We start from the raw sequence: 57,671 nt of genomic DNA on the forward strand, positions 1-57,671 counted from the left end.
GACGCGCGGCGGCCCGGCCCCACGGCCGGGCCGCCGCGGCGTCGGCGATAGGGTGCCCGGCAAGGGCGCCCGACCATCCCCCCGCACCCGCGTCGGCACGGCCGACCGAGCGAAGGAGCTCAACCCGTGAAGCTCGAGCTGCGCGGCATCACCAAGGTCTTCGGGCCGCTCGTCGCCAACGACAACGTCGACCTCGTCGTCGAACCCGGGCAGATCCACGCCCTCCTCGGGGAGAACGGCGCCGGCAAGTCCACGCTGATGAACGTCCTGTACGGGCTCTACCGGCCCGACGGCGGGCAGATCCTCGTCGACGACGTCCCGGTCGAGCTCGACGGTCCCGGCGACGCCGTGGCGGCGGGCATCGGCATGGTCCACCAGCACTTCATGCTCGTGCCGGTCTTCACGGTCGCGGAGTCCGTCATCCTCGGCCAGGAGCCGACCGGCGGGATTGGCCTCATCGACAAGCACCAGGCGGCGGACATGGTCCGCACGATCTCGTCGCGGTTCCGCTTCGACCTCGACCCCGACGCCCGGGTCGGCGACCTGCCCGTCGGCACCCAGCAGCGCGTCGAGATCGTCAAGGCGCTCTCCCGCCAGGCCTCGGTGCTCATCCTCGACGAGCCCACCGCGGTGCTCACCCCGCAGGAGACCGACGAGCTCATCGCCATCATGCGCGGCCTCAAGGAGGCGGGCACGTCGATCGTCTTCATCACCCACAAGCTGCGCGAGGTCCGCGCGGTCGCGGACACCATCACCGTCATCCGGCGGGGCAAGGTCGTCGACACCGTCCCGCCGACCACGCCCGAGGCCGAGCTCGCCTCGCTCATGGTGGGCCGACCCGTCGAGATGCAGGTCGCCAAGGAGGCGCCGACCGTGCGGGACAACGGCTTCGCCGTCGAGGCCGTCACGGTCCTCGACGACCAGAACCGCGTGGTCCTCGACGACGTCTCGCTCGACGTGCGCGGGGGAGAGATCCTCGTCGTCGCGGGCGTCCAGGGCAACGGTCAGACCGAGCTGACCGAGACGATCCTCGGGCTGCGACGCCCCGTCCGCGGGCGGCTCACCCTCGACGGCCGGGACATCACGAGGCGGCGCGTCAAGCAGCGCCTCCACGGCGGGCTCGGGTTCGTCCCGGAGGACCGCTCCCAGGACGGCATCATCTCCTCGTTCTCCATCGCCGAGAACTACGTCCTCGACCTCTACGACACCGCCCCGTTCGCCACGGGGCCGTCGATGCGCCCGGGCGAGGTGGCCCGCAACGCGAAGGAACGCACCGAGGAGTTCGACGTGCGGCTGACCTCGGTCGGCGACCCGATCGCCACGCTCTCGGGCGGCAACCAGCAGAAGGTCGTCATGGCGCGGGAGATGTCGAAGCCCCTGCGCCTGTTCGTCGCCTCCCAGCCCACGCGCGGCGTCGACGTCGGGTCGATCGAGTTCATGCACCAGCGGATCGTCGCCGAGCGGGACAAGGGCACACCCGTCGTCATCGTCTCCACCGAGCTCGACGAGGTCGTCGCCCTGGCCGACCGCATCGCCGTCATGTACCGCGGCCAGGTCGTCGGCGTCGTCCCCGGGGACACCGACCGCGACACGCTCGGCCTGATGATGGCGGGCATCCCGGCCGACGAGGCCGCCGCCGAGGCCGCGACCCACCACACCGCACTCGGCGCAGCCGACCAGGAGGAGGCCTCGTGAGCGAGCTGACCACGGGCGCGCCGCCCGCCGACGTGACCGAGGAGGACGTCCCGGGCCGGGCACCGGGCGAGAAGGGCTGGCACGCCACCCTGCGGCAGATCTCGACCAAGGGCTGGCTCGTCACGGTGCTGGCGATCGTCGTCGCCCTGGTGGTGGGCTCGATCCTCGTCATCGTGTCCTCGCCGCGGGTGGCCGAGACGTCGACCTACTTCTTCGCCCGTCCCTGGGACACGATCTACGCCTCGATCGACGCCGTCTACGGCGCCTACCAGGCGATGTTCCGCGGCTCGATCTGGGACTTCCGGGCGGACACGCTCACCGGGGCGCTGCAGCCGCTGTCGAACACGCTCGTCAACTCGGTCCCGCTCATCCTCGCCGGGCTCGGCCTGGCCATCAGCTTCCGCGCCGGCCTGTTCAACATCGGTGGCCAGGGGCAGATCATCCTCGGCGCCATCGTCGCCACCTACATCGGCTTCAGCTGGGACCTGCCGGTCATCGTCCACCTGCTCGTCGCGATCCTCGGCGGACTGGTCGCCGGCGCGGCGTACGCCTCGATCGCCGGTGTGCTCAAGGCGAGGACCGGGGCCAACGAGGTGATCGTGACGATCATGCTCAACTCGATCGCCACGTTCCTCGTCCTGTACGTGCTCAAGTCGACCGTCTTCGGCGGCGAGCGGCCCAACGGGCAGACCTCGTTCCGGGTGGCCGCCGACGCCACCTACCCGCTCCTGCTCGGGTCCGACTTCCGCCTGCACGCCGGGTTCCTCGTCGCCCTCATCGCGGTGGCCTTCACCTGGTGGTTCCTCGAGCGCTCCACCTGGGGCTTCGAGCTGCGCGCCGTCGGTGCCAACCCCGACGCCGCCCGGACCGCCGGAATCTCCGTGCCCAAGGCGACCATCGTCGCCATGGCCGTCTCCGGGGCGATGTGCGGTCTCGCCGGTACCGCGCCGGTCCTCGGCACGGAGAAGTACCTCTCCCTCGGCGTGGCCGGGACCTACGGCTTCGACGCGATCACCGTCGCCCTGCTCGGCCGCTCCCGTCCGCTCGGCACGTTCTTCGCCGGCCTGCTGTTCGGCGCGCTCAAGGCCGGCGGCACCCTCATGTCGACGACGAACACCACGCCGCTCGAGGGTGCGCCCGCCGCGATGCCGATCGAGTTCATCCTCGTCCTGCAGTCCGTCATCGTCCTGTTCATCGCGGCCCCGCCGCTCGTGCGGTGGATCTTCCACCTGCCCGACCCGAGCCGTCGCGGTGCGCGGCGGGACGGGGCGGCGAAGCGACGCCGGGCCGACCGGCGTGCCGACCAGCGTGCCGCGAGCGGCGCCGACGCCGACGCCGCGGCCACGGCGCAGGCCACCCCGGCCGACGCGCCGAACCCGACCGACCCGCCCGCTCCGCGCAGCACGAAGGATGAGTCATGAGCGCCGCCGTCGCCGAGAACACCACGCCCGACGCCGGTCCCGTCACGCTCGCGGACGGCGAGGCACTCGCCCCGCGCAGCTGGCGCTGGCCGGTCATCCACGGGGTGCTCGCCCTCATCATCCTGGGCTGGTTCCTGCCGCGCACGCCCGAGGGGACGACGAACTTCCAGTTCTCCCTGCGCAGCGACCGCATCCAGATCCCCAACGCCGAGGTGCCCGGCCTCACCACGGTCCTCGTGCTCGGGCTGCTCGTCGTCGCCGTCCTCGGCGTCGTCACGTTCCTCACGTGGTCCCGCCGGCACGTGAGCGTGTGGCTGCACGTGGTCAGCGTCCTCGCCCTGGTGGTCGCCTTCCTCACCTGGGTCGGCGCCGGGCGCCCGACGATCATCCCCGTGACCTCGCTGCTGGTCGGCGGACTCGCCCTGTCGGTCCCGCTCGTGTTCGGCGCGATGTCCGGCATCCTGTGCGAGCGCTCGGGCATCATCAACATCGCCATCGAGGGCCAGCTGCTGTTCGGGGCGTTCCTCGCGGCGATCGTCGGCTCCATCACCGCCTCGGCCTACCTGGGACTGGTCGCCGGCCCGATCGCCGGGGCGCTCGTCGGCTCCCTGCTCGTGCTGTTCTCGGTGAAGTACCACGTCGACCAGATCATCGTCGGCGTCGTCCTCAACGTCCTCGTCCTGGGCCTGACCGGCTTCCTCTTCTCCACGGTCCTCAGCGGCGACGGGACGGACCTCAACCAGCGGCTGCGCCTGCCCGAGCTCGCCATCCCGTGGCTGTCCGAGATCCCGGTGATCGGGCCCGTCCTGTTCAACCAGTCGATCCTCGTCTACCTCATGTTCGCCGTGGTGATCTTCCTGCAGGTCTACCTCTTCCGCTCCCGCTGGGGCCTGCGCCTGCGCTCGGTCGGCGAGCACCCCAAGGCCGCGGACACCGTCGGCATCGACGTCGTGCGCACCCGCATGCGCTCCGTCCTGCTCGGCGGGGCGATCGCCGGCCTCGGCGGGGCCTTCCTCACGGTCGGCTCCGGCCTGGCCTTCGGCAAGGACATGTCCGCCGGGCAGGGCTACATCGCGCTGGCGGCCATGATCCTGGGCCGGTGGAACCCGGTCGGTGCCGTCGCCGCGGCACTGCTGTTCGGCTTCGCCCGCAACACGGGCAACGTCCTGTCCACCATCAACTCCCCGGTGCCCTCGGAGATCCTGCTCATGCTCCCGTACGCGGTGACGATCGTCGCCGTCGCGGGCCTCGTGGGCCGGGTGCGGGCACCCGCCTCGCTCAACACCCCGTACATCAAGGACTGAGGCCATGGCCGACGCAGCGACACCGAGCCCGACGACGCCGGCCGACGTCGGCCCGGAGGTGTGGTCCCACCTCACGGCGCTCGCCCGCGAGGCCTGCGCCGCCGCCTACGTCCCGTACTCCCGCTTCCCCGTCGGGGCCGCCGCCCTGGTCGACGACGGGCGCTACGTCTCGGGCTGCAACGTGGAGAACGCCGGCTACGGCGTCACGCTGTGCGCGGAGTGCGGGCTGGTCTCGGACCTCGTGCGCGGCGGCGGCGGCCGGCTCGTGGCCTTCGCCTGCGTCGGCGGCGACGGCGAGCCGCTGAGCCCATGCGGCCGGTGCCGCCAGCTCCTCGCCGAGCACGCCGCACCCGGGATGCCGCTGGCGCTGGCCGGCGGGACATGGACCATCGAGGACGTCCTGCCGGCCGCCTTCGGTGCGCAGGACATGGCACGGGCCGCCGTCCGGCGGGCGGCCGAGGAACAGGGGGAGCAGCAGTGACCGAGCGCCACGACGCCGTCGACGTCATCCGCACCAAGCGCGACGGCGGCCGCCTGAGCGAGGACCAGATCGACTGGGTCGTCGACGCCTACACGCGCGGCGTCGTCGCCGACGAGCAGATGTCCGCCCTGGCCATGGCCATCCTCCTGGTCGGCATGGACGGCGTCGAGATCGCCCGCTGGACGCAGGCGATGATCGCCTCGGGGGAGCGGATGGACTTCTCCGCCCTCGACCGCCCGACGGCGGACAAGCACTCCACCGGCGGGGTGGGCGACAAGATCACCCTCCCGCTGGCGCCGCTCGTGGCGAGCTTCGGCGTCGCCGTCCCGCAGCTCTCCGGCCGGGGCCTCGGCCACACCGGCGGCACGCTGGACAAGCTCGAGGCGATCCCCGGCTGGCGCGCCTCGCTGAGCAACGAGGAGATCATGCGCCAGCTCGGCGGGGTCGGCGCCGTCATCTGCGCCGCCGGCTCCGGCCTGGCCCCGGCCGACAAGCGGCTCTACGCCCTGCGCGACACCACCGGCACCGTCGAGGCGATCCCGCTCATCGCCAGCTCGATCATGTCCAAGAAGATCGCCGAGGGCACCGACTCCCTGGTCCTGGACGTCAAGGTCGGCTCCGGCGCCTTCATGAAGGACCTCGACCGGGCGCGCGAGCTGGCGCGCACCATGGTCGAGCTCGGCGAGCGTGCCGGGGTGCGCACCACCGCGTTGCTCACCGACATGTCCGTCCCGCTCGGGCGCACCGCAGGCAACGCCCTCGAGGTCCGCGAGTCCGTCGAGGTCCTCGCCGGCGGCGGCCCCGCCGACGTCCGAGCGCTCACCCTGGCGCTCGCCCGCGAGATGCTCGACGCCGCCGGGCAGCCCGACGCCGACCCGGCGGCCGCGCTGGACGACGGCCGCGCGATGGACACCTGGCGCCGCATGATCGCCGCCCAGGACGGCGACCCCGACGCCGCCCTGCCCACGGCCCGCCACACCCACGTCGTCAGCGCCGAGAGTGCCGGGACGGTCACCCGCCTCGACGCCCTCGGCGTCGGCGTGGCCGCCTGGCGCCTCGGCGCGGGCCGCGCCCGCCAGGGCGACGCCGTCCAGGCCGGGGCCGGCGTGGAGATCCACGCCCGCCCCGGGGAGCAGGTCACCGCGGGCGCCCCGGTGCTCACCCTGCACACCGACGACGAGGGCCGCATCCTCCGGGCGCTCGAGGCGCTCGAGGGCGCCTGGACGGTCGGGGAGCAGACCGTGGGCGGGCCCGGCGACGTCGTCCTCGAGCGGATAACCGCCTCAACTGCGGGCGGCGAGATGCAGAAACCAGGCAATGCCGCCCCGGGGGTGACGCTTGTGTCAGATCGTCGCTCGAGATAGTGTGGCGTCGAGCACAAATTATAGCGCCCGACCTACGTCAACGATGACGTGTCGCGAGTTGTGAGGGGCGCACTGCCACGATTCATGGGGGATGAGTGATGCGTAGGTTCTTTAGAGTTCTCGCCGTGATGGCCGCGAGTTCCATCGCGATAACAGGTGCGATGGCGACGGCGCCCGTGCAAGCCAGCCCGAAGGGTGATAGCGCGAGGGCGGCCGCCAGCGTGCCTGAGAGCCCGGCTCACGTTCATGAGATAGATGGCCGCCGGCTGGACGACGGGGTCACAGTGTTCTCGGGGGAGAATGCAGAATTGACCGTCCTGCCCGCAGTTAGCGATCAATTGGATTATACTACGGGCAACGAACTTGCTGCCAGCATCTCATGATCGCTTAACGTGCACAATGTTCACCGGTCGTTCCACTATCCTGACACAATCAACGGAGTCGCCACGATTGAATGCACTGGAAATGCAGGCTCGCTCGCCCTTCATTATTCTATGATCCGCGTGTCTCCCAGCAACCGGCAATGGGGCGCCCCTTCCGTGAGCAACGCTGGGGCGCGGTCGATTAATAACAATCGTGCGATTTCCTGTTCGGAGGGTGCTGCTAACTTCCAGGGCTGGGCGCAAGGGCAGATTACTCCCCCTCCGGGATACCAGCTGGTGGGCCCGCCTACCCATGAGAGGTGGGGGAACACCACCTACGTGATCTGCAAGGACAGCTCCGAAGAGACGGGTGCCGACAGTCAACTTGCCGAGCGGATCACTGTGACCTTCGTTCGTGACGATCTTGCGGGGTAGTTGTGCGTGTTCATGAGACGGTGCATGCCGCGAACACGATGTCAGTGAACTGGACGACGTACCGAGTCAACTTCTGGACGCCCTGGGTGGGATCCTGGATGCTCGAGGCGTTCGTCGTCACCGACGCGGCCGATGTCACCGAGGTCGTGCGGTGGGCCGAGGAGTCGAGCGACGGACGCCGGGTGGAGATCTTCGCCGAGATGGACCATGAACCCGTCCGGCGCGGCGTGCCGCGACGAGCCGGCTTGGTGCGGCTGATGGGAAGCAACCCCAACGAGGGGGTCTCCGTGGAGATCGGGCGATTCGTCAAGATCGAGGACGGCGAGGAGTCCGCCGAGGCCGGCGGGCATCCGGAGTGATCGCCCGCCGGTAGCGCCCCGGGCGGGGACGGGGCACCCTTGGAGGCATGACGACGCTGGCGCCCCGCCCGTGGACGCACGTCACGCTGTCCACGCTCCTCGACCCGCTAGCCCGCCCGATCCGCACGACGCCGCTCGCGCGGCGACTGAGCAGCGCCGTCCTGCCCTCGCGGTCGGCCGGGCTCGCCGAGGACACCCACAAGGCCGCCACCGTCGGCGACGCCCGGGCGCTCGCCGGCGTGCGGGCGCAGATCGGCGGGGCGCACGCCGTCCAGCGCGACCAGACCACCTGCGGGTCCGCCTGCCTCGTCGTGCTCGCCGCGCTCGGCGACCCCGCCCTCGAGCGGTGGATCGCCGAGGGCACCCGGCCGGACGGTCCGCGGCCCGAGATCCCCGACGACGGACAGACCCGCGCCCTCGCCGAGGACGGCCTCACCCTCGACTCCCCGGAGCGGCGCTTCGACGCCGCCCAGCGCGTGGTCAAGCGGGCGACCTCGCACCGCGGGCTCGGCCCGGCCCGGTGGCCCGACCGCCTGGGCACCCCACCGTGGGCCGCCGCGCGCGTGGCCCGCTTCCCCGGGGTGAGCTACCGGTGGACGACCCTGGACGACCGGTCCGAGCGTGGCGCCCAGGTGCTCGCCGCCGTCCACTCCGCCACCCTGGCCGGCCTCCCCGTGCCGCTGTACACCGGGGGAGACCTCGGCCGCGGCCCGGCCTATGCGGTCCCGCGGCACGTCGTGCTCGCCCTGCCGCAGGACGGCGCGGACGGCCGCCACGGGCTCGACGACTCGGGTGCCCCCGTGCTCACCGTCTACGAGCCCAGCCGGGGCCTCGACCACCAGGTCCCGCTCGCCGACCTGCTCGCCCGCACGGGCCCGCTCAAGGCGCTCGGCTCCTGGGCGCACGTGGTCATGGCGCTCCTGCCGGTGCCCGCAGAGAGTTGAGGACCCGTCCAGGGCGCTGAGCCCCGCCCGGATCGTCCCGCTCAGATCCCGATCGCCGCGGCGACGTCGGCGCGCAGCGCCGCCATCCGGGTGTCGGCCTTCTCGCGCGCGGCCGCCAGACCGGCGTCGCCGACGGGGACGACCACCTCGAGGTAGCACTTGAGCTTGGGCTCGGTCCCCGAGGGGCGGACCACCACGCGGTCGCCCGTCGCGGTCTCCCACAGCACGCCGTCGGTGGGCGGCAGGTCGGGGGTGCCGTGGGCGAGGTCGCGAGCCGCCGCCACGGGCGAGCGGCCGAGCTCGGCCGGCGGCTGCTCGCGCACCCGCACCATCGCCTGCGCGATGAGCGAGAGGTCGGAGACGCGCACCGTCAGCGGCGCGGTGACGTGGACGCCGTGCGCGAGAGCGAGGTCGTCGAGGAGGTCCTGCAGGGTGCGGCCCTCCCGCCTCGTGGCCGCGGCGAGCGCGACGAGGCGCACGGCGGCGGAGATCCCGTCCTTGTCCTTGACGCCCTCGGGGTCCACGCAGTAGCCGATCGCCTCCTCGTAGCCGAAGGCGATCCGCGGGGCCCGCGCGATCCACTTGAACCCGGTGAGGGTGACCGCGTGGTCGAGCCCGTGGGCCGTCGCGATCCGGCCCAGCAGCCGCGAGGAGACCACCGAGCTGGCGAGCACGGGACGCTCGCCCGGTGCGCCGCCCTCGGTCGAGGAGCTGCCCTCGGTCGAGGTGCCGCCGGCGGCGGCCAGCTCGCGGGCCGTCTGCTCGCCGAGCAGGGCGCCGATCTCGTCGCCGGTGAGCTGGCGCCAGCCGCCGGGCCCGTGCGGGTCGGGGATCGCCGCCGAGCAGCGGTCGGCGTCGGGGTCGTTGGCGACGACGAGGTCCGCGCCCACCCGGCGCGCCTCGGCGAGCGCGAGGTCCAGCGCGCCGGGCTCCTCGGGGTTGGGGAAGGCCACGGTGGGGAAGTCGGGGTCGGGCTCGCGCTGCTCGGCGACCTCGTGGACGTCGGTGGCGCCGACGCGCTCGAGCGCGGCGCGCGCCACCTCGGCGCCCACCCCGTGCATCGAGGTGTGCACCAGGGTGAGGCCCTCGCCCGCGCCGGCGGGCACGAGGGAGGCGACCCGGTCGAGGTAGGCCTCGACGATCTCCTCACCCACACCCTCGCGCTCGCCGCGCGGAAGCTCGCGCACGTCCCCGACGGCGGCGATCGCCTCGGCGATCCGCGTGTCCCAGGGAGCCACGATCTGCGTCCCGCGCTCCTGCTCGGGCACGGCGCGGCCGCCGAGGTAGACCTTGTAGCCGTTGTCCCGCGGCGGGTTGTGCGAGGCGGTGACCATGACGCCGGCGTCGGCGCCGAGGTGGCGCACCGCGAAGGCGAGCACCGGCGTCGGCAGCGGGCGGGGGAGCAGCAGCGCCCTCCCGCCCGCGCCGGCGACGATCTCGGCGGCGTCGTGGGCGAACTCGTGGCTGCCGTGCCGGGCGTCGTGGCCGATGACCACCACCGGGTCGGGGCCGACCTCCTCGAGGAGCACCGCGACCAGCCCGGCGGTCGCCCGGGTCACCGTCACCCGGTTCATCCGGCTCTCCCCGGCACCGATCTCCCCGCGCAGGCCCGCCGTGCCGAACTCCAGCGGCCCGTCGAAGCGGCTGCCCAGCTCGGCGGCGGCGTCGGGGTCGGTGCCGGCGAGCGCGATGAGCCCGGTGAGCTCGGCCCGCGTCGTCCCGTCCGGGTCCTGCTCGGCCCACTCGCGCGCGCGGTGCAGCACGTCGGGACCCAGCACGATCTCCATCGGGGCGGTTTCGGGCGCGTTCGTCTCGCTCATGCCCCGACGCTACTGCGCGGTGCGTCCGACGGCCCACCGGCGGTGGCACCGACCTGACGGCGTCGGTGTAAACCAAAGGTTGACACCCGAGGTCCTGAGGGCCAGGCTCGGGGCATGAAGCGATGGCTCCTCACCCTGCTCGTGGCGACCGCGACCACCGTCGCGGTCGGGCTGCTGGACGGCCGCGGTTGGCCCGCCTTCCTCATGGGGGCGCTGCTCGCCCTCGCGCTGTGGCTGATGCTGTTCTTCGGCTCCTACGCCGGCGCCGGGCCGGGAGGAACCGACCGAGGGCGGGTGCGCGTCGTCGACTACGCCGTCGCGGCGGTGGCCGGGGTCGGCCTCGGGTACGTCATGTCGCTGGTCGGGGACGGTCCGGCCTGGTACCCGGTCGGATTCATCTTCGCGGGCGTCCTCCTCCCGGCCGGTCGGCTAGCGTCCCGGGATGGTGGGAGGACGGAAGACGGCTGACGGCGGACAGGGCGACGGGCCGCTCGAGGAGATCCGCCGCGCCTCCGTGGGCCTCGAGGTCGCCCGGGGCCGCCTCGCGGCCGCCGTGCACGCGGCCCGGGCGGCGGACCAGAGCTGGGCGGACATCGGCGACGCCCTCGGCATCACCCGCCAGGCCGCCTTCAAGCGCTTCGGATCACCGACGGATCCCCGCACCGGACGAGCCATGACCGCCACCGGCACCGACGACGTCGCCGCCCTGACGGAACAGACCTTCCGCCTCCTCGACGCCGGGGACCACGACGCGCTCCGGGCGCGCATGACCGACGCCGCCGCCGCGGTCCTCACCCGCGACGTGCTCCTCGGCACCTGGGCGGACGCGGTCGCCGAGACGGGCCACCTCGTGCGGTGCGCCGGCACCCGCGTCGAGCTGCCCGGCGGTGAGCCCGCCGGCGAGGAACCGGTCCTCGGGACCGTCGTCGGGGCGACCCTCCTCGAGTGCGAGGCCGGGACCTGGGCGGGCCGGGTCGCCCTCGACGCCGAGCGGCGTCTCGTCGGTCTGCTCGTCGTCCCGCCCGGCACCACCGGCCTGCCGTTCTGACCCCGCAGCGTCGTGGCCGGGTCTCGGGATCTGGGACGATGGCGGCGTGAGCCAGACGACCAGCGCCCCCACGTCCGCCACGACCTCGCCCGCACCGGGCACCGCACCACAGAGCGGCACCGACCGCCCCGGCCCCTCCGAGGTGCGCGGGGGATCGCGCGTGGTCATCCTCGGCGGCGGACCCGGCGGCTACGAGGCGGCGCTGGTCGCCGCCCAGCTCGGCGCCCGGGTCACCCTCGTCGAGCGGAAGGGCCTGGGCGGGTCGGCCGTGCTCACCGACGTCGTCCCCTCCAAGACGCTCATCGCCACCGCCGAGTGGCTCACCGTCACCGAGTCCGCCCCCGAGCTGGGCATCCGCTCCGAGAGCCTGACCCCGGACCTCGCGCACGGCCTGCGCGCCGACCTCGCGGTGGTCAACGCCCGCGTGCGGGAGCTGGCCGGCCGCCAGTCGGAGGACATCCGCACCCGCCTGGAACGCGAGGGCGTCGAGATCATCGACGGCACCGGGGTGCTCGACGGGATCGAGGCCGACGCCGGCACCCGCCGCGTCCTCGTCACCCGCACGGGCGGCGGCGAGCGCGAGCTCGTGGCCGAGATCGTCCTGCTCGCCACCGGCGCCACACCGCGGGTCCTGCCCACCGCCGAGCCCGACGGCGAGCGCATCCTCACCTGGGCGCAGATGTACACGCTCGACGAGCTGCCCGAGCACCTCATCGTCGTCGGCTCCGGCGTGACCGGCGCCGAGTTCGCCGGCGCGTACAACGCCCTCGGCGCGCGGGTCACCCTCGTCTCCTCGCGCGACCGCGTGCTGCCCGGCGAGGACGCCGACGCCGCCGAGCTCATCGAGTCGGTCTTCCGGCGGCGCGGCATGACGGTGCTGTCCCGCTCCCGGGCGGCCGCGGTGCGCCGCGTCGGCGACGGCGTCGAGGTCGAGCTCACCGACGGCCGCGTCGTCGCCGGCTCGCACTGCCTGGTCGCCGTCGGCGGGGTGCCGGCCACCGACGGGATCGGCCTGGCCGAGGCCGGGGTCGAGCTGACGGACTCCGGGCACATCGTCGTCGACCGCGTCTCGCGCACCCGGGCCTTCCGCGTGTACGCCGCCGGGGACTGCACCGGCGTCCTGCCGCTCGCCTCGGTGGCGGCCATGCAGGGGCGGATCGCCATGTGGCACGCGCTCGGCGACGCGGTCCCGCCGCTCGACCTCGGCACCGTCTCGGCCAACATCTTCACGGCCCCCGAGATCGCGACGATCGGCGCGACGGCGGCGCAGTGCGAGGCCGGCGAGGTCGACGCCGCGATCACCATGCTGCCGCTGGCCCGCAACCCGCGGGCGAAGATGCTCGGCATCACCGACGGCTTCGTCAAGATGATCTCCGACCGCGCCACCGGCACCGTGATCGGCGGGGTCGTGGTGGCACCCCGCGCGAGCGAGCTCATCCTGCCCATCACCCTGGCGGTGACCCACCGGCTCACCGTCGACCAGGTCGCCAACGCCTTCACCATCTACCCCTCGCTGACCGGCTCGATCACCGAGGCGGCCCGCACCCTGCACGTGCCTGGGGAGGTCTGATGCGCGCGCGTACCGGGTGGCTCGCCATGGTGGCCTGCGCCGCGGCGCTCGCCGCATGCTCGGACGGCACCGAGGAGTCGGCGTCGTCCGAGGACCCGACGTCCACCGAGGAGCGGGCCGCGGCCGAGGAGCTGCTGCGTACGGCGGGCTACCTCGACGACGACGGCACCGTCACCTTCGGTCCGGCCGGGCCCGGCGAGGACGAGACCGACGTGCACGAGGCCCTGTGCACCTACCTCTTCGGGGCACCCGAGGAGGTCGGGGAGCGGGCCGGGATCGACGGCGCGGAGCTGGCCGAAGGCAGCGGGTACCAGATGCTGGGCGCCAACGGCTCCGGCGTGGAGTGCTACTGGGGCCCGGCCGGTGAGCCCGTCCTCGCCCTGGTCTCGTGGGGCAGCGAGGCCGACTGGATCACGGAGGCCGAGGCCGACGGTGAGCTCGAGGCCCTCGTCCAGCTCCCCGACGGTGTCGGGGTGGCGTACTACGACCCGGAGTCCGACGTGGGGCGTCTCCCGGCCGCCGACCTCGAGGAGTGGCTGACCGAGGCGCCCGCAGTCACGCAGTCGGTCTGACGGACGGGGGGCCGGCCTCGGCCGGGCGGCGCGACGCCCGGGCGCCCGGGGAGCGGACCGGTTGTGCCTACGCTGGCCCGGTGAGCGACCCCCACCACGCCGACCCCACCTCGCCCGTCCCTGCACCGGACACGCCGCCCCCCGCCGACCTGCCCGACCTCGTGACCAGCGACGTCGTCGACCTCTTCCGCGCGGTCTGCGACGTCCCGTCGGTCTCCGGCGCCGAGGCGCCGCTCGCCGACTCGATCGCCGCGGCGCTGGCGGCGCTCGGCCACCTCGAGGTGCGGCGCCTGGGCAACACCGTCGTCGCCCGCACCGATCTCGGCCGCGACACCCGCGTCGTCGTCGCCGGACACATCGACACCGTGCCGCTGGCCGCCAACCTGCCCACCGAGCTGCGCGAGGAGGGCGGCGCCGAGGTGCTCTGGGGCCGGGGGACTGTCGACATGAAGGGCGGCGTCGCCGTCGCCCTGTCGCTCGCCGCGCGCCTGAGCGCGCCCGTCCACGACGTCACCTGGGTCTTCTACGACAACGAGGAGGTCGATTCCGACCTCAACGGGCTGGGCCGGGTCGTGCGCGAGCACCCCGACTGGGTGACCGGCGACGTGGCGGTGCTCGGCGAACCGACCGCCGGCGGGGTCGAGGGGGGCTGCAACGGCACCCTGAGGGTCGACCTGACCGTCCGGGGCGTGACGGCGCACTCGGCCCGCTCCTGGCGCGGGCACAACGCCGTGCACGCCGCCGGGGAGATCCTCGAGCGCCTCGCTGACTACGAGCCCGCCCAGGTCTCCGTCGACGGGCTGGTCTACCGCGAGGGCCTCAACGCCGTCGGCATCACCGGCGGCATAGCGACGAACATGATCCCCGACGCCTGCACCGTCACCGTCAACTACCGCTTCGCTCCCTCACGCTCGGTGGAGGAGGCGCTGGCCCACGTGCGCGAGGTGTTCGCCGGGATCGACGCCGAGCTCGTCGTCACCGACGCCGTCGGGGGTGCGCGGCCGGGGCTGGACGACCCGGCACTGGCTGCCGCCGTCGAGGTGCTCACCGGTGCGACCGGGGGAGTGGTGGGCCCCAAGTACGGCTGGACCGACGTCGCCCGCTTCGCCGAGCTGGGCATCCCGGCGCTCAACTTCGGCCCCGGCGACCCGATGCTCGCCCACGCCGACGACGAGCGCTGCCCCACGGGCCAGGTGCGTGACTGCGCCCGCGCGCTGGCGGCCTGGCTGGCCCCCGGCGTCGACGCCGGTCGCGGCTGAACGTGCGCGGTCGACACCGTCCGGCCGCCGCGGGCTCGTGACGGCACCCGAGGGTGGGGAGCGCGTCCCGTGGTCGTCCGCCGCGCACCGCCCGTCCGGTGCGCCACACTGGAGCCATGAGCGCCGAGCACCGTTCCGAGCGGATGAAGAACGGGACCTACCGGAAGGGACCCGTCATCCTGCGTCGTGACCAGATCCCCGACGAGACCACGGACGCGCGTCTGCTCGCCCCCGACCAGGACGCCTCCTTCGTCCACCAGGACCCGTGGCGGGTCATGCGCATCCAGTCCGAGTTCGTCGAGGGCTTCGGCGCGCTGGCCGACCTCGGCCCGGCGATCTCGGTGTTCGGGTCGGCGCGGCTGAACGACGGCAGCCCGGAGTACGCGCTCGCCCGCGAGGTGGGGCGGATGCTCGCCGCCCGCGGCTTCGCCACGATCACCGGGGGTGGCCCGGGCATCATGGAGGCCGCCAACCGCGGCGCCGTGGAGGGTGACGGCCTCAGCGTCGGCCTCGGCATCGAGCTGCCCCACGAGCAGGGCATGAACGAGTACGTCGACCTCGGCGTCAACTTCCGCTACTTCTTCGCCCGCAAGACGATGTTCCTCAAGTACAGCCAGGGCTTCGTCGTGCTGCCGGGTGGGCTCGGCACGATGGACGAGCTGTTCGAGGCGCTCACTCTCGTCCAGACGCAGAAGGTCTCGAGCTTTCCGATCGTGCTCGTCGGCAGGTCGTTCTGGAGCGGGCTCGTCGACTGGATGAGCGAGGTGATGATCGAGCGCGGCACCATCTCCGAGCACGACGTCGATCTCGTGCCGATCGTCGACACCGCCGAGGAGGCCGTCGATGCCGTGCTGGCCCGTGTGCAGCGGCTCGCCGACGAGAAGCGCGCACAGGAGGTGGCCGAGGACGAGGCCGAGGGCATGGCCGAGTAGACGCCGGCAGGCCGCGACCCGTATGGCAACGGTCGCCGGCCCCAAGGACTTTGGTCGCCCACGTCGTGCTGTCCGGTCCGCGAGACTTGTCCTGGTCGTCGCGAACGACGACCGGTACCGGGACGGACCACAACCGCGACGGCCCACCAGGGCGGGAGGAGCATCGACCATGGCCACCACTGGAAGATTGGAGGAGGACCTGCTCGGTACGCTGGAGGTGCCCGCGGACGCCTACTACGGTGTCCACACCCAGCGGGCGATCGAGAACTTTCAGATCAGTTCGTCGACCATCAGCGACGTGCCAGCCATGGTTCGGTCGATGGTGCAGGTGAAGAAGGCCTCCGCCCTCGCGAACGGCGAGCTGCGGTCGATCCCGCCGCATGTCGCGCGGGCGATCGTCGCGGGCTGCGACGAGATCCTCGAGCGCGGCCGCTGCATGGACCAGTTCCCCATCGACGTCTTCCAGGGCGGCGCCGGCACCTCGGTCAACATGAACACCAACGAGGTCGTCGCCAACCTCGCCCTGGAGATCCTCGGCCACCCCAAGGGGCGCTACGACGTCGTCAACCCCAACGACCACGTCAACAAGAGCCAGTCCACCAACGACGCCTACCCGACCGGTTTCCGCCTGGCCGTCTACACCCTGGTGCACGACCTGCGCGAGGAGCTCGGCCGGCTCGCCGGCGCCTTCGCGGCCAAGGGCGAGGAGTTCGCCGACGTGCTGAAGATGGGGCGCACCCAGCTCCAGGACGCCGTCCCCATGACGCTGGGCCAGGAGTTCACCGCCTTCGCGGTCCTCCTGCGTGAGGAGATCCGCCACCTCGGGCGACTCGCCGAGTATCTGCTCGAGGTCAACCTCGGGGCGACCGCGATCGGCACGGGGCTCAACACCCCTGAAGGCTACTCCGAGCTCGCGGTCGCCCGGCTCGCGGAGATCACCGGCCTGCCGGTCGTGCTCGCGGAGAACCTCATCGAGGCCACCTCCGACACCGGCGCCTACGTCTCCATGCACGCCGGCCTCAAACGGGTCGCCGTCAAGCTGGGCAAGATCTGCAACGACCTGCGGCTGCTGTCCTCCGGGCCGCGGGCCGGCCTCAACGAGATCAACCTGCCCGAGCTCCAGGCGGGCAGCTCGATCATGCCGGCCAAGGTCAACCCGGTGATGCCCGAGGTCGTCAACCAGGTGTGCTTCAACATCATCGGCAACGACGTCACGGTCTCCATGGCCTCCGAGGCCGGCCAGCTCCAGCTCAACGTGATGGAGCCAGTCATCGGGCAAGTCCTCTTCGAGTCGGTCAGCCTGCTGCGCAACGCCGCGGTCGGGCTGCGCGAGCGCTGCGTGGACGGGATCACCGCCAACGAGGACGTCTGCCTGGCCAACGTCATGGGCTCGATCGGAATCGTCACCTACCTCAACCCGGTCATCGGCCATCACAACGGCGACCTGGTGGGCAAGGAGGCGGCCCGCTCGGGGCGCACGGTGAAGGAGGTCGTCCTCGAGATGGGGCTGCTCGACGAGGAGCAGATCGACCAGCTGCTCTCCCGGGAGAACCTCATGCGGCCGAAGTATCAGGGCAAGATCTTTCCCGCGGAGGACCCCGACACCTTCCCCCGCGCGGAGCAGGTCGATCGGGGAGCCACCCCGGACGCGCAGGCCCGGTCATGATCGCCGTGCAGTTCGTCGTCGTCCTGGCGGCGATCTTCCTCGGAGCACGCCTGGGCGGGATCGCCATCGGTTTCGCCGGCGGCCTGGGCGTCCTCGTCCTCGCGGTCATGGGCGTCACTCCGGGTGACATGCCCCTCGACGTCATCTCCATCATCATGTCCGTCATCGCCGCGATCGCGACGATGCAGGTGGCGGGCGGCATGGACTACCTCGTCAATCTCGCCGAGAAGGTCCTGCGCAGCAAGCCTCGCTACCTCACGTTCCTCGCCCCGCTCGTCACGTACGCGATGACGATGATGGCCGGCACCGGGCACACGGCGTTCTCGACGATGCCGGTGATCACCGAGGTCGCCAAGGAGAACAACATCCGGCCGGCACGGCCACTGTCGATCGCCGTCGTCGCCTCGCAGATGGCCATCACCGCCTCGCCCATCTCGGCCGCCGTCGTCGCCTTCTCGACCTACCTCGAGTCCGGCGGCACGGGCGTGTCGTACATCGACCTCCTCGCCGTGGCGATACCCGCGACCTTCATCGCCTGCATGGCGACCGCCGCGATCATGATGGCGATCGACAAGTTCCGCGGGACGACGGCGCTCGACACCCATCCGGAGTTCCGCCGGCGCCTGGCGGCCGGGGAGATCGAGATGCGCGGCTCCCAGCAGCGCGAGCTGCGCAGGGGTGCCAAGTTGTCGGTGCTCATCTTCGTCCTCGGACTCGTGCTGGTCATGGGGTACGCGACGGCGATCAGTGACAACGTGGGCCTCATCAGCGACCCGGTCATGGGACGAGACCAGGCGATCATCGCGATCATGCTCGGCATCGCCGCGCTCATCGTCCTGCTGTGCAAGGTCTCGACGGCCGAGGTGCTCGGCGCCTCCACCTTCAAGTCCGGCATGAGCGCCTCGATCTGCGTGCTGGGCGTCGCATGGTTGGGGACGACGTTCGTCTCCCACCACGAGGAACTCATCATGCGCACGGCAGGGAACATGCTGACGGACTTCCCCTGGACGCTTGCCGTCATCCTCTTCTTCGCCGCGGCACTGCTCTACAGCCAGGCGGCGACGACGCATGCACTCATGCCCACCGCGCTCGCCATCGGCGTGGCCCCGGCGGCCGCGCTCGCGGCGTTCCCGGCGGTCTCCGCGCTCTTCGTGCTCCCGACCTACCCCACCCTGCTGGCCGCGGTCGAGATCGACGACACGGGGACCACGCGGATCGGCAGGGCGATCTTCAACCACCCGTTCCTCGTGCCCGGTGCCATCAACATCTCGATCGCCGTTGCGCTCGGGTTCGTCCTTGCCGCGTTGCGTGGCATCTGAGCCCTGGCCTGCCCGCAGGTCACGGGGCGGGCTGCCCAGGTCTGGACGGAACACACACCCGCCCGTGACCTAGAATGAGCCTGGCCATGGTGTCCGCGCGGTTCGGTACGGGGCAGGTCTCCGACGCGGCGGGCCCGAACACATGAGAACGAGAGGTGCCGCAATGGCAGCGATGAAGCCGAGGACCGGGGACGGCCCGCTCGAGGTGACCAAGGAGGGTCGCGGCATCGTCATGCGCGTCCCGCTCGAGGGAGGCGGTCGCCTGGTGGTCGAGCTGAACGCCACCGAGGCGGGCGAGCTGAGCGAGGCGCTCTCCGCCGTCGCTTCCTGACCGACACCCGCCAGACCGACACCAGCCTGACCGACGGCCGGCCGCCACGCGGCCGGCCGTCGTCGTAGGAGGACCGTGGCCCCCGCCGAGACCGCCGTGCAGCTCCCGAGCGTCGACCTGCCGCAGGTCGACGTCTCGTCCCGCCCCTGGTCCGAGGCACTGTCCCCGGCCGCCGACGCGGCACGGGGCGGCCCGCCGGACGCCGTCGTCGTCACCGCCGACGTCGCGGGTCCCGGCACGCGCGCCCTCGAGGTGGCGGCGCGCTACGGGATCGACCTGGTCGCCGAACTTGGCGGTGCGGCCGCCCCGGACGGCGACGGCCCCGACGACGCGGGCGCCGGCGACGCGGTCACCGATGGCGAGAGCACCTCCGGCGGCACGCTCTCCGCCGGTGCGCCTGCGCCCGACGCCGAGCCCGCCGCCGACGCCGAGCCCGCCGCCGACGCCGAGCCCGCCGCCGACGCCGAGCCCGCCGCCGACGCCGAGCCCGCCGGCACCGGCGGCCAGGCGAAGGCCGGATCGGTCCATACGATCCGCCTGCCGCACGTGCTCGACGGCGTCGACGTCCCCTGGGCCGGCCTGCCCCGCCAGCTGCTCGTGGTCCGCACCGGCGCCGGGACGACGTCGGACATGCGCGCCGCCGGTCTGGGGCTGGGCCGCGCGCTCGCCGGCCGCAGCCGCGCGCTCGTCGTGCTCGAGCAGTCGGGTGTCGCACCGGCCGAGCAGCACGGCGCCGCACCGGCCGGGCACTCGGATGAGCAGCATGGCGCCGCACGGGCCGAGCGTCCGGCCGACGACCCGCTCGCGGCGTTTGCCGCCGGGATCTGGCTCGACGCCTACCGCCTGCCCACGGCCGCGAGGAAGAGCCCCGGCCCTGGCCCGGTGAAGACCGTGGAGCTCCTGACCGCCGAGCCGCACGCCGAGCCGCAGATCGATCCGCGGTCCGACCAGCACGCCGACCCGCAGTCCGGCCCGCAGCAGGGGACGGGCGGCATGGACCTCGCCCGCGAGTCCGTCACGGCGACGCACCGCGCCCGCGCACTGACGGCGACCCGCTCGACGGTGAAGAACCCGGCCTGGATGGCCGCCGCCGCCAGGCACCTGGTCGGCGGTCTCGACGACGCCACCCGGGATCTGCTCAGCGTCGAGGTCGAGGATGCCGGCGAGCTGCGCCGGCGCGGCGCGGGGGCGATCCTCGCCGTCGGGACGGGTTCACCGACCCCGCCCCGCCTGGTCACCGTCACCTACACGCCCGCCGGCGGCGGGGGCAGCCGGGTCGCGCTGGTGGGCAAGGGCATCACCTTCGACAGCGGCGGCCTGTCGAAGAAGCCGACCTCGGGGATGCTGACGATGAGCACCGACATGGCGGGCTCGGGCGTCGTGCTCGCGACCGTCCTGGCGGCCGCCCGGCTGCGCCTTCGGCACACGGTCACCGCCGTGCTCCCGCTCGCCGAGAACGCGTTCGGGGCGGGCTCCTACCGGCCCGGCGACGTCGTGCGCACCCTCTCGGGCCGCACCGTCGAGATCGGCAACACCGACGCCGAGGGGCGCCTCGTCCTCGCCGACGGACTCACCCACGCGATCGCCGCCGCGGACCCCGACGTCGTCGTCGACGTCGCCACGCTGACCGGGGCGGCCCGCATCGCCCTGGGCACCTCGACGTCGGCGCTGTTCGCCACCGACGACGAGCTGGCCGCCGCCCTGATCGCCGCGGGCGAGGCCGCCGGCGAGCGGGTGTGGCGCCTGCCGATGCCCGCCGACTCCGAGGCCGCGCTGTACTCCGACGTCGCCGACGTACGGCAGACCCCGCGCGGTGACGTGCACGCGGTCGGCGGGACGATCTTCGCCGCGATGTTCCTGCGGAAGTTCACCGAGGGGCGCCGCTGGGCGCACCTGGACATCGCGGGGACCGGCCGCTCGACCGGCGGCAAGCGGCTGCCGAGCGGCGCACCCACGGGCGTCGGCGCGGCGCTGCTCGTGCACTGGTTGGCCGAGCTCGACTGAGCGCGACGCGCTTTAGTCGGCACTGTCCCGCCACCAGGCACGCCACCTCTCCTTGGGCACCATCGCCACCGCCGTGAGCGGGATGCCGGCCGGGCACACCACCGTGCACTCGCCATAGTGCGAGCACGGGCCGAAGTTCTCCTCCAGCGCGCTCACCATCGAACGAGCCCGCCGGCCGCGTTCCTTGCCGGGAGTCGGCAGCAACGACAGGTGCGCGAGCTTGGAGCCCGCGAACAGGTGCGCCGACCCGTTCGGGCAGGCGGCCACGCAGGCGCCGCAGCCGATGCAGGCCGCCATGTCGAGGGCGGCCTCGGCCTGTTCGTGCGTGACGCCGACGTCGTCGGCGTCGGGGGCGGTACCCGCCCGTACGGTGACGCTCGCGCCCGCGGCGATGAGCTCGTCCAACGTCGACCGGTCGACGACCAGGTCGCGGATGACCGGGAACGCCGCCGACCGCAGCGGCTCCACGGTCACGGTCTGTCCGTCGGTAAAGGCGCTGAGCCGCTGGTGACAGCTCGGCGTGTTGTCCGCGGGCCCGTGCGGCTTGCCGTCGACCGTGACGCCGCACGCCCCGCAGATGCCCTCGCGGCAGTCGGACTCGAACGCCACGGGATCGCCGCCATGCTCCGCAAGGTCCTCGTTGAGCCGGTCGAGCAGCTCGAGGATCGACATCTCGGGCGTCGCGTCGTCGACGGTGTGGTCCTCGTAGCGGCCCATCCCCGCCGGATCGTCCTGCCGCCAGATCCTCAGTCTCAGTCTCACGTGTAGCTCCTTGTCGCCAGGGGGACCGTGGAGAAGGTCAGCGGCTCCGCGTGGCGCACCCATCGGCCGTCCTCCACGGTCCCTCCGTCGAGGCCCCACGCGGAGGCGAACGCCCATCTCTTGTCGTCTCGCAGCGCCTCCCCGTCCGCCTGGTGCTCTGTGCGGAAATGTGCCCCGCAGGACTCCTCGCGGTCCAGCGCATCGACGCACATCAGCTCGGCGAGCTCCAGGTAGTCGGCCACCCGACCCGCCTTCTCCAGCTCCTGATTGAGCCGTTGTCCGGTCCCCGCCACTCGCAGCTCGCGCCAGAACCGGGCGCGCAGCGTGCGGATCTCCGCCAGTGCCCTGCCCAGGCTCGTGGCCGACCGGGCCACGCCGCAGCCCTCGTACAGGATGTCGCCGAGCAGCCGGTGGAAGTGGGTGGGGCCGTGCTCTCCGCCGATCGCCATCAGGCGCTCGACCCGTCCGCGGGCGCGGGCGAGCGCCTCGCGCACCTCCGGGGCGTCGTCGTCGGGCAAGGGCGTACCGAGCAGCGGCGCGAGGTAGTTCGGCACGGAGTACGGGAGGGTGAACCAGCCGTCGACGCACGCCGACAGCAGCGAGTTCGCGCCGAGCCGGTTGGCACCGTGGTAGCCCCAGCCGGCCTCTCCGCCGACGAACAGCCCGGGGATCGACGTCTGCATGTCATAGTCCGACCACAGCCCGCCCATCGTGAAGTGGGCTCCTGGCGCGATCCGCATCGGGACGGTGTAGGGGTCCTCGCCCGTGGCGTGGTCGTACATCGTGAACAGGTTCCCGTAGCGCTCGGTCACCGTCTCCCTGCCGAGACGGGCGATCGCGTCCCGGAAGTCGAGGTAGACCGAGTTCTTCAGCGGGCCCACTCCCCGGCCGGCGTCGATCTGCTCCTTGGCGTTGCGGGAGGCGACGTCGCGGGGCGTGAGATTGCCGAACGCGGGGTAGCGCCGCTCGAGGTAGTAGTCGCGTTCGTCCTCGGGGATGTCGTTGGCGGGGCGTTCGTCGCCTGGCTTTTTCGGCACCCAGATGCGTCCGTCGTTGCGCAGCGACTCCGACATGAGGATCGACTTCGACTGCCAGCGCGAACTGACCGGGAGAGCCGTCGGGTGGAACTGGATGAAGCTCGGCGACGCCAGGAGCGCCCCGCGCTGCACGGCCCGCCACGCGGCCGACGCGTTGGAGTTCTTCGCCAGGGTGGAGAAGTAGAAGACGTTCCCGTAGCCACCGGTGGCGAGCACGACGGCGTGCGCGGTGTGCGCCGAGATCTCACCGGTGAGCAGATTCCGCAGGACCACACCGGTGCAGCGGTCGTCCTGAATGACCAGGTCGAGCATCTCGTGACGGGTGCGCAGGGTAACGGTGCCGGCGTCGACCTGTCGCAGCAGCGCCTGTGCGGACGCGACCTGGAGCTGCTGGCCGGTCTGGCCGCGGGTGTAGTAGGTCCGGCTCACCTGCACGCCGCCGAACGAGCGGGTGGCGAGCCGGCCGCCGTACTCGCGGGCGAACGGGGCGCCGATGGCGTCGAGGTGGTCGATGACACGCGCCGACTCCTCGCCGAGCCGGAACGCCTCCGCCTCGCGGCCGCGGAAGTCGCCGCCCTTGACGGTGTCGACGACGAACCGGTGCAGTGAGTCGTTGTCCACCTGCCGGGCACGAGCGGCGTTGATGCCGCCCTGCGCCGCAACCGAGTGCGCGCGCCGCGGAGCGTCGTGGTAGGTCACGCACTCGACGTCGTAGCCGAGCTCGCCCAGCGCCGCCGCGGTACCCGCGCCGGCGAGGCCGCTGCCGACGACGATCACCTTGAACTTCCGGCGGTTGGCGGGGTTGACGAGGCGGTAGGCGTCCCGGCGACGCTGCCACGCGGTGGCGGGGTCGCCGGCGGGCACCCTGCCGTCAAGCTCCGGCCCGACCCGCGCGCCCGGCGCGTGCGACGGTGGAGCCTCGAACGGGCGCTGGTGCTCCGACGCCGGGGTTCGGGTCGGGCCCTCGTCCGCGCCGCTCGCCGTGGGTGCCTCGGCGTCCCGAGCGGGGTCGGCGCCGGAACGTCCGACCTCCTGCTGTTTGCGCCGCTCCTCACCTAGCCGCTCGCCGCGGCGGGTCCCGCCCCGTCCGACCGCTGCACCGACGCCGGGTTCGGTCTCGGTCACGAGTTCCTCCCTCTGCCACGGCCACCTCATGAGATCCACCCTGCGAGCACCGAGATCGGGATGAGCGCGTTACCGACGAGCACGGCCACGGCCATGAGGCCGGCGACCGCGGCCAGGACGGCCCGGAAGCGCCGGCCCGTGGCGCCGAGATCAGCGGCCGCGACGAAGATGCCGTGCGAGAGGTGCACGGTCAGGGCGAGCATCGTGACGATGTAGATGCCGGCCGACCACCAGCGCGAGTGCGAGGCGACGACGTTGGCATAGGCGTTCGACGTCGTCTCGGTCGCCGCCTGGAAGGTCTCGGGGGCGGCCGGCTGCGCGCCGATCGTGAGGTCGAGGATGTGGAAGACGACGAAGAACAGCAGGATCAGGCCGGTCACCGGCATGGTCCGCGCCGCGAACGACCGCGTGCCGCGCATCTTCGTCCGACGGTGGGGGCCCCGCGCCTTCCGCCCCCGGTACCACAGCATCCCCGCGGCGACCACGTGCACGACGAGCGCGACGCTGAGCACGATCCGCAGGACCCACAGCAGGCCCTCGTGCGGCAGCACCGGGTAGAAGGCGGTGCGCAGCCAGTGCGCGTAGGAGTTGAGCGCGGCCTCGCCCTGGAAGATCTTGAGGTTGCCGAGCATATGGACGAACACGAACAGGGCGAAGACGATGCCGGTGACCGACATGCTGGCCTTGAGCACCCATGTCGGCGGCCTGGGGCGCGGTGTGCGCGGAGAGCTCCGTACCCGTCCGACATCGAGCGCCGCGTCCTCCGCGCCGGGCAGCCGCACCCCGAGCAGCTCGTCCCGCCCCTCTCCCTCGGCGCGTACCTGCTCGGTCGCCGACCCCATCGCCGCTCCTTCCGTGGACTGCTTCCACGGTAGGACAGGAGATTCTGGCTGCTCCGGGACTCCGGTCCCGGGACGGTGGTCGCCGTCAGGTGCCCGACGACGTCCGTCTGCGAGTCCTGCTCGTCAGACCCGGACGGCGGCCAGGACGCCCGTGCCGGCCGTCAGCAGGGTGGGCAGCAGGCGCTCGTCGTCGCGCAGGGAGCGAACCAGCTCGCGCGCGGTGACGGTGGTCTCGTCGCGCCGTGCCGGGTCGGCGACCCGGTCCCCGGACAGCGCGCCGGAGACGACGAGGACACCGCCGGTGCGCAGCAGGCGGATCGCGTGGTCGACGGTCTCGGGCGCCTCGGCCGGGTCGCCGTCGACATGCACGAGGTCGTAGGCGCCGTCGGCGAGCCGGGGCACCACCTCGAGCGCGCGGCCGGAGATGAGGCGGGTGCGGGCGGGGCGCACGCCGAAGGCGAGGAAGGACTCGCGCGCCGAGCGCTGGTACTCGCCCTCGACGTCGATCGTGGTCAGCACACCGTCGGCGGGCATCCCCGCGAGCAGCCACAGCCCGGAGACCCCGGTGCCGGTCCCGATCTCGGCGACGGCCCTGGCGTTCGAGGAGGCGGCGAGCAGGCGCAGGACGGAGCCCGTGCCCGGCGAGACAGGACGCACGCCCAGCTCGTCGGCCCGGGTGCGTGCCCGTGCGATGACGTCGCCCTCGGCGACGAGCTCCTCGGCGTAGGCCCACGACTGCGCCTTGTCGACCGACATCTGATCCCCTTCCACGGTGGCGCGCCTGACCGCGCCCGACTGGCACCGATGGTAGGTGGGGGGCCGCCGCCCGCGCGGGAGGCGGGCCGGGCGCGGGGGAGGGAGGCCGCCCGGGAGCAGTGCCGGACAGGGGAGCGCTGCACACCTGTGCGGGCCACGGCGGGACCTCTGCGCGGGTACCGTGAGCCCGACCGAAGGAGGGCCACCGATGGCTGATGACCGACAGTACCCCGCGGGTCAGGGTGCGGACCCCGCAGCCTGGCGTCCGGACGGACGACCTGCCGAGACCGACCCCGCGCTGTCGGCACAGACGTCACGATTCGCGCCCCCCGACGACCTCGAGGACGACGAGTCGACGACGCCGTCCCGGTCCCAGCCCTCCGGTCCGGCGGAGCCCTCGCGCCCCGGCGGCTCCCCGCACCGCCCCGGCTACCCCGGACCGGCCTCGGGCCGGCCCCGCGAGGGGCAGTGGGCACCCACCGGCGCGCGGCAGCCGATGCCGTCGGCCCGCCCGACCGGCACCAGCACCGGCAGCTTCCCCCAGGCCCAGCGCCCGGGCGGCCAGCAGCCGGCGACCCCCACCCCCTCCGCGCCCTCCGGCCCGGGCGGCGGCGGACCCACCGCGGGCGGGTACGCGCCCGGCGGCGGCGCTCCGGCCGCCGGTGGTGGCGCAGGCGGTCCGGTCGCGGGCAGCGGCCCCGGCGGCGCTCCGGCCGCCGGCGGCGGCGCCGGGCCTGGCGCTGGCACCGGCGGTCCGGCCGCCGGCAGCCACGGCCCGGGGCCCTCCGGCGCCTCGGGAGCGGACCGCGGCCAGGCGGCCCCCGGCCCTGACGCGGGGGAGTCCACGAGGATGGGGGCCGCGCACCAGCCGGGCCACGGCTTCGCCGCGCCTGCCCCGCCCCGCGGATCCTCGGCGGGCTCCGCCCCGGCGCCTGGCGGATCGCCGACCGGCGGGGGCGGGGGCGCCGGCGCGTTCGGCGGTTACGGCGGCGGTGCCGGCACGGGCGGCCCGGGCTCGGGAGCCGGCTACAGCGCGTCCGCCCCGCAGGGGCGTGAGCCGCGCGAGAGCCGCCGACGGGGTGTGGCCGTCCCCGTCGTCGCCCTGCTCACCGCGGTCGCCCTCCTCGCCGGGCTCGTGCTCGGTGCCGTCGGCGGCCGCTGGCTGTTCTGGGAGGACGACGGCGAGGCGACCTCGGGCGAGGAGGAGTCGGCCGGTGGGATCGACCCCGAGTCGCAGAGCGGCGCGGTGGGCGTCGACCGCCCGGACGCCTCCGTGGCGACGATCTCCGACATCGCCCTGGCCTCGACGGTCTACATCGAGGCCCGCGACGGCCAGACCGGCGGCTCCGGCACGGGGATGATCTACTCCGAGGACGGGCTGATCGTCACCAACAACCACGTCGTCGAGCCGGCCGGGGACGGCGGCGTGCTGACGGTGACCTTCCACGACGGCACCCAGGAGGAGGCCGAGCTCGTCGGTCGGTCGCCGGGCTACGACCTCGCGGTCCTGCAGGTGCCGCGGGACGGGCTCACCCCGCTGGTGCTCGCCGACTCCGACGAGGTGGTCATCGGTGACCTCGTCATCGCCGTCGGCGCCCCCCTGGGCCTGACCGGCACGGTGACCGCCGGCATCATCTCCGCACGCAACCGCCCGGTCGTCGCGGGCGAGGCCGGCGACGAGAGCTACATCAACGCCCTGCAGACCGACGCGGCGATCAACCCCGGCAACTCCGGCGGCCCGCTGCTCAACTACGACGGTGAGGTCGTCGGCATCAACTCGGTGATCTATGCGGCGGGGGGCGAGGGTGGCGGAACTCCCGGCAGCATCGGCCTGGGCTTCGCGATCCCCTCGAACCAGGTCGAGCTCACCGTCCAGCAGCTCATCGAGGACGGGCACGCCACCTTCGCCCAGATCGGCATCAGCCTCGACCCGAGCTATTTCGGTGCCGGTGTCCGCGTGGTGCAGGACGACTCCGCGGTCGTGCCGGGCGGCCCCGGTGAGCAGGCCGGCATCGAGCCGGGCGACATCATCCTCGCCGTCGACGGCACCCCGGTCACCGACCCCTCGGAGGTCATCGTCTTCGTCCGTTCGCACCAGGGTGGGGACACGATCACGCTGACCATCGACCGCGACGGCGACGAGCAGGAGGTCGACGTCGAGCTCGCGGAGGTCGAGGAGGAGTTCTGACCCGGGGCGCCTAGGATCTCGTCATGGGCGGAATCAGCGGTGGCGAGCTCGTCGTCCTGCTGCTCGTGGGTTTCCTCGTCGTCGGACCGGAGAAGCTGCCCGAGCTCTCCCGACAGCTGGCCCGGGTCGTGCGTCGGGTGGTCGCCGTCGCCCGGGACACGGGCGACAAGGTGCGGGCCGAGCTCGGCGACGACCTGGCCGACCTCAAGGACCTCGACCCGCGTCAGTACGACCCCCGGCGGATCGTCGCCGACGCCATGCGGGACCCCGCCCGTCCGACCCGGACGGCATCGGGGGCCGCCCGCGGGCCCGGGGGGAACGCCGCCTGGTCCGCGCGCGGTCCGGGTGCGGCGACGGCTGCGGCGGCGACCGCGGTGGCGACGTCGCACCAGGACCCGACGAGCGCCGCGGCGGCGCCGGCCGCCGGTTCGGCCGAGGGCTCGGCCGGGGTCGCCACGCACGGCACGCCCGCGGTCGCCGGTGGGTCCGGCGCCCGGAGCGCCGCGGCGGTGACCGACGGGACCGTCCCGGCCCCCTTCGACCCGGACGCCACCTGACCGTGGCGTGACGGGCCGCGCGCGGTGCACCCGCTCGGTGCACCCCGCGAGAATCCTGACCCCCGCGCGTAGGCCGCGCCCCGCGCGCGTGCCGACCCCGCCCGACCGCCGGAGCTCCGGCGGCGGGCAGGTGGCGAGAGGTCAGACCGGGGTGACCCCGAGGGAGCGGCCCGCGAGCCCGCGCGCCCGACGTCCCAGTGTGCTGGCCAGGTCGAGCAGCCCGGTCGCCGCGGGGGAGGAGGCGGCCTCCGGGGAGGAGGTGGCCGGCAGACCGGCGTCGCCGGCCTCGCGCACGGAGACCTCCAGCGGCAGCTGGGTGAGCAGCGGGACGTCGTAGCCGAGCGTCTCGCTCAGGCGCCGGGCGGTCTCCGCGCCGCCCCCGGAGCCGAACAGCTCGGTCCGCGAGCCGTCGGGCCCCTCGAACCAGCTCATGTTCTCGACGACGCCGACCACCTTCTGCCGCGTCTGCTCGGCGATCGTCCCGGCGCGCTCGGCGACCTCGGAGGCGGCGACCTGCGGGGTGGTGACGACGAGGATCTCCGAGCCCGGCAGCAGCTGGGCCACCGAGATGGCGACGTCCCCGGTCCCCGGCGGCAGGTCGAGCAGGAGCACGTCCAGGTCGCCCCAGTACACGTCGGCGAGGAACTGCTGCAGCGCGCGGTGCAGCATCGGCCCGCGCCACACCACGGGGCGGCGGTCCTGGACGAACATGCCGATCGAGATGACCTTCACGTCGTGCGCGACCGGCGGGAGGATCATGTCGTCGACCTTGGTCGGCGGCAGCTCGACCCCGAGCATGCGGGGGATGGAGAAGCCGTAGATGTCGGCGTCGAGGACGCCGACCTTGAGGCCGGTCGCCGCCATCGCGGTGGCCAGGTTGGCCGTGACGGTGGACTTGCCGACGCCGCCCTTGCCGGAGGTGACGGCGTAGATCCGGGTGAGGTTGCCGGGCTTGCTGAACGGGATCTCCGGCTCGGGGGTGCCGCCGCGCAGCTGGGTCTTCAGCTCCTTGCGCTGCTCCTCGGTCATCACGCCCATCGCCACCTGGACGTCGACGACGCCCTCCATCGCGGCGACGGTCGTGGTGACGTCGCGGTTGATGGTGTCCTTGAGCGGGCAGCCCGCGGTGGTGAGGTCGATCCCGACCACGACGTTGCCGTCCTCACCCACCTCCACGCTGCGGACCATGCCCAGCTCGGTGATGGGGCGACGGATCTCCGGGTCGATGACCTTGTTGAGCTCGGTGCGGACGGACTCGACGGTGGGGGCGCTCATGCACCCATGGTAGGCAAGCGGGGCGCCCTCACCGAAGGGGGCCGTCGACGCCGGCCGGGTCCGGGGCGTCTGCTGCGTCACGTCCGGCGGGCTGCCCCGGACCTTCGTCCGGGTCACTCCCGGGCACGACGTCGTCCGCGTCGTCCTCGGTGGCGTCGTGGGAGAGGCGGGCCACCTCGCGCTCGAGCTCGACGATGCGCCGGTCACGCCGCTCGACCTCGTCGGCGAGCAGGTCGCGCAGCTCGGAGCGGACGAAGTCACGGGTGGCGACCTCGCCGACGGCCATGCGCAGCGAGGCGATCTCGCGAGTGAGGTACTCGGTGTCGGTGAGGTTGCGCTCGGACCGCTGGCGGTCCTGCTCGGCGGCGACCCGGTCGCGGTCGACCTGGCGGTTCTGCGCGAGCAGGATGAGCGGCGCCGAGTACGAGGCCTGCAGCGAGAGCATGAGCGTGAGGACGGTGAACCCGAACTCCTGCGAGTCGAAGCGCAGGTCGGCGGGGCCCCAGGTGTTCCAGATCAGCCACACCGCGACGAACACGGTGAGGTAGATGAGGAAGCGCGGCGTCCCGAAGAAGGTCGCCACGGACTCGGAGATCCGTCCGACCTTGTCCGGGTCGGAGGATCGGCGCAGCAGCCGGGGCCGGCGCTCGGCGGGGGTGTCCAGCCGGTCAGTCATCGCTGTGCCTCTCCTCCACGGTCTCGTCGATCGCCTCGTCGGTCACGTCCTCGTCGGCCTCGCGCCAGTCGTCGGGCAGGAGGTGGTCGAGGACGTCGTCGACGGAGACGGCCCCCAGCAGGCGGCCGTCCTCGTCGCACACCGGGAGCGCGGTGAGGTTGTACGTCGCCAGCAGTCGGGTGACCTTGCCGAGCCCGTCGGTGGGCAGGACCGGGTCGATGTCGACGTCGAGGATGGTGCCGATCGCCGTCGTGGGGGGTTCGCGCAGGGCGCGCTGGAGGTGCACGACCCCGAGGAACCGGCCCGAGGGCGTCTCCAGCGGGGGGCGGACGACGAACAGCAGCGCGCTGAGCGCGGCGGGGACGTCCCGCCGGCGCGCGTGGGCCAGGAGTGTCGCCACCGTGGACTCGGGGGCGAGGATGACCGGCTCGGTGGTCATCAGACCACCGGCGGTGTGCTCGTCGTAGGCGAGGAGGCGGCGCACGTCCTCGGCCTCGTCGGGCTCCATCCGCTCGAGCAGCGTGGCGGCGGTCGACTCGGGCAGCTCGGACATGAGGTCGGCGGCGTCGTCGGGCTGCATGACCTCGAGGACGTCGGCGGCCCGCTCGACGTCGAGGCTGGAGACGATGTGCACGCGGTCGTCCTCGCCGAGCTCCTCGAGGACGTCGGCCAGCTGCTCGTCGGGCATCTGCGTGGCGACGTCGAGGCGCCGGGCGTCGGGCAGGTCGTGCAGGACCTCGGCGACGTCGGCGGGCTTGAGCTCGTTGAGCTGGGCGATGAGCGCGTCGGTGCCCTGCCGGGTGGCCGGCTCGTCGAGCCCGACGATGTCGTGGATCCCGACGACGAGGGACTCGCCTCGGGAGAAGGTCGCCCGCTGCCGGACCCGCCGCACGAACACCTTCGTGGCCAGCCAGTCCCGGTTGCGCTGCTGCTCGATGGCGATGTCGAGGACGGTGGCCTCGCCGGAGCCGTCGGCGAGGCGCACGCGGCGGTCGAGGAGCTCGCCGACGACCTGCATCTCGGCGGTGCGCGCCTGGAAGCGGCGCAGGTTGAGCAGCCCGGTGGTGATGACCGCGCCGGGCTCGATCGCCGTCACGCGGGTCAGGGGCAGGAAGATGCGTCGGCGCCCGGGCACCTCGACGACGAGCCCGACGGCCCGCGGCTCGGCGCGCACACGGGAGAGCAGGACGACGTCGCGCACGCGTCCGACCTGGTCACCGAGCGGGTCGAAGACGGCGGTGCCGGCCAGGCGGGCGACGTAGACGCGGGCGACGTTCGCCGGTCGGGAGGTCGTGGTGCTCACGCCTGGAAGGGTAACCGCGGGGGCCGGACCGGGCCCGGCCGAGCCGGTCGGGGCCCGCGGCGCGCTGGCGCCACCCGGCTCACGGTGACGATACTGGGGCCATGTCGATGTCGAACCAGCCCACCGGGGTACGGGCGCTGACCATCCCCACCGGTGTCACGCTCTCCTCGTACACCAGCTACGAGGACGCGCAGCGGGCGGTGGACCACCTCTCGGACCACGATCACGACGTCAAGCTGGTCTCGATCGTCGGGGAGGACCTGCGGCTGGTCGAGCGGATCACCGGCAGCCTGAACTACGGCAAGGTCGCCGGCTCGGGGGCACTGACCGGCGCCTGGTTCGGCCTGATGATGGCGCTCGTGATGTGGCTGGTCATCGGGAACTTCGGGCTGGTCGACTTCCTCATCCCGGTCCTCGTCGGCGCGGCCTTCGGCGTGCTGCTGGGCATCGTCGGCTACGCGCTGCGCCCCAAGACGCGGGATTTCACCTCCTCGAGCACGGTGGTGGCCAAGCGGTACACCGTCCTCGCCGGCCCCACGGTGGCCGACGAGATGCGGGCGGCCCTGCAGCAGGCCGGCCTCCTGGGCTCCGCCCCCGGCCCAGGTGCCGGTGGCGCGGGTGGTGGCGCGGGGGCGTTCCAGGCCGGCGGCGGCTCGGGTGCGGGTGCCGGCTCGTACGGCGCCGGTCCCGGCGGGCCGCAGGGCGGCGGAGCCGCAGGCTCGTACGGCGCCGGCTCGTACGGCGCTCCCGCCGGTGCGCACGGCGCCCCTGCCGGATCGCACGGCGCCCCCGCGGGCTCGTACGGCGCCCCGCACGGCGCCGGTCCCGACGGCGGGCACGCCGGCGGCGAGGGCGCCGTGCACGGCCACGACGCCTGGACCCCGGGCGCGGACCGCGCCCACGACGCGGGACCGGCGGGCGACTCCGCCCACGCGGCCCCCGCGGGACAGGACGGCGAGCAGGGCGTCGCGCCCGCGCCGGGCATCGCCCCCGGGGCCGACGGCACGCCGCGGTACGGCGCACGCCTGGAGGACCTCACGCCCGAGCAGCGCGCCCACGCCGAGGACCAGCTCCGCCAGGCCGACGCCCACCGCTCCGCCCCCGAGACCGGCCAGCCCGACCAGCAGTGAGCATCCCCGTCGGCCTGTCCACGGCCTCCGTCATGCCAGGGTCCGTGGAGGACACCTTCGCCCTGGCGGCCGAGCTCGGCTACGACGGCGTCGAGATCATGGTGCTCACCGCGCCGGAGTCCCGCGAGCCGCACCTCATCAACGAGCTCTCGAAGCGGTACGGCATGCCGGTCCACGCCATCCACGCGCCCACCCTCCTGCTCACCCAGGGTGTGTGGGGGCGCTCGCCGTGGGACAAGGTCGACCGGTCCGTGGACCTGGCGGCCGAGGTCGGTGCGGACGTCGTCGTCCTGCACCCGCCGTTCCGGTGGCAGCGCAGGTACGCCAGGCAGTTCGTCGAGGCCATCGCCGAGCGCGAGCGCACGGGCCCGGTGCGGCTCGCGGTGGAGAACATGTTCACCTGGCAGGCGCAGGCCGGCGGGGCCCACGTCAAGGCCTACTCCCCGGGCTGGGACCCCACCGAGCACGACTACGCCTCGGTGACCATCGACCTCTCGCACGCGGCGACGTCGGGCATGGACGCCGAGGCGACCATGACGATGGTGCGCACGCTGGGGGACAAGCTCGCCCACCTGCACCTGACCGACGGGACCGGCACCATCAAGGACGAGCACCTCGTGCCCGGCCGCGGCAACCAGCCCTGCGACGAGGTGCTCCACCACCTGCGCGACACCGGGTTCGCCGGGTCGGTGGTCGTGGAGATCAACACCCGCTCGGTCTCCACCCTCCAGCGCCGCACGATGTGTCTGGAGTCGCTGCGCTTCGCCCGCGAGCACCTCGCGCCCGCGGCGGACGCACGCTAGACAGCGCCGGCGCACCACCGAGGTGGACCCTTCTCGCCCGAGACTGACTGCGCAGAGGTCTGTCCGGGACGAGTTCGGTCCACCTCGGCGAACAGGAGAGGGCCGACGCGAGGACGCGGGAGGAGCCGGCTCAGCCCCGCAGGCGCGCCATCCAGGCCTCGACCTCGTCGGCCGTGCGGGGCAGCGCGGAGGTGAGGTTCTCCACCCCGTCGGGCGTGACGAGCACGTCGTCCTCGATGCGCACGCCGATGCCCCGCAGCTCGGCGGGCACCTTGAGGTCGTCGGCCCGCAGGTACAGCCCCGGCTCGATGGTGAAGACCATGCCAGGGACGAGCTCGGCGTCGACGTACATGTTCCGCCGCGCCTGCGCGCAGTCGTGCACGTCGAGGCCGAGGTGGTGCGAGGTCCCGTGCACCATCCACCGCCGGTGGTACTGGCCGTCGGTGCGCAGCGAGGCCTCGGCGTCGACCGGGAGCATCCCCCAGTCGGCCAGGCGGGCGGCGATGATCTCCATCGCGGCGGCGTGGATCTCGCGGAAGCGGACCCGCGAGCCGTCGTCCTTCACGCGCGCGGCGACCGCGAAGGCAGCGTCGGCGGCGGCCAGCACGGCCTCATAGACGCGTCGCTGCGGCTCGGTGAAGGTGCCGTCGACGGGCAGCGTGCGCGTGATGTCGGCGGTGTAGAGCGAGTCGACCTCGACCCCGGCGTCGAGCAGCACGAGCTCGCCGGGCCGCACCTCGCCGTCGTTGTGGATCCAGTGCAGCGTGTTGGCGTGGTTGCCGGCCGCCGCGATCGTCTCGTAGCCCACCCCGTTGCCCTCGAGCCGGGCGCGGGCCGCGAAGGCGCCCTCGACGACGCGCTCCCCGCGCGGGTGGCCGGACGCGCGCGGGAAGGAGCGCACCACGTCCTCGAAGCCCCGGGCGGTGGCGTCGACAGCGGCCCGGATCTGGTCGACCTCCCAGTCGTCCTTGACCAGGCGCAGCTCGGAGAGGCGCTCGCTCAGCTCGGCGTCCGCACGCGCGGTCTGCGTGAGACCGGCCTCGGCCCGCACCTCGTCCACCAGCGCGGTGACGGCCTGGTCGGCGCCGGTGACGAGCCGGACCTGGACCTGGTCGACGCCGGCGTCCTTGGCGAGGTCGTCGCGCAGGGTGTCGATGTGGGCGGTGCGGATGCCGGTGGCGGCCTCGACCTCGGCCAGCGAGGGGCGCACACCGACCCACAGCTCGCCGTAGCGGGAGTCGGCGTAGAACTCCTCGGTGTCCTTGCCGGCCCGCGGGCGGAAGTAGAGGATGGCGTCGTGCCCGTCCTCGACCGGGTGCAGCACGAGCACCGAGTCCGGCTCGGTGGCCGAGCCCCAGCCCGTGAGGTGGGCGAACGCGGAGTGCGCGCGGAAGACGTGGTCGGTGTCGTTGCTGCGCACCCGCAGGTCGCCGCCGGGCAGGACGAGCCGCTCGCCGGGCAGCTCGGCGGAGATCGCCGCGCGGGCCGCCGCCGCCGTGACGGCCGAGTCCAGGCGCGCGGGCAGCGTCTCGTCCGTCGGCCCCCACCCGTCGGCGATGAACGCGCGGAAGTTCGCGGAGCTGGGGCGCTGGGAGCGGTTGGACCCGCGCTCCTCGAGCGGCTGCGGGTCGGTCGTGGTGTCCGGGCTGTCGGAGGCGGCTGTCGTCATGCCCCCATGGTCGCACCGGCGCGGGCGGGGCCGCGGCGGCGCCCTCGTACACTCCCGGGGTGACGAGGACGCGCATCGACCCCCACACCCACTCCTCGGTGTCGGACGGGACCCAGACCCCCGGGGAGCTGGTGGCCGCCGCCGCGGCGGCCGGCATCGACGTGCTCGGCCTCACCGACCACGACACGACCGCCGGGTGGGCCGAGGCGGAGCGCGCAGCCGTCGGGCTCGGCGTCACGCTGCTGCGCGGCATGGAGATCTCCACCCAGTTCGAGGGCCGCTCGATCCACCTGCTCAGTTACCTGCACGACCCCGAGCACCCGGGACTGCTCGCCCGCACCGAACGGGCCCGCAGCTCGCGGCTCGACCGCGCCCGGATGATGGTCGAGCGCATCGCCGTCGACTTCCCGATCACCTGGGAGGACGTGCTGGCGCAGACCACCGACGGCGCCACGGTGGGCCGCCCGCACATCGCCGACGCGCTGGTCGCCGCCGGGCACGTGCCCGACCGGAACGCCGCCTTCGCCCCGGGCGGGCCGACGGCGAACCGGACGAAGTACTACGTCCCGCACTACGCGCCGGACGTGCGCGAGGCCGTCGAGCTGGTCCGCGCCGCCGGCGGGGTCCCGGTCATGGCCCACCCGTGGGCGGTGCGCGGCCGGCGGCTGCCCGCGGAGGCGATGACGGTGAGCATCGAGGCCGGCCTCCTCGGCCTCGAGGTCGACCACCTCGACCACGACGACGAGGCGGTGGCCGGCCTGCGCGCCCTGGCGGGTCGCCACGACCTCATCGTCACGGGCTCCTCCGACTACCACGGCACCGGCAAGACCAACCGGCTCGGCGACCGGCTCACCGCCCCGGACCAGCTCGAGCGCATCGTCGCCGCCGGCACGCTCCCCCTGGTCGGTGCGGGCGGTACGGGCTGATGGGCGACGTCGTCGACCTGGCGGTCCTGGTCTCCACGTTCGTCACGCTGTTCGTCATCATGGACCCGGTGGGCAACCTGCCCATCTTCCTGTCGCTGACCTCGACGATGACCGTCAGGGAGCGCCAGCGCGCCGCCCTCCAGGCGACCACGGTGTCCCTGGGGGTGATCGCGGCCTTCGCCGTCGGCGGGCCCTACATCCTGTCGTTCCTCGGCATCACCGTCCCCGCGCTCCAGCTCGCCGGTGGCCTGCTGCTGCTCCTGGTGGCGATGCAGCTGCTCTCCGGGGCGGCCGAGGAACCGGGCCCCTCGGGCTCGGGCGCCGCCGTCGCGCTCGTGCCCATGGGGACCCCGCTCATGGCCGGGCCCGGCGCGATCGTCGCCGCGATGCTCGCCGTCCAGCAGGCCGGCACGACGCCCGCGCTGGTGGGTGCGGCCACCGCCATCGTCGCGCTGCACGTCGTCATCTGGCTCTCGCTGCGGTTCTCCAGCATCCTGCACCGGGCCCTCGGCGTCTCGGGCACCACGCTGGTCACGCGGCTGTCGGGCATGCTGCTCGCCGCGATCGCGGTCCAACTCATGGCCACCGCCGTCTTCGCCTTCGTCGACGACTACCGGGGCGTCTCCTAGGGGACGACCCGCCGCGGGGGACGGGCCGGTCCGGGCGCCTCCCGGCACCACGCGTGTGTACCGTGGCCCGACGATCGCGACGTGGAGAGGTCGGTGCAGGTGGATCCAGCCGGGGACCGGAGCCGGACGCGTCCGGGCCGGACCCGGGTCGCGTGGATCGACGCCGCGCGCGGGTTCCTCGTCGTCCTCGTGGTGGTCGGGCACGCGATGTTCTTCATGGGCCGGGGCGGCATGCCGGTCACCGAGCTCGAGCCGGCGGTGCGGGTGGCGCAGGCGGTCCGCATCCCCGGGCTGTTCGCCCTGTCCGGCGCGCTGTTCCACCACGCCGCCACGCGGCCGTGGCGGACCGTGCTCGGCACCCGGATCGTGCCCATGCTGTGGGTGCTGGGCGTCTGGCTGCTCATCGAGCTGGCCGTGTGGAGCGCGCGATTCTCGACCGAGGTGGCGATGCCGGAGGGGCCGGCGCGGTGGGTGGTCGACCAGGCGCTGCTGCCCGAGGACTACCTGTGGTTCATCTGGTCGCTGGCGCTCATGACAGTGGTGGCTCGGCTGCTGCGCCGCTGGCCCGTCGTCCTCGGCGGCCTCGCGGTGGTGATGTGGCTCAGCCCGGTCCTGCCGGACCTGGGGAAGCAGACGGTCCCCATGTTTTCCTACGCCCCGTTCTTCCTCCTCGGCTTCCTGCTCGCCCCCGCCCTGCGCGCGAGGCCGCGGTGGATCGTCGTCGCGGGCACCCTGTCGGCGCTCGCCTTCATCCCGCTGGCCGTGGCGCGCAACGAGCTCGACGTCGTCCTCACCGACACCCGCGTGGACCTCGTGGTGACGGCGCTCGTGGGGCTGCCGGCTGTGGCGCTGCTCGGTCTCGGCCTGTCCCGCATGCCCGGGGGTGGGATCTGGAGCTGGTTCGGGCGCCGGACCCTGGCGATCTACGTGGCGCACATGCCGCTGCTCCTGCTGGGGATGGGGGTGCTCGAAGGGCCGGCGCGGCCGCTCGCGGAGGCGCACCCGGGGGTGACCCTCGTCGTCGTGCTCGTGTACGCCGTCGGGCTGTCCGTGCTGCTCCATGCCGTCACCGAGCGGCTGCCGTTCGACGGGATCCTGGCCGAACCGCGGTGGCTGCGCGCCCTCGTCCTCGGCCGGGACCGGACTGCGCCGCCGTCGCTCCCGAAGGAACCCGCCGACGACGACGCCGACGCCCGCTCGGAGTCCCGCGGACCCGACGGACGCCGGACACCGCCCGGCTGACGCGCCCCCTGCCCTGCGGGTGCGCCCCGGCATGACGAGGCGGGCGGCGCCCGGCCCGCGAGGTGCGGTACCGGGCGCCGCCCGCCCGTCGATGCTGCAGCGCCGGGTCAGTCCGTGGTGCCGGCGCTCTGCGTGCTCGTGCCGCCCTGGCCGGAGCCCGCGGAGCCGCCCGAGCCCGCGGACCCGCCGGTGCGGCGACGACGACGCCGACGACGCGGCCGGTCCGAGGTGCCCTCGCCCGCGGCGGAACCGGACTCCCCGGAGCGACGCCGACCGGCGTCGCGCCCGCCGCCGTCACGCCCACCCGAGCCGCGACCGCCGGAGCGCCGCGCGCTCTGGCGCGCGCCGGCGGACTTACCGGTCTCGCCCAGGTCCTCGACCTCCTCGGCCTCCAGGCCCGCGCGGGTGCGCGCCGAGCGCGGCAGCGTCCCGCCGGTGCCCTCGGGGATGTCGAGGTCGGTGTAGAGGTGCTCGGAGGTGTGGTACGTCTCCGGCGGCTCGGCCAGACCCAGCCCGAGCGCGTTGTTGACCACCGACCAGCGCGGGATGTCGTCCCAGTCGACGAAGGTCACCGCGGTGCCGGAGTTGCCCGCCCGGCCGGTGCGGCCGATGCGGTGGAGGTAGATCTTCTCGTCCTCGGGGCACTGGTAGTTGATGACGTGGGTGACGTCGTCGACGTCGATGCCGCGGGCGGCGACGTCGGTGGCGACGAGGACGTCGACCTTGCCGGTGCGGAACGCGCGCAGCGCCTGCTCACGGGCGCCCTGGCCGAGGTCGCCGTGGATGGCCGCGGCGGCGAACCCGCGGTCGGCGAGCTCGTCGGCGACCTTGGCCGCCGTGCGCTTGGTCCGCGTGAACACGATCGTCAGACCGCGCTCGCGGGCCTGGAGGATGCGCGTGAGCATCTCGACCTTGTTCATCGCGTGCGCCCGGTAGACCACCTGCCGGATGGCCTTGACGGTGGCCCCGGTGTCGTCCGGGTCCTGCGCGCGGATGTGCGTGGGCCGCGTCATGTACCGCCGGGCCAGGGACACGACCGCGCCGGGCATCGTGGCCGAGAACAGCATCGTGTGGCGGTTGGCGGGGGTGCGGGAGAGCAGGGTCTCGACGTCGGGCAGGAAGCCGAGGTCGAGCATCTCGTCGGCCTCGTCGAGGACGACCGTGCTCACGGCGTTGAGCCGCAGCACCTTCTGCTTGAGCAGGTCGATGAGCCGGCCCGGCGTGCCGACGACGACCTCGGCCCCCGCCTCGAGCGCGGCGATCTGCGGCTCGTAGGCGCGACCGCCGTAGACCTGGACGATGCGCACGGAGCGGCGCCGGGAGGCCGCGACGAGGTCCTCGGCGACCTGCTTGGCCAGCTCACGGGTGGGGACGACGACGAGGCCCTGCGGGGCGCCCGGGTCGAGCAGCGCGTCGTAGCCGTCCTCGCCGGGGGCGACCGTGTGCTGCAGCAGCGGGATGCCGAAGCCCAGCGTCTTGCCGGTACCCGTCTTGGCCTGGCCGATGATGTCGGCGCGCTTGAGGGCCACGGGCAGGGTGAGCGCCTGGATGGGGAAGGGGTGGGTGATCCCGACGTCGCGCAGCGCGCCGGCGATCGGCTCGACGACGCCGATGTCGGCGAAGGTCTGCTCGGCCGGGACGGCGGGCGTCTCGGCGTCGGTGATGTCGGGGACGGCCTGGTCGGTCTCGACGGGGGCGTGGGCGCCGGAGACGTCGACGACGCCGGAGGTTGCAGCGGTGGTCATGTGCCTTCTTCTCGATCGGTGGTGCGCCGGGTGGCGCGGGCAGCCGATCGCACACGGTGCGGCGCGCGGGGCGCGCGAGGATTCACGAAGAACAACGACCGGTCAGCCGGGACGGCTCGACGATACTCCGTACCTGCGTCCCCGGGCAGATGCGCGGGAGTGGGACGGGACTCAACGGCGCCGCGCGGGCGCGGCGCCGGGTGGTCCGGGCGTGCTCGGACCGGGATCGATCGGACCTGCTCGTGCCCGGTCGGATCAGGCCAGCCCGAAGCCGACGCGGCGGTCCTCCGCGGCGCCGATCTCGACGTGGCCGATCGCGGCGGCCGGGACGAGGAACCGCTTGCCCTTGGCGTCGGTGAGGTCGAGCGGGGTGTCGGAGGCGAAGGCCTCGCGCACGGCGGCGACGAAGGCCTCCTCGTCCTGCTCGATCTCGACGACGACGTCCCGCACGCTCGCCCGCATACCGATCGTGACCTGCATGGTTGCTCCTCCGTCCCGCCCGATGTGCCCGGGCGCAGTAGCCGCTGTGGCCGTGGCCTCCATCGTAAGCACGCTCACTGACAGGGGCGGGCACGGGTGCCAGAATGTCCGGCGATGCGTGCCCCCCGACGACTCACCGCCCTGGCCGGTGCCCTTGCCTGCGCGGGACTGCTGACGACTCCCTCTCTGGCGTCGCCGGTCGCCGCGCCGGATGCCGCGACGACCCTGCCCGCCGACGGCGAGGAGCTGCCCACCGGTGCCACCGACGGGGCGGACGGCTCCGTCGGGACGGGCGGCCTCCTCCTGCGCGCCCCCGGCGAGCAGCCCGCCACCTCCGGCGACCGGCCCGCGCCGAGCTCGGAGGACACCGAGGAGGACTCGCTGCTCTCCCTGGTCCGGATCGCCCCACCCGCCGACGAGCTGCCCGACGACGTCGACGCCGCCGCCTGGGCGGCCGGGATCCGCGGGGACCTGGCCGGCGCCGAGGGCTCGGGCTCGCTGCGCGTCGTCGAGGGCTCCGAGCCGGCGCCGCGCGAGGCGGAGCGGACCTACCGCGTCCGCGTCGAGGTCGAGCGCGGTCTCCCGATGGACCGCGAGGTCTTCGCCGACTACGTGATGGACACGCTCAACGACCCGCGCGGCTGGGGGCACGACGGCTCGGTCGCCTTCGAGCGGGTCGACGGCGAGGACGCGGACTTCGGCGTCGCGCTCGCCGACGGGCCGCTGAGCATCGAGCTGTGCGCCCCGCTCGACGTCGGTGGCATCTACTCCTGCGGCCGCAACGGACGGGCCGTGCTCAACGCCGACCGGTTCGCTGGGTCGATCGACGCCTTCCTCGAGGCCGGCGGCACGGTGCGGCAGTACCGCCAGTACCTCGTCAACCACGAGGTCGGTCACCTCATCGGGTACCAGCACGAGGACTGCCCGGCGCCGGGCGAGCCCGCCCCGGTCATGGTCCAGCAGTCCATGGGCCTGCAGGGCTGCCGCCCCAACGCCTGGGCCGCCCACGAGTAGTCGGGAGCAGATATCCCACGCCCGTGAGGTGTCGGTGCTGCGTGGTTGCATGGCCCCATGCCCCCCACGGTCCGACCTCGCCTGCGCCTGGACGAGCCCGCCGCCCCCACCACGGACCGGCTCGACGCCGGGGCCCGCGCCGTCCTCGACGAGGTCCTCGCCGCCGGCGCGCCGCACCTGCTGACGCTGGGCGCACCGGGCTCGGGCCGGACGACGCTCGCCGTCGAGGCCGTGGTGGCGGCCGCCCGGGCCGGTCGCCGGGTCGTGCTGCTCACGCCCGCCCGCACCGTCGCCTCCCGGCTGCGTGACCAGGTCGCCGGCCGGCTCGGTGCCCACGACGAGCGGGTGCGGGTCGCCACGCCCGCCGCCTTCGCCTTCGGCCTGCTGGGCCAGCACGCCGCGTACTGGGGCGGCCCGGCCCCCGCCCTGCTGTCGGGGCCGGAGGAGGACGGCATCCTCGCCGAGCTGCTCGCCGCCCACGCCGAGGGGGAGGTGGTCGGACCGGGCTGGCCGTCGACGGTCCCGGAGGCCGCCCTCGGGCTCGACGCCTTCCGGCACGAGCTGCGCGACATCCTCGCCCGCGCCGGCGAGCTCGCCCTCGAGCCCGAGGACCTGCAGCGGCTCGCCGCCGTGCACTCCCGTCCCGAGTGGGCCGCGGTCGCCGAGGTCCTCCAGCAGTACCGCGACAGCCTCGACGCCCAGGACGCCGGCGACGAGACCGCCCCGGGCACCGCCGGAGCACCCCGGCGTCGGCTCCGCCGCTTCGACTCCGCGCGGATCGTCGACGAGGCCGCCCTGGTCCTCAGTTCCTTCGCCGTCCCACCGTCGGGGGTGCGCGCCGAGCCCGGCGACCTGCCGGAGACCCCGACCTGGGACCTCGTCGTCGTCGACGACTACCAGGACGTCACCCGGTCCACCGCCCGCCTGCTGCGGGTGCTCGTGCGCGACGGCGCGCGCCTCCTCCTCCTCGGTGACCCGGACGTGGCCGTCCAGACCTTCCGCGGCGGCAGCCCCACGCTCGTCGCCGAGGCGGCGGCCGAGCCCGGCGCCGGCGGCTTCGGCGCGCAGGTGCGTCTGCTCGACGTCGTCCACCGCGGCACCCCCCGGCTGCGCGCGGCGGTGCAGGCCCTCGCCGAGCGGCTGCCCGCCGGTGGTGAGGGGCTGGCCCGGCGGCGGTCGCCGGTGGCCGCCCCCGACGACGCGTCCGGAGTCGGATCCGGCGTCGGATACGGCGCGGCCGCCGGCGCTGCCCGCGGTGCCACGCCCGGCCACGCGCCGGCCCGGCGGTCCGGCGTCGTCGTGGGCACCTTCCCCAGCCCGGCCGCGGAGGCGGACGAGATCGCCACCCTCGTGCGCCACACGCACCTCGTGGACGGGCTGGCCTACGGCGACTGCGCCGTGCTCGTGCGGACCTCCGGCCAGGCCGCCGCGCTGCGCTCCCTGCTCGGCGCCCGTCGGCTGCCCGTCTCCGCCGGACGCACCGGGCCGCTGCGCGAGGAGCCGGCGGTCCGGCCCCTGCTCGCCCTCGTGCGCGCTGCCGACGGGGGAGCGAGTGCCCCGCTCGTGCGCGACCTCCTGCTCTCTCCGGTCGGCCGGGCCGACGCGGTGGGGCTGCGCCGCCTCATGCGTGCCCTGCGGGTGGCGGCCGAGGCGGCCGGGCGTGGCACCGGGACCGACGAGGTCCTCCTCGACGCCCTCGAGGCGGTGCTGGCCGAGGGGCCGGCGGCCCTGCCCGCCGGTGTGCCGGGGGTGCTCACCGAGCCGTTGCTGCGCGTCGCGGACGTCCTGCGCGCCACGACGACGGCACTCGCCTCGGGTGAGGGCGCTCGGGGCGTGCTCTGGGCGGCCTGGGAGGCGACCGGCCTGGCCGAGCCCTGGCGTTCGCGCGCCGTGGACGGCGGGCCGGGGTCGGCGCGCGCACACGCCGACCTCGACGCCGTGCTCGCCCTGTTCTACGCGGCCGAGCGCTTCGAGGAGCGGGGGACGCCCGGCGGGGCGCCGGCCTTCGTGCGGCGCATCGAGTCCCAGCGGGTCGCCGAGGACACCCTGGCGGCGCGGTCCGGGCGGCGCGACGTCGTCGAGATCCTCACCGCCGCCCAGGCGGCGGGACAGGAGTGGCGCCTCGTCGTCGTCGCGGGCCTGCAGGACGAGGTCTGGCCCGACCTGCGGCGGCGCGACACGATCCTCGGCTCGCAGGCGCTCGTCGACGTCGTCACCGGTCGCGACGCGGGCACGGACCGCTGGGCCGACGCGCGCCGCGAGGTCCGCGACGACGAGCTGCGCCAGCTCGTGCTGGCCGTCTCGCGCGCCACCGAGCGTCTGCACGTGACCGCGGTGGAGAACGAGGACACCCGGCCCTCCCTGTTCCACACGCTCATGGCGGCCGACGTCGAGACTGCCGACACCGACGGCGCGTCCGCACCCGACGGCCTCCCCGCCCGGAGCTCGGGCGGGACCTCGGCCCGAGGTGCCGGTGGGACCTCCGCCGGCGCCGCGGGCGTCCTCGCCGACGCCGACCAGCTCCTCGCCCGCGACCTGCGCGGCCTGGTGGCCGAGCTCAGGCGTCGCCTCGCCGATACCCCCGACGACGCCGATGCCGCCCGCGTGCTCGCGCACCTCGCCGCCGAGCAGGTACCCGGCGCCGACCCGGCGCACTGGCCGCTCGCCCTGCCCACCACCACGCTGACGCCCCTGCGCGCCGGGGACGGGCCGGTCGCGGTCAGCCCGTCGGCCGTCGAGTCGGTGACCGAGTGCGGGCTGCGCTGGGCGCTGACCCGGTTCGGGGGCAACGGGGCGGACTCCGGTTCGCAGGCGCTCGGCACCCTCGTCCACGCCATCGCCGAGGAGCACCCGCACGGCACCGCCGAGGAGCTCAGGGCAGCGCTGGACGCACGGATTGACGAGCTCGACCTGGGCGAGGGTTTCGCGGCCGACCTCGAGCGGGACAAGGCGGTCAGGCTCGTCGAGAAGCTCGCCGCCTACGTCGCGGGGGGACCGGAGGTCGACGTCGAGGAGAAGGTCGACATCGTCGTCGGGGACGCCCACGTCCGGGGCCGGATCGACCGGCTCGAGCACCAGAGCGACGGCTCGGTCCTCGTCGTCGACCTCAAGACCGGCAAGGGGGGCGACGTGTCGGTGGAGGACGCAGCGCAGCACCCCCAGCTCGGCGTGTACCAGGTCGCCCTCGCCGCCCGGCACGAGGCGGGGGAGGGGCCGGCTCCCGCGGGCGCCCGGCTCGTCTTCCTCGGGGCCGACACCGTGAAGGTCAGGACACGGGACCAGGCACCGATGGAACCGGGTGACCAGGGCTGGGCGCACGAGCTCCTCCGGGACGCGGTCACCGAGATGTCGGGCCCGCGGGTCACCGTCCGCACCAACGCGATGTGCCAGTTCTGCCCGGTCCGCACCTCCTGCCCGGTGCAGTCGGACGGGCGACGGATCGGCGACGCCGGATCAGCGCCGGCGGACACGATCCCCACCGCCCCGAACCACACAGAGCCGACCCCCGCGAACCCGAGCCCCACCGACCCGACCGAGGAGCAGCCGTGAGCGCCGCCGTGCCACCGGACCACCGCGCGGACCCCGCACCGGACCGCCGCCCGGTCACCCCGCAGGACACCGCCCGCCTGCTCGGGAGCCACGAACCGACCGAGGACCAGGCCGGCGTCATGGCGCACCCCCTGGCGCCCCAGCTCGTCGTCGCGGGCGCCGGCTCGGGCAAGACCGAGACGATGTCCCTGCGCGTGGTCCACCTCGTCCACGCCGGGCGCGTGCGCCCCGACCAGGTCCTCGGCCTCACCTTCACCCGCAAGGCCGCCGGCGAGCTGGGCGAGCGGCTGCGCAAGCGCCTCGACACGTTGCGCCGCGCGCTCGGCCACGGACGCGCCACCCCCCGCGACGAGCTCGAGGCCGCCTGGCCCGAGGTGAGCACCTACGACTCCTTCGCCCAGTCGATCTACAAGGACCACGCCCTGCGCCTGGGCCTGGACCCGGCCGCCCGCCTCATCACCGACGCCGAGACCTACGAGATCGCCCACCGGGTCGTCGCCGGCTGGCCGGGTGAGCTGCCCCGGCTCGCCGACTCGGCGCTCTCGACGATCGTCGACGCCGTCCTCGACCTCGACGCCGCCTCGACCTCGCTGCTCGCCGAGGGCGTCGGCACGGACGGGCTGCGCCACGAGCTGTCGGCGACGGCCTCGACCATCATGGACGCCGAGCTCGTGGGGCGGAAGAAGGGCCCCTCGCCCGATGCGAAGGACATCGCGGCGCGCCACGAGGCCCGGATCGAGCTCCTCGACCTCGTCGAGGCCGTGCGCGCCGAACGACGCGCGAGCGGCGTCGCCACCTTCGCCGACATCGCCGATGCCGCCCGGCAGATCGTCACCACCTTTCCCGACGTTCGCGAGGAGCTGCGCGCCCGCTTCCGCCTCGTCCTGCTCGACGAGTACCAGGACACCTCGGTCGCCCAGACCGACCTGCTCGCCGCGGCCTTCGGCGACGGCTGGGCGGTGACCGCCGTCGGGGACCCGCACCAGTCGATCTACGGCTGGCGCGGCGCCTCGGCCGCGGCGCTCGAGGAGTTCCCCGTCCGGTTCGGCGGCGACCAGCCCGCCCTGCAGCGGGACCTCTCGATCTCCTGGCGCAACGACACCGCGATCCTCGACGTCGCCAACGCCGTCGCCGAGCCGCTCCGCCGGGGCTCGGCCCTCGACCTGCCCACGCTGGACGCACGGCCCGGTGCCGGCCCGGGCTCGGTGCGGGCGGCCTGGTACGCGACTGACGGCGAGGAGGCCGACGCGCTGGCGGTCCTCCTGCGCGAGCGCTGGCTCGAACCCTTCCGCGCGGCCGAGGCCGTGGAGCCCGGAACCGGCGGGACCGCTGCCGTGCTCACCCGCACCAACGCGCCGCTCGAGGTCCTCGCGGAGGCGCTGCGCCGCCACGGCGTGCCCTGCCAGGTCGTCGGGGCCGGTGGCCTCCTCCTGCGCCCCGAGATCCTCGACCTGCGCGCGGCCCTCGAGGTCGCCGTCGACCCCGCCCGGGGGGACCGCCTGGCCCGCCTGGTCACCGGCCTCGGACTCGGCCTGGCCGACCTGCGGACCCTGTGGGGCTGGGCGGGGGAGATCGCCCGGGCCGGCCTGCGTCTCGGCACCGCCGACGCCGCGGCGACCGGTGCCAGGGGCACCGACCTCGTTGACGACCCCGAGGAGTCGGCGATCGACCCGCGTCAGGAGCAGGCGCTCGCCGAGGCGATCGACCACCTGCCGCGCGAGGACTGGACGGTGCAGGGCCACGCACTGACCGATGGAGCCCGGCAGCGGCTCGAACGCCTTGCCCGGGCACTGCGGCGGATCCGCTCGGCCGCCCACCTGCCGGTGCCCGACGCCGTCGGGGTAGGGGTCGAGGCTCTCGACATCGACCTCGAGGTCGTTGCCGCCTCGACCGAGGAGCCGGCCGTCGCGCGCGCCGGGATCGACGAGATCCTCCGCCTGGCCTCGAGCTACGCGGCCGGCGTCGAGGGGGCGACCCTCGCCGGGTTCCTCGCCCACCTCGACCGCGCCGAGGAGAAGGAGCGCGGGCTGGCCGACGCCACGACCCCGGGCACCCAGGGCGAGGTCGACCCGCTCCACGGGGTCGTCCAGCTGCTGACCATGCACCGGGCCAAGGGCCTGGAGTGGGACGTCGTGGCGATCCCCGGCCTCAGCCTGGGGACCATGCCCGCGGTCGAGGTGCCGAGGAACCTGACCGACCCGGCGGACTTCCGGCCGAAGGAGTCGGCCTGGCTCAAGAAGCTCGGCGCCGTCCCGGCGAGCGTGCGCGGCGACGCCGACCGGCTCCCGCAGCTCGACCTCAGCGAGGCGGTCGACGTCACGGCCGTCGACGAGGCGATCGCGCGATTCCGCGCCGAGGCCGGTGTGCACGCCGTCGCCGAGGAACGACGACTGGCCTACGTGGCCGTCACCCGTGCGCGCTCCGAGCTCCTGCTCACGTGGCACTCCTACCGTGAGGAGACGAAGACGGCGCGGTTCCGCTCCCCGTTCCTCGACGAGGCCCTCGACACCGGTGCGGTCGAACCCCTGCCCGGCCGGGTGCTTGACCGACCCGACGACGCGCCGGAGGAGAACCCGCAGGTCGGACGCGTCCGGCAGAGCGTCTGGCCGCCGGCGGACGGCGCCGAGGGCCCGGCGGTGCGTCGGACGCAGGCGGCCGCCCGCGCGGTGGCGGCCGCGGCGCAGGCCGGCCCGCACCTGGACCTCTCGCCCGGGGCCTCGCCGTGGGACCGGTCGGCGTCGATGCTGCTCGCCGAGCGCGACGAGCTCGCCGCCCGTCTCGGCGAGGTGCCCCTCGGGGAGCACCTGGCGGCCACCGGCCTGGTCGCGCTGGCGGAGAACCCCGGGCGGTTCGCCCTCGAGCGGCTGCGGCCCGTGCCCCGCCCGCCGGCGCGCGCCGCCGAGCTGGGCAACCGGTTCCACGAGTGGGTCGAGCACCGCTTCGAGGCGCAGGTCCTGTCCGGCCTGGACACCTCCGCGGACGACGACGGGCTGCTCCTGCCCGATCCCGAGGCCGTCGAGGGGCTCGAGGGGCTCGAGGGCGAGAGCGCGGATCGGCTGGACGACGCCGCACGGTCCGACGACGCTCGCCTGCGCGAGATGCAGGACGCCTTCGAGGCCTCGGAGTGGGGGAGCCGGCGCCCGACGGCCGTCGAGGCGCCGGTCGAGGTGCGGGTGGGGCCGCTCGTGCTCCGCTCGCGGATCGACGCCGTCTACACAGATGCCGACGGCACTGTCGAGATCGTCGACTGGAAGACGGGGCGGATCCCCTCGGCCGCGGAGCTGCCCGCCAAGCTGCTCCAGCTCGACATCAACCGGCTGGCCTGGTCACGGGCCAAGGGGGTCCCGGTCGAGCGGGTCCGGGCCTACCTGTACTACGTGGCCCACGCGCATACGGTGCCCGCCCGGACCGACGACGAGGACACCGTCGAGGCGCGCATCCTCGCCGCCATCGGCCGCGGCGTCGCGGGTGGCGAGACCAGCGCCTGAGCCCCGGGGCCGCCGTCGTCAGAACTCGCGGCCCTCGCGGCGCCACTGCTCGTACTCCTCGGAGAGGTCGGCGGTGGCGGCGGTGGGCTGCGGGGTGCCCGCGGCCTCGCCGGGGTGCACGTCGAAGGCCGGCCACGCCTCCTCGTCGAGATCGGCCGCCGGCGCAGCGGCATCGGTGTCGGTATCGCTGTCGGCGTCTGTGTCGGCGTCGGGTGCGTCCGGCTCGCGCGGACCGACATCGGCCGCGCTGAGATCCTCCGCGCCGTCCCAGTCGTCCTCGCCGAGGATCGCGTCGGTGGTCTCGTCGTCGCCCGCATGCTCGAGCGGCGGTGCGGACTCGGCGAGCATCGCCCGCACCTCCGAACCGATGGGGGGCGCGTGGGCGACGTCGACGGCGAGCTCGCCGAGCATCGCCCGCGCGTCGGAGACCACCGAGGTGTCCTGGGAACGCCGGCCGAACAGCAGCCAGCGCACGAGCAGCAGCTCGGAGGCCAGCTGGGCGCGGTCGAGCAGGAACGGGTCTGCCGGGGTGTCGATCTCCTGCTCGTAGGTGGCCTGGACGAGGTCGACGGTCTCCGGCTCGACCGAGGAGACGAGCCAGGCGAAGTCCTCCGCCGGGTCGCCCACGTGCGCGTCGCCGAAGTGCGTGAGCGCGGCGACCTGGGCGCCGCTGACGCGGACGAGCTCGGCGTCGAGATCCCCGTGCACCACCGCCGCGGCGGCCGGCCACAGGTCGTCGGACTCCAGGGCGGACTCCCAGCGGTTGACCAGCTCGGGCGGCACGTCGCCGGTGCGGGCGGCCTCGTCGACCTCGGTCAGGCGGCGCCGACGGTAGGTGGCGATGTCGTACACGGGCAGTCCGACGGCGCCGACGATGTCGGTCTCGAGGGTGTGCAGTGCGGCCAGCGAGCGGCCCAGGTGCTGGGCGAGCTCGGGGCTCTCGTCGACGTCGCGCGGGTCGAGCGGGCGCCCGGGGAGCTCGCGGGCGACCATCGCGCGGCCGCCCTCGGGCAGCTGGGTGAACCCGGCGGGCCGCTCGACGTCGAAGGGAAGGAGGCGGTGGTCGACCAGGTCGGCGAACCGCTCGAGGAGGGCGACCTCGCCCTCGAGCGAGGCCCCCGCGGCCGCGGTGCGCGGCGTCCGGACCACCCAGTGACGCCCGCGGGCGTCGAGCACGCCGACGGTCTGGAAGTCGGTGGTGGTGCGGACCGGGGGTCGGGTGGCCACGACGTCGAGACCTGGCACGGCCAGGGTCGCGAGCGCGGCCAGCGCGATGGGCGAGCGTGTCACCCGCCCACGGTAGGCGTTGCGCCCCGTGCCGGGTGGGTGGGCACGCCGCCGAGGACCGGGTGGGCCGGGTCTCCCGGTGTCTGGCCCGCGCCCACGACCGCCGGGCGGGGGAGCGGCCCGGCTCAGGGGCGGGTGCGCCGTCGGACCGTTGCCGGGCGTCGGCAAGCGGGTCATCGACGGGCCCTGGATATATACCCCAGGGGGGTATATGGTGAGGGTATGACGGAGCACGACCAGCACACGCACGAGCACGAGAGGCACGACGAGCACGCGGGGCATGCCGGTGACGAGCACGCCGGCCATGCCGGCCACGCAGAGCATGGCGGCCACGCGGGGCACGCCGGACATGGCGGGCACGCCGGGCATGCCGGCCACGGTGACCACGTCGCCCAGTTCCGGCGCCTCTTCTGGATCGTGCTCGTCCTCGCGATCCCCACGGTCGCACTCGACCCGATGTTCGCCGACCTCCTGGGCTATCCGCTCCCGGACGCGCCCTGGCTGGGCTGGGTCGCCCCCGTGCTCGGCACCGTCATCTACGTGTGGGGTGGCCGCCCCTTCCTCGCGGGCGGCGTCGACGAGCTCCGGGCACGCAGGCCCGGGATGATGCTGCTCATCGCGATGGCGATCACGGTCGCCTTCGTCGCCTCGTGGGGTGCCCGCCTCGGTCTGCTCCCGGGGGAGCTGACCTTCTGGTGGGAGCTCGCGCTCCTCGTGGTCATCATGCTGCTCGGGCACTGGGTCGAGATGGCCTCGCTCGCGAGCACGTCCTCCGCGCTCGACTCCCTCGCCGCGCTGCTGCCCGACGAGGCGGAGAAGGTCGACGGCGACGACGTGGTGCGGGTGGCACCGGCCGACCTCGTCGTCGGGGACGTCGTCCTCGTCCGCCCCGGTGCGACCGTGCCCGCCGACGGCCGCATCCTCGACGGCGGCGCCAGCATGGACGAGTCGCTCGTCACGGGCGAGTCCGCCGCGGTCCTGCGCGAGACGGGCGACCGGGTGGTCGCGGGCACCGTCGCCACGGACTCCGGGCTGCGCGTCGAGGTCACCGCGACCGGCGACGAGACGGCGCTCGCGGGTATCCGCGCCCTCGTCGAGCAGGCGCAGAGCTCGTCGTCGCGGGCCCAGCGCCTCGCCGACCGCGCCGCCGGGTGGCTGTTCTGGTTCGCGCTCGGTGCCGCGGTGCTCACCGCGATCGCGTGGCTCGCGCTCGGCACGCCGAGCGACGCCGTCGTCCGCGTCATCACCGTCCTCGTCATCGCCTGCCCGCACGCGCTCGGGCTCGCGATCCCCCTCGTCGTGTCGATCGCGACCGAGCGCGCCGCCCGCGGGGGAGTTCTCGTCAAGGACCGGCTCGCGCTCGAGCAGATGCGCGCGGTCGACGTCGTGCTGTTCGACAAGACCGGCACCCTCACGCGCGGCGAGCCCGTCGTCACGGCGCTCGAGCCCGGTCCCGGCCGGACCGAGGAGGACGTGCTGCGCCTCGCCGCTGCGGCCGAGGCCGACAGCGAGCACCCGCTCGCCCGCGCGATCGTCGCCGCCGCGGCCGACCGCGGGATCGACGTCCCGCCAGCCACCGGTTTCAGCGCCTCACCGGCCGTCGGCGTGAGCGCCGACGTCGACGGCGCCCGCGTGTCCGTGGGCGGGCCGTACCTGCTTGCCGAGCGCGGTGCCGAGCCGATGGCGGCCACCGAGCCCTGGGTGGCCGACGGCGGGACGGTGCTCCACGTCCTGCTCGGCGACGAGGTGGTCGGGGCGCTCCGGCTCGACGACGGCGTCCGGCCGGAGTCCCGGGAGGCCGTCGACGCCCTGCACTCCCTCGACGTCAAGGTCGCGATGGTCACCGGCGACGCCCGGCCCGTCGCCGAGTCGGTCGCCGCCGAGCTCGGGATCGACCGGGTCTTCGCGGGCGTGCGACCGGAGGACAAGGAGGCTGAGGTCGCCTCGCTGCAGGGCGAGGGACGCACGGTCGCGATGGTCGGCGACGGCGTCAACGACGCCCCGGCGCTGGCCCGCGCCGACGTCGGCATCGCCATCGGCGCCGGGACCGACGTCGCCATCGGCTCGGCCGGCGTCGTGCTCGCGAGCTCGGACCCGCGCTCGGTCCTCTCCGTCGTCGAGCTCTCGCGGGCGGGCTACCGCAAGATGCGGCAGAACCTGTGGTGGGCGGCCGGCTACAACCTGCTCGCGGTCCCCCTCGCGGCCGGGATGCTCGCGCCGGTCGGGTTCGTGCTGCCGATGTCGGTGGGCGCGATCCTCATGTCGCTCTCGACGGTCGTCGTCGCGCTCAACGCGCAGACGCTGCGGCGCCTCGACCTCAGCCCCGGGGCGAGCGCGCGGGCGGTGCTCGACAGGGCCTGAGGGCCGCGCTCAGCGGGGCAGCGCCGTCGCCGAGCGCCCGTGCGGGTCGGTCAGCGCGCGCGGCTCCCCGTCGACGGCGAGCACGAATCGCGCGTCGGCGCCGTCGGGGACCTCCACGGTGTGGACGACGCCGTTGCCCTCGTTGCTCAGCCAGTGCCCCGGCAGGTCGCCGACCAGGTCCGTGAACCGGTCGCGGTCGTCGGCCGAGAGGTAGGCGAGGACGGCGGTGTGGAGCACGACGAGCGTGGCGTCGGCCGGCGCTTCCCGGGCGAGGTCCGGCAGCTGCTCGAGCAGGTCTCCCGCGACGATGCGTGGCGGGTCCCGCCGGGCGAGGTCCAGCGCGGTGCGGAGCCGCGTGCGGCGTTCCTCCTGACCGGGCCAGACCAGCGTCTCCAGCCAGAGGCGGGCGTCGTCGTCGGCGGCATCGACCGGGGCCAGGTCGATGCCGGCCCGCCACACCACCCGGGGCATCGACGTCGGTGGCGCGATCCCGGCGAGCTCGCTCGGGAGGACGACGGGCGACGGGCCGTCGACCGGATCGAGCGCGACCGACCCGGTCCCGGTCGAGTACCGGTAGGAGTAGCGGTCGGGCAGGAGGCACAGGCCCGCGGACGCGCCGACCTCGAGGAGGGCGAGCGGCCCGGGGAGCTCGGCCAGGAACGGCAGCACGACGGCGCAGCGGCCCGCCTCGTTGGTCTGCGTCGCCCGGCCGAGGACGGTGCGCCGGACGTCGTCCCAGCGGCCGGTCAGCGTCGAGCGGAGGGAGGCCACCGAGTCCCCGGCCCCGTGGAACCGGGCGGCCGCCAGCACGAGGTTCGGCTGCCGCTTGCCGCCGGGGAGCGTGGCGATGAGGTCGAGCAGCACGTCGTCGGACGCGATCGCCTCCGCCCACTGCTCGTACACGGCCGAGACGCCGCGCGCCTCGCGCCGGGCGAACAGGCGGTAGCCGTCGGCGACCGGTATCTCGCCGCGGTGGATGGCTGGGTCCATGCGGCCCATCGTGCCTGGTCGTGCGGGAGATGACGACCGAGATCACGTCGGCCCCGGACGAGCGGCGGGCTCGTCCGGGGCCGTGCGCGGTGACGGTCGTCAGGCGGCCCGGGCGGTGGGCGCCGAGACGGCGTCGAGGCGGGAGACCTCGTCGGCGCTCAGCTCGAGCGCGGGCGCAGCCATGATGGCCGGGAGCTGGTCGGGACGGCTCGCCGAGGCGATCGGGGCCGTCACGCCCTTGGCGAGCAGCCAGGCCAGCGCGACGGTCGTCGGCTCCACGCCCCGCGCCTCGGCGATCTCGACGAGCGTGCCCACGACGTCGAAGGTGGCCTCGCCGAGGTAGCCGGAGAGCATGTCCTTGCGCGCGACGGTCTCGATGTCGGCCGCGGAGGTATACTTGCCGGTGAGCAGCCCCGAGGCGAGGGATAAGTAGGGCAGCAGGGCGGCGTCGAACTCGCGGGCGATCGCGCCGTAGCCGTTCTCGACGTCCGCGCGGTGCAGCAGGCTGTACTGCGGCTGGATGGCGACGGGCACGGTCAGTCCCTCGCGGGTGGCGGTCGCGAAGAACTCCCGCATCCGCTCGGGCGAGTGGTTCGACAGGGCGACGTGGCGGACCTTGCCGGAGACCACGAGCTCGTGGGCGGTGCGGACCTGGTCGGCGATCGCGACATCCTCGTCGTCGTAGTGGAAGTAGTAGAGGTCCACGTGGTCGGTCTGCAGGCGGCGCAGGGAGTCCGCCAGCGCGGCGATGACGTTGTCCCGGGACAGGCCGGGCCGCGTGGGCAGCCCGCCGACCTTGGTGGCCACGACGATGTCGTCGCGGTTGCCGCGGGCGGCCATCCACTCGCCGATGATCTCCTCGGAGACCCCGCCGTCGTTGCCCTCGACCCACACGGAGTACAGGTCCGCGGTGTCGATGAAGTTGCCGCCGGCCTCGGCGAAGGCATCCAGCACCGCGAAGGAGGCCTCGCGGTCCGAGGTCCAGCCGAAGGTGTTGGTGCCGAGGTTGACGGGGAAGACGTCGAGCGAGGTACGGGGGAGGGTGGCCATGGACTGCCTTTCGTCGGCGTTGTCGGTGCCGACGGCGCGTCACGGGTGGACGCGCCGTCGGCCGGTACAAGTCCGGTTCCGGCGGAGACATTCCTGGCGCGACTCACCCGGCGACGATGAGCCCCACGCCCGCGCCGATCACCCCCACGACGACGGCGATCCCCCCGGCGGCGATGCACCACCGCATGGCGTTCGGTCGCTGCGGGTCACGGCCGACCACGGACAGGAAGAAGCCGAGCGGCATGAGGATCGCGCCGATGAGCACCCCGCTCGACATCGCCTCGGCCCAGACGGCGACGTCCGCACCGCGCAGGTAGAGGCCGATGACGAGGCCGAGGATGACGAGCATGCCGGCATGGGCGTGGCCGGCCCGGAAGTAGGTGCGCTGGAGCTCGTTGGCGGGCACGCCGCCGCCGACCACGCGCAGCAGGAAGCTCCCGCCGAACGCGATGGTGACGACCGTGAGCAGGACGATCCCGGCGTTGATGTCGGACATGGTCAGTCCTCTCGTTCGTGGGTGAGGTGATGTCGGCGTGGTGGTGCGGGCGGCCGGCTCACGTCGGGCTCCTCATGACGGTGAGCCGTAGAGCATCCCGGTGGCGCGCCGGGCGAGGGCGGAGAGGTCCCGGCCGGTTGCGGGCCGGGCGGTGGAGTCGGGGCTGCCGGCGGCGTCGGGCCGGTCGTCTGTCCCGACCTGCCCCGGGCCGCCGCTCGCGCGGTGGTGGGCGAGAAGGTCGGCGCGATCGAGGTTGCCGGACAGGGCGAGCGTGGTGAGGCCGTGGACGAGGGACCAGCCCGCGACGACGGCCGCGTGCGCGTCCTCGAGCGCCCCGTTGGCAGCGAGCGCGTCGACCCCGCCGCGCAGCTCGGCGAAGGCGCGGCCCGAGGCGCGGGCGAGCTCGGCGTCGTCGAGCAGGAGGTCGGGGGCGAACATGACGGCGAAGTGCGCGGGGTGGGCGGAGCAGTGCTCGACGTAGGCGACCCCGACGTCGAGGAAGCTCCCGCCCTGCTCGCGGGTCGCCACGAGTGCGTCGGCGAGCGCGTCGAAGCCCTCGGTGGCGATGGCGGTCAGCAGGCCGTCGCGCGAGCCGAAGTGGTGGCGCGGGGCGGTGTGCGAGACGCCGATCGTCGCGGCGATGGAGCGCAGCGAGAGCTGCTCCGGGCCGGTGGAGGCGATGACCCGCAGGGCCTCGTCGATGACGGCGCGGCGCAGGTCGCCGTGGTGGTAGCTCGCGTGCATGCCGCGAACTTACCGCAGGAAAGTTGCCGCTGTAAAGATCAGATCGGGTCGGCCGCGAGTCCGCGCAGGAGCGTGGTAGCGACCTCCGGCAGCAGGAGGCTCAGGTCGGCGTCGAGGTCGCGTTGCAGCGCGGTGGTGGGGACGTCGATGACGTGCTCGACGAGCAGGACGGCGACGTCGAGCGGCATCTGCCGCACCGATCCGGCCGCCATGCACCGGTCGAGGATGTCGCGCAGCAGCGCGGTGTCGTCGCCGTCGACGGCGAGGTACACGGGGGTCCCGTCCGCGCCGCGGTGCGAGACGGCGATCTCGGCCCCGGCCGCGATCTCGGCCCGGTGCGAGTCGAGATGGGCGAGGTAGGCCTCGACGTAGGCGCGCAGTCTCGCCGTCGGCTCGTCGTGGCGGGCGGTCGCCGTGGTGAGCGACTCGCCGAGGTCGCCCCACACGTGCTCGAGGACCTGGAGGAGCAGGGCGTCCCGGGTGCCGAAGTAGTAGATGACGGCGCTCTTCGCGACGCCGGCGCGGCGGGCCACCTCGGCGAGCGAGGTGCGGGGGTAGCCGACCTCGTTGACGGTGGTGATCGCCGCGGCGATGATCTGGCGGCGCCGGGCGGCCGCCGTGAAGGTGGGAGGAGAGTCGGTCACGGTGTCATCGTGCCCGCTCGCGGACGACGAGCTCGTCGATCAGGCCGGGCGCGGCAGTGCTGGCGAGCGCGACCGCCTCGCGGGCGGCGACGTCGGGGGCCTCGTACGCGCCCCACCCGCCGGCCGTCATGGCGCTGACCGTGCTCAGCCCGAGCCTGCGCTGCATCAGCGAGCGCCGCACGGCGATCGTGCTCACGGCGTCGCGGCGCAGGGCGGACGTGGTGCGGGTCGCCAGCCCCGAGCGCACGACGAGGTGCTCGCCCGAGATGGCGTGCCCCAGTGCCCGGTAGGCGACGACCGCGCCGAGCAGGCCGACCGCCCAGACCCCGACCGGCAGCCAGCCGACCCACGCGGGGACCACGCCGGAGAGCACCGGTACCGCCACCGCCGCCGCGACGACGGCGGCGAGGCCGGTCGCCCGCAGGGCCCGCTGGAGGAGTGCGGTGCGCGGGTGGCGGCGCAGGGGCGCGTCGAACGGCGACGGGTCGCCGAGCACCTGGCCCGCGACGCGGCGCGCGACGCCGATCGGCCCACGGGGGAGGATCGCGGTGGGCTCGGACGGGTCCCACATGCTCAGGCCGGTGGTGATGATGTTCGTGTCCGCCATGCCGATGAGGCGGCCGAGCAGCGGCTCGCCCATCGACAGGCCCCGCATCCGCGCCTCGTCACGGTTGACCTCGCGGGTGTTGAGCAGACCGCGGCGCGTGCGCAGGAAGGTCGTGCCCTCCGAGCGCACGCGGGCGAGCTCGAAGCGCCAGAAGCTGGTGACGAAGTAGACCGCCATGCCGACGGCCCCGACGACGGCGCCGACGACGACGGCGACCACGATGCGCGCGGGCAGGTCGAGCGAGGACCAGTCGACGAGCCGGCCGCCGATCTGGAGCAGGTCGACGCCGAACGTCAGCGCGAACCAGTACCCGCCCCAGATGACGCCGGCCGCCATGATGAAGGCCCAGACGCTGAACAGGTGGTAGACGACCCACCAGGTGTGGAAGGTCGCGAGGACCTCGACGTCGGGAGGCGGCTCGTCCGTCGCCGTCGCCGGGGTGGTCGCTTCTTCCTCTTCCTCTTCCACGTCCGGGGCGCTCTCGTGGAGCAGTCGTGCCCGCAGCGTCTCGGCGTCGGCGGTGGTGAGCGCGTCGAGGTGGAGCGCCGACTCGCCCGCCGCCGTCTGCTGTCCGGCACCGATCGCCAGCACGCGCAGCCCGGCGAGGCGGTGGTGGAACTTCGCCTCGGTGTCGACGCTGCGGATGCGCTCACGCCGGATCGTTCGATGGCTGCGCACGAGGACGCCCGTCCGGCGTTCGACGTGGGTCGGCGTGACCCGGTACCGCGTGAACGCCCACCGGACCAGGTCGCCGACCGCGCCGAGGATGCCGACGGCCGCGATGGCGAGGAACGGCCACAGGGCGTTCAGCTCGGGCCGGATGCCGAACGCGAGGGCGATCGGCACCGGGAGAGTGGCGACCAGGCTCCGGGCGAGGTCGACCCAGATCACCCGGTAGCTCAGGCGTATCCACGGTTCGCTCGCGCCCGGGGTGGCGTCGTCGTGGTTGACGGCTCCCGGGGTGTCGGTCTCGTGGGTGTCGATCTCCCGGGTGTCGCTCGCGGTGCCCTCGGCGTCGACGTCGCCGCTCATGTGGCATCCCCCTCCGTGAGCTCGGCGGACTTGGCGAGCCGCGTCGAGGCCTCCTCGGCGACGGCTCGGTCGAGCCCCTGGACCTTGACCGCGCCGTAGGACGACGCCGTGGTCACGCGCAGGGTCGAGAGCCCGAGCAGCTGCTCGAGGGGGCCGCGCACGGCGTCGACGGTCTGGATGCGCGACGTCGGGGAGACCCGCCACTCCTGCACGAGCCAGCCGGTGGTGGCGTACACGGCGTGCTCGGTCAGCTCCCACCGGTGCACTCGGAAGCGCCACCAGGGCTCGACGGCGAGCCGCACCGCGAGGACGACGCCGACCGCCACCGTGGGCGCGATCAGCCAGGGCCTGGCGGCCGGCCAGACGACGGACGGCACG

47 protein-coding genes (1 of these 47 running past the window's edge) are annotated in these 57,671 nt (G+C 74.1%); 28 read left to right on the forward strand and 19 right to left on the reverse strand.

What is annotated here, in order from left to right; translation table 11 throughout:
• The first annotated feature begins 126 nt into the window (after nucleotides 1–126).
• From AC3D3D_RS12875 to AC3D3D_RS12905, 7 genes are all read left to right on the forward strand, one after another.
• A complete protein-coding gene (locus AC3D3D_RS12875) occupies nucleotides 127–1,695 on the forward strand; it encodes an ABC transporter ATP-binding protein (RefSeq protein ID WP_463663293.1) in 1,569 nt (522 codons plus the stop codon).
• Complete coding sequence (locus AC3D3D_RS12880; RefSeq protein ID WP_463663294.1) at nucleotides 1,692–3,116, forward strand: ABC transporter permease; 1,425 nt, start codon at nucleotides 1,692–1,694, stop codon at nucleotides 3,114–3,116. The genes AC3D3D_RS12875 and AC3D3D_RS12880 overlap by 4 nt, the downstream gene beginning before the upstream one ends.
• Complete coding sequence (locus AC3D3D_RS12885) at nucleotides 3,113–4,420, forward strand: ABC transporter permease (RefSeq protein WP_463663295.1); 1,308 nt, start codon at nucleotides 3,113–3,115, stop codon at nucleotides 4,418–4,420. The genes AC3D3D_RS12880 and AC3D3D_RS12885 overlap by 4 nt, the downstream gene beginning before the upstream one ends.
• 4 nt (nucleotides 4,421–4,424) lie before the next feature.
• Entirely contained in the window at nucleotides 4,425–4,901 is a 477-nt protein-coding gene (locus AC3D3D_RS12890) for a cytidine deaminase (protein ID WP_463663296.1), read from the forward strand.
• Complete coding sequence (locus AC3D3D_RS12895; protein WP_463663297.1) at nucleotides 4,898–6,265, forward strand: thymidine phosphorylase; 1,368 nt, start codon at nucleotides 4,898–4,900, stop codon at nucleotides 6,263–6,265. The genes AC3D3D_RS12890 and AC3D3D_RS12895 overlap by 4 nt, the downstream gene beginning before the upstream one ends.
• Nucleotides 6,266–7,106: 841 nt before the next feature.
• Entirely contained in the window at nucleotides 7,107–7,421 is a 315-nt protein-coding gene (locus AC3D3D_RS12900) for a hypothetical protein (RefSeq protein ID WP_463663298.1), read from the forward strand.
• 47 nt (nucleotides 7,422–7,468) lie between these two features.
• Nucleotides 7,469–8,365 carry a hypothetical protein gene (locus AC3D3D_RS12905; protein ID WP_463663299.1) on the forward strand — a complete coding sequence of 299 codons (897 nt, stop codon included), beginning with the start codon at nucleotides 7,469–7,471 and terminating at the stop codon, nucleotides 8,363–8,365.
• Nucleotides 8,366–8,406: 41 nt separating this feature from the next.
• Here AC3D3D_RS12905 and AC3D3D_RS12910 read toward each other — a convergent pair whose 3' ends face one another.
• Nucleotides 8,407–10,152 carry a phospho-sugar mutase gene (locus AC3D3D_RS12910; protein WP_463663337.1) on the reverse strand — a complete coding sequence of 582 codons (1,746 nt, stop codon included), beginning with the start codon at nucleotides 10,150–10,152 and terminating at the stop codon, nucleotides 8,407–8,409.
• Between the two features lie 147 nt (nucleotides 10,153–10,299).
• On the opposite strand from AC3D3D_RS12910, the gene AC3D3D_RS12915 reads away from it, so the two are divergent.
• From AC3D3D_RS12915 to AC3D3D_RS12960, 10 genes are all read left to right on the forward strand, one after another.
• A complete protein-coding gene (locus tag AC3D3D_RS12915; protein ID WP_463663300.1) occupies nucleotides 10,300–10,653 on the forward strand; it encodes a hypothetical protein in 354 nt (117 codons plus the stop codon).
• Nucleotides 10,628–11,233, forward strand: coding sequence for a hypothetical protein (locus AC3D3D_RS12920; RefSeq protein ID WP_463663301.1), 606 nt, complete (start codon nucleotides 10,628–10,630; stop codon nucleotides 11,231–11,233). Before AC3D3D_RS12915 ends, AC3D3D_RS12920 begins: the two co-directional genes overlap by 26 nt.
• 142 nt (nucleotides 11,234–11,375) lie before the next feature.
• Entirely contained in the window at nucleotides 11,376–12,803 is a 1,428-nt protein-coding gene (locus AC3D3D_RS12925) for an NAD(P)H-quinone dehydrogenase (protein ID WP_463663338.1), read from the forward strand.
• Complete coding sequence (locus AC3D3D_RS12930; RefSeq protein ID WP_463663302.1) at nucleotides 12,803–13,375, forward strand: hypothetical protein; 573 nt, start codon at nucleotides 12,803–12,805, stop codon at nucleotides 13,373–13,375. Before AC3D3D_RS12925 ends, AC3D3D_RS12930 begins: the two co-directional genes overlap by 1 nt.
• Before the next feature lie 149 nt (nucleotides 13,376–13,524).
• Nucleotides 13,525–14,634 carry a succinyl-diaminopimelate desuccinylase gene (gene dapE, locus AC3D3D_RS12935; RefSeq protein WP_463663339.1) on the forward strand — a complete coding sequence of 370 codons (1,110 nt, stop codon included), beginning with the start codon at nucleotides 13,525–13,527 and terminating at the stop codon, nucleotides 14,632–14,634.
• A gap of 116 nt (nucleotides 14,635–14,750) precedes the next feature.
• On the forward strand, nucleotides 14,751–15,566 hold the full coding sequence (locus tag AC3D3D_RS12940; RefSeq protein WP_463663303.1) for an LOG family protein: 816 nt from the start codon (nucleotides 14,751–14,753) through the stop codon (nucleotides 15,564–15,566).
• A 169-nt stretch (nucleotides 15,567–15,735) separates the two neighbouring features.
• Complete coding sequence (gene aspA, locus AC3D3D_RS12945; RefSeq protein WP_463663304.1) at nucleotides 15,736–17,232, forward strand: aspartate ammonia-lyase; 1,497 nt, start codon at nucleotides 15,736–15,738, stop codon at nucleotides 17,230–17,232.
• Entirely contained in the window at nucleotides 17,229–18,551 is a 1,323-nt protein-coding gene (locus AC3D3D_RS12950) for an anaerobic C4-dicarboxylate transporter (protein WP_463663305.1), read from the forward strand. Before aspA ends, AC3D3D_RS12950 begins: the two co-directional genes overlap by 4 nt.
• 163 nt (nucleotides 18,552–18,714) lie before the next feature.
• Nucleotides 18,715–18,882 (forward strand): DUF3117 domain-containing protein, encoded by a 168-nt coding sequence (locus tag AC3D3D_RS12955; protein WP_425708225.1) that lies wholly within the window; start codon nucleotides 18,715–18,717, stop codon nucleotides 18,880–18,882.
• Between the two features lie 75 nt (nucleotides 18,883–18,957).
• Entirely contained in the window at nucleotides 18,958–20,886 is a 1,929-nt protein-coding gene (locus AC3D3D_RS12960; protein ID WP_488512109.1) for a leucyl aminopeptidase family protein, read from the forward strand.
• A gap of 12 nt (nucleotides 20,887–20,898) precedes the next feature.
• Here AC3D3D_RS12960 and AC3D3D_RS12965 read toward each other — a convergent pair whose 3' ends face one another.
• The 4 genes from AC3D3D_RS12965 to AC3D3D_RS12980 form a co-directional block, all read right to left on the reverse strand.
• Entirely contained in the window at nucleotides 20,899–21,648 is a 750-nt protein-coding gene (locus AC3D3D_RS12965; RefSeq protein WP_463663307.1) for a succinate dehydrogenase/fumarate reductase iron-sulfur subunit, read from the reverse strand.
• Nucleotides 21,645–23,810, reverse strand: coding sequence for a fumarate reductase/succinate dehydrogenase flavoprotein subunit (locus AC3D3D_RS12970; protein WP_463663308.1), 2,166 nt, complete (start codon nucleotides 23,808–23,810; stop codon nucleotides 21,645–21,647). Before AC3D3D_RS12970 ends, AC3D3D_RS12965 begins: the two co-directional genes overlap by 4 nt.
• Before the next feature lie 26 nt (nucleotides 23,811–23,836).
• Nucleotides 23,837–24,652 carry a succinate dehydrogenase cytochrome b subunit gene (locus AC3D3D_RS12975; protein ID WP_463663309.1) on the reverse strand — a complete coding sequence of 272 codons (816 nt, stop codon included), beginning with the start codon at nucleotides 24,650–24,652 and terminating at the stop codon, nucleotides 23,837–23,839.
• A 123-nt stretch (nucleotides 24,653–24,775) separates the two neighbouring features.
• A complete protein-coding gene (locus tag AC3D3D_RS12980) occupies nucleotides 24,776–25,408 on the reverse strand; it encodes an O-methyltransferase (RefSeq protein ID WP_463663310.1) in 633 nt (210 codons plus the stop codon).
• Between the two features lie 208 nt (nucleotides 25,409–25,616).
• Here AC3D3D_RS12980 and AC3D3D_RS12985 point away from each other — a divergent pair, with 208 nt between their 5' ends.
• Together AC3D3D_RS12985 and AC3D3D_RS12990 are read left to right on the forward strand one after the other, a co-directional pair.
• On the forward strand, nucleotides 25,617–27,596 hold the full coding sequence (locus AC3D3D_RS12985) for a S1C family serine protease (RefSeq protein ID WP_463663311.1): 1,980 nt from the start codon (nucleotides 25,617–25,619) through the stop codon (nucleotides 27,594–27,596).
• Between the two features lie 23 nt (nucleotides 27,597–27,619).
• Nucleotides 27,620–28,153, forward strand: a complete 534-nt coding sequence (locus AC3D3D_RS12990) for a twin-arginine translocase TatA/TatE family subunit (protein ID WP_463663312.1) — start codon at nucleotides 27,620–27,622, stop codon at nucleotides 28,151–28,153.
• A gap of 141 nt (nucleotides 28,154–28,294) precedes the next feature.
• Here the strand turns inward: AC3D3D_RS12990 and AC3D3D_RS12995 are convergent, their stop codons facing one another.
• From AC3D3D_RS12995 to AC3D3D_RS13005, 3 genes are read right to left on the reverse strand one after another with little or no spacing between them, the layout of a single operon-like run.
• Nucleotides 28,295–29,428: an Mrp/NBP35 family ATP-binding protein gene (locus tag AC3D3D_RS12995; RefSeq protein ID WP_463663313.1), complete on the reverse strand. Its 1,134-nt coding sequence runs from the start codon at nucleotides 29,426–29,428 to the stop codon at nucleotides 28,295–28,297.
• 28 nt (nucleotides 29,429–29,456) lie between these two features.
• Complete coding sequence (locus AC3D3D_RS13000) at nucleotides 29,457–30,104, reverse strand: DUF1003 domain-containing protein (RefSeq protein ID WP_463663314.1); 648 nt, start codon at nucleotides 30,102–30,104, stop codon at nucleotides 29,457–29,459.
• A complete protein-coding gene (locus AC3D3D_RS13005; RefSeq protein ID WP_463663315.1) occupies nucleotides 30,097–31,407 on the reverse strand; it encodes a magnesium transporter MgtE N-terminal domain-containing protein in 1,311 nt (436 codons plus the stop codon). The genes AC3D3D_RS13000 and AC3D3D_RS13005 overlap by 8 nt, the downstream gene beginning before the upstream one ends.
• Before the next feature lie 101 nt (nucleotides 31,408–31,508).
• Here AC3D3D_RS13005 and AC3D3D_RS13010 point away from each other — a divergent pair, with 101 nt between their 5' ends.
• A complete protein-coding gene (locus AC3D3D_RS13010; RefSeq protein WP_463663316.1) occupies nucleotides 31,509–32,537 on the forward strand; it encodes a YflT domain-containing protein in 1,029 nt (342 codons plus the stop codon).
• Entirely contained in the window at nucleotides 32,534–33,340 is an 807-nt protein-coding gene (locus AC3D3D_RS13015) for a sugar phosphate isomerase/epimerase family protein (protein ID WP_463663317.1), read from the forward strand. The genes AC3D3D_RS13010 and AC3D3D_RS13015 overlap by 4 nt, the downstream gene beginning before the upstream one ends.
• A 130-nt stretch (nucleotides 33,341–33,470) precedes the next feature.
• On the opposite strand, the gene AC3D3D_RS13020 is transcribed toward AC3D3D_RS13015, so the two are convergent.
• Entirely contained in the window at nucleotides 33,471–35,009 is a 1,539-nt protein-coding gene (locus tag AC3D3D_RS13020; RefSeq protein WP_463663318.1) for an aminopeptidase P family protein, read from the reverse strand.
• A 59-nt stretch (nucleotides 35,010–35,068) separates the two neighbouring features.
• On the opposite strand from AC3D3D_RS13020, the gene AC3D3D_RS13025 reads away from it, so the two are divergent.
• The 3 genes from AC3D3D_RS13025 (at nucleotide 35,069) to AC3D3D_RS13035 (ending at nucleotide 37,806) form a co-directional block, all read left to right on the forward strand.
• Complete coding sequence (locus AC3D3D_RS13025; RefSeq protein WP_463663319.1) at nucleotides 35,069–35,935, forward strand: PHP domain-containing protein; 867 nt, start codon at nucleotides 35,069–35,071, stop codon at nucleotides 35,933–35,935.
• On the forward strand, nucleotides 35,935–36,564 hold the full coding sequence (locus AC3D3D_RS13030; protein WP_463663320.1) for a MarC family protein: 630 nt from the start codon (nucleotides 35,935–35,937) through the stop codon (nucleotides 36,562–36,564). Before AC3D3D_RS13025 ends, AC3D3D_RS13030 begins: the two co-directional genes overlap by 1 nt.
• Nucleotides 36,565–36,657: 93 nt before the next feature.
• Nucleotides 36,658–37,806: an acyltransferase family protein gene (locus AC3D3D_RS13035; protein WP_488512114.1), complete on the forward strand. Its 1,149-nt coding sequence runs from the start codon at nucleotides 36,658–36,660 to the stop codon at nucleotides 37,804–37,806.
• 107 nt (nucleotides 37,807–37,913) lie between these two features.
• Here the strand turns inward: AC3D3D_RS13035 and AC3D3D_RS13040 are convergent, their stop codons facing one another.
• Nucleotides 37,914–39,551: a DEAD/DEAH box helicase gene (locus tag AC3D3D_RS13040; protein ID WP_463663322.1), complete on the reverse strand. Its 1,638-nt coding sequence runs from the start codon at nucleotides 39,549–39,551 to the stop codon at nucleotides 37,914–37,916.
• A 255-nt stretch (nucleotides 39,552–39,806) separates the two neighbouring features.
• Nucleotides 39,807–40,031: a DUF3107 domain-containing protein gene (locus AC3D3D_RS13045; RefSeq protein WP_463663323.1), complete on the reverse strand. Its 225-nt coding sequence runs from the start codon at nucleotides 40,029–40,031 to the stop codon at nucleotides 39,807–39,809.
• 114 nt (nucleotides 40,032–40,145) lie between these two features.
• Between AC3D3D_RS13045 and AC3D3D_RS13050 the strand changes: the two genes are divergently transcribed.
• The 3 genes from AC3D3D_RS13050 to AC3D3D_RS13060 are packed head-to-tail and all read left to right on the forward strand — an operon-like array spanning nucleotide 40,146 to nucleotide 48,082.
• On the forward strand, nucleotides 40,146–41,045 hold the full coding sequence (locus AC3D3D_RS13050; protein ID WP_463663324.1) for a DUF3152 domain-containing protein: 900 nt from the start codon (nucleotides 40,146–40,148) through the stop codon (nucleotides 41,043–41,045).
• 57 nt (nucleotides 41,046–41,102) lie between these two features.
• Nucleotides 41,103–44,594, forward strand: coding sequence for a PD-(D/E)XK nuclease family protein (locus AC3D3D_RS13055; protein WP_463663325.1), 3,492 nt, complete (start codon nucleotides 41,103–41,105; stop codon nucleotides 44,592–44,594).
• Nucleotides 44,591–48,082, forward strand: coding sequence for an ATP-dependent helicase (locus AC3D3D_RS13060; protein ID WP_463663326.1), 3,492 nt, complete (start codon nucleotides 44,591–44,593; stop codon nucleotides 48,080–48,082). Before AC3D3D_RS13055 ends, AC3D3D_RS13060 begins: the two co-directional genes overlap by 4 nt.
• Nucleotides 48,083–48,100: 18 nt before the next feature.
• Here AC3D3D_RS13060 and AC3D3D_RS13065 read toward each other — a convergent pair whose 3' ends face one another.
• The gene (locus AC3D3D_RS13065; protein ID WP_463663327.1) at nucleotides 48,101–49,372 is read right to left on the reverse strand and encodes a phosphotransferase; all 1,272 of its coding nucleotides are present in this window, start codon (nucleotides 49,370–49,372) and stop codon (nucleotides 48,101–48,103) included.
• Between the two features lie 219 nt (nucleotides 49,373–49,591).
• On the opposite strand from AC3D3D_RS13065, the gene AC3D3D_RS13070 reads away from it, so the two are divergent.
• Nucleotides 49,592–51,730 carry a heavy metal translocating P-type ATPase gene (locus AC3D3D_RS13070; protein ID WP_463663328.1) on the forward strand — a complete coding sequence of 713 codons (2,139 nt, stop codon included), beginning with the start codon at nucleotides 49,592–49,594 and terminating at the stop codon, nucleotides 51,728–51,730.
• Between the two features lie 9 nt (nucleotides 51,731–51,739).
• Here the strand turns inward: AC3D3D_RS13070 and AC3D3D_RS13075 are convergent, their stop codons facing one another.
• From AC3D3D_RS13075 to AC3D3D_RS13105, 7 genes are all read right to left on the reverse strand, one after another.
• Nucleotides 51,740–52,720, reverse strand: coding sequence for a DUF2332 domain-containing protein (locus AC3D3D_RS13075; protein WP_463663329.1), 981 nt, complete (start codon nucleotides 52,718–52,720; stop codon nucleotides 51,740–51,742).
• A 99-nt stretch (nucleotides 52,721–52,819) separates the two neighbouring features.
• Nucleotides 52,820–53,770, reverse strand: a complete 951-nt coding sequence (locus AC3D3D_RS13080) for an aldo/keto reductase (RefSeq protein WP_463663330.1) — start codon at nucleotides 53,768–53,770, stop codon at nucleotides 52,820–52,822.
• Between the two features lie 103 nt (nucleotides 53,771–53,873).
• Complete coding sequence (locus AC3D3D_RS13085; RefSeq protein WP_463663331.1) at nucleotides 53,874–54,266, reverse strand: hypothetical protein; 393 nt, start codon at nucleotides 54,264–54,266, stop codon at nucleotides 53,874–53,876.
• A gap of 72 nt (nucleotides 54,267–54,338) precedes the next feature.
• On the reverse strand, nucleotides 54,339–55,010 hold the full coding sequence (locus tag AC3D3D_RS13090) for a TetR/AcrR family transcriptional regulator (RefSeq protein WP_463663332.1): 672 nt from the start codon (nucleotides 55,008–55,010) through the stop codon (nucleotides 54,339–54,341).
• A 38-nt stretch (nucleotides 55,011–55,048) separates the two neighbouring features.
• On the reverse strand, nucleotides 55,049–55,654 hold the full coding sequence (locus tag AC3D3D_RS13095) for a TetR/AcrR family transcriptional regulator (protein ID WP_463663333.1): 606 nt from the start codon (nucleotides 55,652–55,654) through the stop codon (nucleotides 55,049–55,051).
• A gap of 4 nt (nucleotides 55,655–55,658) precedes the next feature.
• Entirely contained in the window at nucleotides 55,659–57,293 is a 1,635-nt protein-coding gene (locus AC3D3D_RS13100) for a PH domain-containing protein (RefSeq protein WP_463663334.1), read from the reverse strand.
• Nucleotides 57,290–57,671, reverse strand: partial view of a PH domain-containing protein gene (locus AC3D3D_RS13105; RefSeq protein ID WP_463663335.1) — the 3' portion only. The gene runs 131 nt beyond the window's last position; only the last 382 of its 513 coding nucleotides appear in the window; its start codon lies off the right edge, out of view; it ends in the stop codon at nucleotides 57,290–57,292. Before AC3D3D_RS13105 ends, AC3D3D_RS13100 begins: the two co-directional genes overlap by 4 nt.

The organism is Georgenia sp. X1117 (assembly GCF_057784635.1).

Coding starts and splice junctions, on each gene's coding strand:
- AC3D3D_RS12885 (WP_463663295.1), top strand. CDS start 3,113: ATGAGCGCCGCCGTCGCCGAGAACACCACGCCCGACGCCGGTCCCGTC.
- AC3D3D_RS12890 (WP_463663296.1), top strand. CDS start 4,425: ATGGCCGACGCAGCGACACCGAGCCCGACGACGCCGGCCGACGTCGGC.
- AC3D3D_RS12905 (WP_463663299.1), top strand. CDS start 7,469: ATGACGACGCTGGCGCCCCGCCCGTGGACGCACGTCACGCTGTCCACG.
- AC3D3D_RS12910 (WP_463663337.1), bottom strand. CDS start 10,152: ATGGAGATCGTGCTGGGTCCCGACGTGCTGCACCGCGCGCGCGAGTGG.
- AC3D3D_RS12915 (WP_463663300.1), top strand. CDS start 10,300: ATGAAGCGATGGCTCCTCACCCTGCTCGTGGCGACCGCGACCACCGTC.
- AC3D3D_RS12920 (WP_463663301.1), top strand. CDS start 10,628: ATGGTGGGAGGACGGAAGACGGCTGACGGCGGACAGGGCGACGGGCCG.
- AC3D3D_RS12930 (WP_463663302.1), top strand. CDS start 12,803: ATGCGCGCGCGTACCGGGTGGCTCGCCATGGTGGCCTGCGCCGCGGCG.
- AC3D3D_RS12940 (WP_463663303.1), top strand. CDS start 14,751: ATGAGCGCCGAGCACCGTTCCGAGCGGATGAAGAACGGGACCTACCGG.
- aspA (WP_463663304.1), top strand. CDS start 15,736: ATGGCCACCACTGGAAGATTGGAGGAGGACCTGCTCGGTACGCTGGAG.
- AC3D3D_RS12950 (WP_463663305.1), top strand. CDS start 17,229: ATGATCGCCGTGCAGTTCGTCGTCGTCCTGGCGGCGATCTTCCTCGGA.
- AC3D3D_RS12955 (WP_425708225.1), top strand. CDS start 18,715: ATGGCAGCGATGAAGCCGAGGACCGGGGACGGCCCGCTCGAGGTGACC.
- AC3D3D_RS12975 (WP_463663309.1), bottom strand. CDS start 24,652: ATGGGGTCGGCGACCGAGCAGGTACGCGCCGAGGGAGAGGGGCGGGAC.
- AC3D3D_RS12980 (WP_463663310.1), bottom strand. CDS start 25,408: ATGTCGGTCGACAAGGCGCAGTCGTGGGCCTACGCCGAGGAGCTCGTC.
- AC3D3D_RS12985 (WP_463663311.1), top strand. CDS start 25,617: ATGGCTGATGACCGACAGTACCCCGCGGGTCAGGGTGCGGACCCCGCA.
- AC3D3D_RS12990 (WP_463663312.1), top strand. CDS start 27,620: ATGGGCGGAATCAGCGGTGGCGAGCTCGTCGTCCTGCTGCTCGTGGGT.
- AC3D3D_RS12995 (WP_463663313.1), bottom strand. CDS start 29,428: ATGAGCGCCCCCACCGTCGAGTCCGTCCGCACCGAGCTCAACAAGGTC.
- AC3D3D_RS13000 (WP_463663314.1), bottom strand. CDS start 30,104: ATGACTGACCGGCTGGACACCCCCGCCGAGCGCCGGCCCCGGCTGCTG.
- AC3D3D_RS13010 (WP_463663316.1), top strand. CDS start 31,509: ATGTCGATGTCGAACCAGCCCACCGGGGTACGGGCGCTGACCATCCCC.
- AC3D3D_RS13020 (WP_463663318.1), bottom strand. CDS start 35,009: ATGACGACAGCCGCCTCCGACAGCCCGGACACCACGACCGACCCGCAG.
- AC3D3D_RS13030 (WP_463663320.1), top strand. CDS start 35,935: ATGGGCGACGTCGTCGACCTGGCGGTCCTGGTCTCCACGTTCGTCACG.
- AC3D3D_RS13040 (WP_463663322.1), bottom strand. CDS start 39,551: ATGACCACCGCTGCAACCTCCGGCGTCGTCGACGTCTCCGGCGCCCAC.
- AC3D3D_RS13045 (WP_463663323.1), bottom strand. CDS start 40,031: ATGCAGGTCACGATCGGTATGCGGGCGAGCGTGCGGGACGTCGTCGTC.
- AC3D3D_RS13050 (WP_463663324.1), top strand. CDS start 40,146: ATGCGTGCCCCCCGACGACTCACCGCCCTGGCCGGTGCCCTTGCCTGC.
- AC3D3D_RS13055 (WP_463663325.1), top strand. CDS start 41,103: ATGCCCCCCACGGTCCGACCTCGCCTGCGCCTGGACGAGCCCGCCGCC.
- AC3D3D_RS13070 (WP_463663328.1), top strand. CDS start 49,592: ATGACGGAGCACGACCAGCACACGCACGAGCACGAGAGGCACGACGAG.
- AC3D3D_RS13075 (WP_463663329.1), bottom strand. CDS start 52,720: ATGGACCCAGCCATCCACCGCGGCGAGATACCGGTCGCCGACGGCTAC.
- AC3D3D_RS13080 (WP_463663330.1), bottom strand. CDS start 53,770: ATGGCCACCCTCCCCCGTACCTCGCTCGACGTCTTCCCCGTCAACCTC.
- AC3D3D_RS13085 (WP_463663331.1), bottom strand. CDS start 54,266: ATGTCCGACATCAACGCCGGGATCGTCCTGCTCACGGTCGTCACCATC.
- AC3D3D_RS13090 (WP_463663332.1), bottom strand. CDS start 55,010: ATGCACGCGAGCTACCACCACGGCGACCTGCGCCGCGCCGTCATCGAC.
- AC3D3D_RS13100 (WP_463663334.1), bottom strand. CDS start 57,293: ATGAGCGGCGACGTCGACGCCGAGGGCACCGCGAGCGACACCCGGGAG.